This is a genomic window from Thiomicrospira sp., assembly GCF_014859555.1.
Classification (GTDB): Bacteria; Pseudomonadota; Gammaproteobacteria; order Thiomicrospirales; family Thiomicrospiraceae; genus Thiomicrospira.
Window position 1 is genome coordinate 1 of sequence record NZ_JACUTY010000012.1, and the last position, 44,312, is coordinate 44,312.

At 44.5% G+C, this 44,312-nt stretch carries 47 protein-coding genes and 2 tRNA genes; 7 read left to right on the forward strand and 42 right to left on the reverse strand.

Annotated features, from left to right (window positions below; all coding sequences use genetic code 11):
* Positions 1–385: 385 nt before the first annotated feature.
* From IBX48_RS03500 to IBX48_RS03510, 3 genes are read left to right on the forward strand one after another with little or no spacing between them, the layout of a single operon-like run.
* Complete coding sequence (locus IBX48_RS03500) at positions 386–778, forward strand: hypothetical protein (protein WP_296830781.1); 393 nt, start codon at positions 386–388, stop codon at positions 776–778.
* Complete coding sequence (locus IBX48_RS03505) at positions 771–1,115, forward strand: helix-turn-helix domain-containing protein (protein WP_296830783.1); 345 nt, start codon at positions 771–773, stop codon at positions 1,113–1,115. Before IBX48_RS03500 ends, IBX48_RS03505 begins: the two co-directional genes overlap by 8 nt.
* The gene (locus tag IBX48_RS03510; RefSeq protein ID WP_296830876.1) at positions 998–1,954 is read left to right on the forward strand and encodes a site-specific integrase; all 957 of its coding nucleotides are present in this window, start codon (positions 998–1,000) and stop codon (positions 1,952–1,954) included. Before IBX48_RS03505 ends, IBX48_RS03510 begins: the two co-directional genes overlap by 118 nt.
* 113 nt (positions 1,955–2,067) lie before the next feature.
* Here IBX48_RS03510 and IBX48_RS03515 read toward each other — a convergent pair.
* From IBX48_RS03515 to rlmE, 23 genes are all read right to left on the reverse strand, one after another.
* Positions 2,068–2,144 (reverse strand) — tRNA-Met (locus IBX48_RS03515).
* Between the two features lie 70 nt (positions 2,145–2,214).
* The gene (locus IBX48_RS03520; protein WP_296830786.1) at positions 2,215–2,538 is read right to left on the reverse strand and encodes a DUF2818 family protein; all 324 of its coding nucleotides are present in this window, start codon (positions 2,536–2,538) and stop codon (positions 2,215–2,217) included.
* 76 nt (positions 2,539–2,614) lie between these two features.
* Complete coding sequence (gene nuoN / locus IBX48_RS03525; protein ID WP_296830788.1) at positions 2,615–4,057, reverse strand: NADH-quinone oxidoreductase subunit NuoN; 1,443 nt, start codon at positions 4,055–4,057, stop codon at positions 2,615–2,617.
* A 25-nt stretch (positions 4,058–4,082) separates the two neighbouring features.
* Positions 4,083–5,597, reverse strand: a complete 1,515-nt coding sequence (locus IBX48_RS03530; RefSeq protein ID WP_296830790.1) for an NADH-quinone oxidoreductase subunit M — start codon at positions 5,595–5,597, stop codon at positions 4,083–4,085.
* 32 nt (positions 5,598–5,629) lie between these two features.
* Entirely contained in the window at positions 5,630–7,609 is a 1,980-nt protein-coding gene (gene nuoL, locus IBX48_RS03535) for an NADH-quinone oxidoreductase subunit L (RefSeq protein ID WP_296830792.1), read from the reverse strand.
* 6 nt (positions 7,610–7,615) lie between these two features.
* Complete coding sequence (gene nuoK, locus IBX48_RS03540) at positions 7,616–7,921, reverse strand: NADH-quinone oxidoreductase subunit NuoK (RefSeq protein WP_296830794.1); 306 nt, start codon at positions 7,919–7,921, stop codon at positions 7,616–7,618.
* Positions 7,921–8,559, reverse strand: coding sequence for an NADH-quinone oxidoreductase subunit J (locus IBX48_RS03545; protein ID WP_296830796.1), 639 nt, complete (start codon positions 8,557–8,559; stop codon positions 7,921–7,923). The genes nuoK and IBX48_RS03545 overlap by 1 nt, the downstream gene beginning before the upstream one ends.
* 20 nt (positions 8,560–8,579) lie before the next feature.
* Entirely contained in the window at positions 8,580–9,071 is a 492-nt protein-coding gene (gene nuoI, locus IBX48_RS03550) for an NADH-quinone oxidoreductase subunit NuoI (RefSeq protein WP_296830798.1), read from the reverse strand.
* Positions 9,072–9,084: 13 nt separating this feature from the next.
* Positions 9,085–10,146, reverse strand: coding sequence for an NADH-quinone oxidoreductase subunit NuoH (gene nuoH, locus IBX48_RS03555; RefSeq protein WP_296830800.1), 1,062 nt, complete (start codon positions 10,144–10,146; stop codon positions 9,085–9,087).
* A gap of 14 nt (positions 10,147–10,160) precedes the next feature.
* Complete coding sequence (gene nuoG, locus IBX48_RS03560; RefSeq protein ID WP_296830802.1) at positions 10,161–12,278, reverse strand: NADH-quinone oxidoreductase subunit NuoG; 2,118 nt, start codon at positions 12,276–12,278, stop codon at positions 10,161–10,163.
* 30 nt (positions 12,279–12,308) lie between these two features.
* Entirely contained in the window at positions 12,309–13,589 is a 1,281-nt protein-coding gene (gene nuoF / locus IBX48_RS03565; RefSeq protein ID WP_296830804.1) for an NADH-quinone oxidoreductase subunit NuoF, read from the reverse strand.
* 2 nt (positions 13,590–13,591) lie between these two features.
* Positions 13,592–14,095, reverse strand: coding sequence for an NADH-quinone oxidoreductase subunit NuoE (nuoE, locus tag IBX48_RS03570; RefSeq protein WP_296830806.1), 504 nt, complete (start codon positions 14,093–14,095; stop codon positions 13,592–13,594).
* Positions 14,092–15,345, reverse strand: coding sequence for an NADH-quinone oxidoreductase subunit D (locus IBX48_RS03575; protein ID WP_296830808.1), 1,254 nt, complete (start codon positions 15,343–15,345; stop codon positions 14,092–14,094). Before IBX48_RS03575 ends, nuoE begins: the two co-directional genes overlap by 4 nt.
* A gap of 24 nt (positions 15,346–15,369) precedes the next feature.
* Entirely contained in the window at positions 15,370–16,023 is a 654-nt protein-coding gene (locus tag IBX48_RS03580) for an NADH-quinone oxidoreductase subunit C (protein WP_296830810.1), read from the reverse strand.
* 33 nt (positions 16,024–16,056) lie between these two features.
* Positions 16,057–16,533 (reverse strand): NADH-quinone oxidoreductase subunit B, encoded by a 477-nt coding sequence (locus IBX48_RS03585; protein WP_029933956.1) that lies wholly within the window; start codon positions 16,531–16,533, stop codon positions 16,057–16,059.
* Complete coding sequence (locus tag IBX48_RS03590) at positions 16,524–16,880, reverse strand: NADH-quinone oxidoreductase subunit A (RefSeq protein ID WP_296830813.1); 357 nt, start codon at positions 16,878–16,880, stop codon at positions 16,524–16,526. Before IBX48_RS03590 ends, IBX48_RS03585 begins: the two co-directional genes overlap by 10 nt.
* A gap of 59 nt (positions 16,881–16,939) precedes the next feature.
* A tRNA-Leu gene (locus tag IBX48_RS03595) sits at positions 16,940–17,024 on the reverse strand.
* 12 nt (positions 17,025–17,036) lie between these two features.
* Complete coding sequence (gene secG, locus IBX48_RS03600; RefSeq protein ID WP_296830814.1) at positions 17,037–17,357, reverse strand: preprotein translocase subunit SecG; 321 nt, start codon at positions 17,355–17,357, stop codon at positions 17,037–17,039.
* Entirely contained in the window at positions 17,345–18,115 is a 771-nt protein-coding gene (gene tpiA, locus IBX48_RS03605) for a triose-phosphate isomerase (RefSeq protein ID WP_296830816.1), read from the reverse strand. Before tpiA ends, secG begins: the two co-directional genes overlap by 13 nt.
* Before the next feature lie 68 nt (positions 18,116–18,183).
* The gene (glmM, locus tag IBX48_RS03610; protein WP_296830818.1) at positions 18,184–19,524 is read right to left on the reverse strand and encodes a phosphoglucosamine mutase; all 1,341 of its coding nucleotides are present in this window, start codon (positions 19,522–19,524) and stop codon (positions 18,184–18,186) included.
* A 24-nt stretch (positions 19,525–19,548) separates the two neighbouring features.
* The gene (gene folP / locus IBX48_RS03615; protein ID WP_296830820.1) at positions 19,549–20,382 is read right to left on the reverse strand and encodes a dihydropteroate synthase; all 834 of its coding nucleotides are present in this window, start codon (positions 20,380–20,382) and stop codon (positions 19,549–19,551) included.
* Between the two features lie 86 nt (positions 20,383–20,468).
* The gene (gene ftsH, locus IBX48_RS03620; protein WP_296830823.1) at positions 20,469–22,412 is read right to left on the reverse strand and encodes an ATP-dependent zinc metalloprotease FtsH; all 1,944 of its coding nucleotides are present in this window, start codon (positions 22,410–22,412) and stop codon (positions 20,469–20,471) included.
* Between the two features lie 143 nt (positions 22,413–22,555).
* Positions 22,556–23,173: a 23S rRNA (uridine(2552)-2'-O)-methyltransferase RlmE gene (gene rlmE / locus IBX48_RS03625; protein ID WP_296830824.1), complete on the reverse strand. Its 618-nt coding sequence runs from the start codon at positions 23,171–23,173 to the stop codon at positions 22,556–22,558.
* 85 nt (positions 23,174–23,258) lie between these two features.
* Between rlmE and yhbY the strand changes: the two genes are divergently transcribed.
* A complete protein-coding gene (gene yhbY / locus IBX48_RS03630) occupies positions 23,259–23,567 on the forward strand; it encodes a ribosome assembly RNA-binding protein YhbY (RefSeq protein WP_296830826.1) in 309 nt (102 codons plus the stop codon).
* Between the two features lie 22 nt (positions 23,568–23,589).
* Here yhbY and IBX48_RS03635 read toward each other — a convergent pair whose 3' ends face one another.
* The 15 genes from IBX48_RS03635 to leuC form a co-directional block, all read right to left on the reverse strand.
* Positions 23,590–24,768 (reverse strand): O-succinylhomoserine sulfhydrylase, encoded by a 1,179-nt coding sequence (locus IBX48_RS03635; RefSeq protein ID WP_296830828.1) that lies wholly within the window; start codon positions 24,766–24,768, stop codon positions 23,590–23,592.
* Position 24,769: 1 nt separating this feature from the next.
* Positions 24,770–26,293 carry an amidophosphoribosyltransferase gene (gene purF, locus IBX48_RS03640; RefSeq protein WP_296830830.1) on the reverse strand — a complete coding sequence of 508 codons (1,524 nt, stop codon included), beginning with the start codon at positions 26,291–26,293 and terminating at the stop codon, positions 24,770–24,772.
* 94 nt (positions 26,294–26,387) lie between these two features.
* The gene (locus IBX48_RS03645) at positions 26,388–27,056 is read right to left on the reverse strand and encodes an SPOR domain-containing protein (RefSeq protein ID WP_296830832.1); all 669 of its coding nucleotides are present in this window, start codon (positions 27,054–27,056) and stop codon (positions 26,388–26,390) included.
* Positions 27,044–28,324, reverse strand: coding sequence for a bifunctional tetrahydrofolate synthase/dihydrofolate synthase (gene folC, locus IBX48_RS03650; protein ID WP_296830835.1), 1,281 nt, complete (start codon positions 28,322–28,324; stop codon positions 27,044–27,046). The genes IBX48_RS03645 and folC overlap by 13 nt, the downstream gene beginning before the upstream one ends.
* 9 nt (positions 28,325–28,333) lie before the next feature.
* Positions 28,334–29,188, reverse strand: a complete 855-nt coding sequence (gene accD / locus IBX48_RS03655) for an acetyl-CoA carboxylase, carboxyltransferase subunit beta (RefSeq protein WP_365942345.1) — start codon at positions 29,186–29,188, stop codon at positions 28,334–28,336.
* Entirely contained in the window at positions 29,182–30,009 is an 828-nt protein-coding gene (gene trpA, locus IBX48_RS03660; protein WP_296830839.1) for a tryptophan synthase subunit alpha, read from the reverse strand. The genes accD and trpA overlap by 7 nt, the downstream gene beginning before the upstream one ends.
* Positions 30,010–30,022: 13 nt before the next feature.
* Positions 30,023–31,228 (reverse strand): tryptophan synthase subunit beta, encoded by a 1,206-nt coding sequence (trpB, locus tag IBX48_RS03665; RefSeq protein WP_296830840.1) that lies wholly within the window; start codon positions 31,226–31,228, stop codon positions 30,023–30,025.
* Between the two features lie 28 nt (positions 31,229–31,256).
* Positions 31,257–31,880 carry a phosphoribosylanthranilate isomerase gene (locus tag IBX48_RS03670; protein ID WP_296830841.1) on the reverse strand — a complete coding sequence of 208 codons (624 nt, stop codon included), beginning with the start codon at positions 31,878–31,880 and terminating at the stop codon, positions 31,257–31,259.
* Positions 31,871–32,653: a tRNA pseudouridine(38-40) synthase TruA gene (truA, locus tag IBX48_RS03675; RefSeq protein WP_296830843.1), complete on the reverse strand. Its 783-nt coding sequence runs from the start codon at positions 32,651–32,653 to the stop codon at positions 31,871–31,873. The genes IBX48_RS03670 and truA overlap by 10 nt, the downstream gene beginning before the upstream one ends.
* Before the next feature lie 8 nt (positions 32,654–32,661).
* Positions 32,662–33,681 (reverse strand): aspartate-semialdehyde dehydrogenase, encoded by a 1,020-nt coding sequence (locus tag IBX48_RS03680; RefSeq protein WP_296830846.1) that lies wholly within the window; start codon positions 33,679–33,681, stop codon positions 32,662–32,664.
* A gap of 34 nt (positions 33,682–33,715) precedes the next feature.
* Positions 33,716–34,192, reverse strand: a complete 477-nt coding sequence (locus IBX48_RS03685) for a polymer-forming cytoskeletal protein (RefSeq protein ID WP_296830848.1) — start codon at positions 34,190–34,192, stop codon at positions 33,716–33,718.
* Positions 34,114–35,070, reverse strand: a complete 957-nt coding sequence (locus IBX48_RS03690) for a M23 family metallopeptidase (protein ID WP_296830850.1) — start codon at positions 35,068–35,070, stop codon at positions 34,114–34,116. Before IBX48_RS03690 ends, IBX48_RS03685 begins: the two co-directional genes overlap by 79 nt.
* A gap of 3 nt (positions 35,071–35,073) precedes the next feature.
* Complete coding sequence (leuB, locus tag IBX48_RS03695; RefSeq protein WP_296830852.1) at positions 35,074–36,150, reverse strand: 3-isopropylmalate dehydrogenase; 1,077 nt, start codon at positions 36,148–36,150, stop codon at positions 35,074–35,076.
* 24 nt (positions 36,151–36,174) lie between these two features.
* Entirely contained in the window at positions 36,175–36,819 is a 645-nt protein-coding gene (gene leuD, locus IBX48_RS03700; protein WP_296830855.1) for a 3-isopropylmalate dehydratase small subunit, read from the reverse strand.
* A complete protein-coding gene (gene leuC / locus IBX48_RS03705) occupies positions 36,816–38,243 on the reverse strand; it encodes a 3-isopropylmalate dehydratase large subunit (RefSeq protein WP_296830857.1) in 1,428 nt (475 codons plus the stop codon). The genes leuD and leuC overlap by 4 nt, the downstream gene beginning before the upstream one ends.
* A 148-nt stretch (positions 38,244–38,391) precedes the next feature.
* Between leuC and queE the strand changes: the two genes are divergently transcribed.
* The gene (queE, locus tag IBX48_RS03710) at positions 38,392–39,027 is read left to right on the forward strand and encodes a 7-carboxy-7-deazaguanine synthase (RefSeq protein ID WP_296830859.1); all 636 of its coding nucleotides are present in this window, start codon (positions 38,392–38,394) and stop codon (positions 39,025–39,027) included.
* A gap of 12 nt (positions 39,028–39,039) precedes the next feature.
* On the forward strand, positions 39,040–39,633 hold the full coding sequence (locus tag IBX48_RS03715) for a class I SAM-dependent methyltransferase (RefSeq protein WP_296830861.1): 594 nt from the start codon (positions 39,040–39,042) through the stop codon (positions 39,631–39,633).
* Positions 39,634–39,643: 10 nt separating this feature from the next.
* Here the strand turns inward: IBX48_RS03715 and IBX48_RS03720 are convergent, their stop codons facing one another.
* The 4 genes from IBX48_RS03720 to IBX48_RS03735 all read right to left on the reverse strand — a co-directional run bounded on the left by IBX48_RS03720 (position 39,644) and on the right by IBX48_RS03735 (position 43,820).
* Positions 39,644–40,339: a flagellar motor protein MotB gene (locus tag IBX48_RS03720; protein WP_296830863.1), complete on the reverse strand. Its 696-nt coding sequence runs from the start codon at positions 40,337–40,339 to the stop codon at positions 39,644–39,646.
* A 24-nt stretch (positions 40,340–40,363) separates the two neighbouring features.
* Positions 40,364–41,206 carry a motility-associated protein gene (locus tag IBX48_RS03725; protein WP_296830865.1) on the reverse strand — a complete coding sequence of 281 codons (843 nt, stop codon included), beginning with the start codon at positions 41,204–41,206 and terminating at the stop codon, positions 40,364–40,366.
* Between the two features lie 104 nt (positions 41,207–41,310).
* The gene (parC, locus tag IBX48_RS03730) at positions 41,311–43,539 is read right to left on the reverse strand and encodes a DNA topoisomerase IV subunit A (protein WP_296830867.1); all 2,229 of its coding nucleotides are present in this window, start codon (positions 43,537–43,539) and stop codon (positions 41,311–41,313) included.
* A gap of 2 nt (positions 43,540–43,541) precedes the next feature.
* A complete protein-coding gene (locus IBX48_RS03735) occupies positions 43,542–43,820 on the reverse strand; it encodes a heavy metal-associated domain-containing protein (protein ID WP_296830870.1) in 279 nt (92 codons plus the stop codon).
* A 42-nt stretch (positions 43,821–43,862) separates the two neighbouring features.
* Between IBX48_RS03735 and IBX48_RS03740 the strand changes: the two genes are divergently transcribed.
* Positions 43,863–44,222 carry a PilZ domain-containing protein gene (locus IBX48_RS03740; RefSeq protein WP_296830873.1) on the forward strand — a complete coding sequence of 120 codons (360 nt, stop codon included), beginning with the start codon at positions 43,863–43,865 and terminating at the stop codon, positions 44,220–44,222.
* Positions 44,223–44,312: the final 90 nt, after the last annotated feature.

Genomic DNA, 44,312 nt, shown 5'->3' on the forward strand with positions numbered 1-44,312 from the left:
ATGCTCTGCATGAAGCGGGGTTCTTTGAGGGTCGAGGTGAAGGCATAACCGAACCCAAAAAACTCAACACGCATATTCAAACCTATTTCAAACTTAGAACCCAACACCCCGTGTAAATATTTTTCATGGGGTCTACTTTAGTTTGACCTGTCTGCACAATCTGCTCCAACGACGTCGTTGTCTATATCAACAACTAATTGGAGACAGATCATGTCTAGTAAAGAAATAACTAACAAAGCTAAACCAAGTCGAGCCGCTCGCGAGGATAGGGATGCAGGCGTTCCGCCGCACCCTACCCGCGCGGGTGGCAACAGCGGTGCCTCACCTAGTAACACAGCACCTGCAAAATACAATAAGAACCAGCAACACATCTCACCTTTGCGTTGTGCCGTGGATAGTTTATTGGATTGGATACAATCCAAACCTAACTCAAGTTAACCCTGATGACACCAACGCCTCACGTTGGCCAATTCACCCCGCTTGGCAAGAAGTGATTCTGGCTTGTGCTTGTGAAACGGCTAAACCCTTAAAGCGTGTACGCAAAGAACGCCTGCCTCTAGATAAAACCCTGTTCATTAATGGACTCGGTGCCATCAGTTCGTTTATGGCGCGTGAAGGTATCACTGATCTATCAGAAGCCTTTGGTGAGTTTATCGCCCATGCGGATAAATATCACACCGAATACAGAGGTTCAGATATTAGCGAATATCTGCAAGACAAAGCCGAAGAAAAAGGACGTCGATATAACAAGCCTTTTAAGGAGCCAAGCCATGAATGAACGCCTTAAAACGCTGACACTTCAACAAGTGGCCGAGCTTCTACAGGTTAACCCTGAAACCGTAAGACGCCATGCACAGGCTGGAAAAATCCCCTGTGCCAAGCTTGGGTCTAAATGGGTTTTTATCGAACAAGACGTTGCACAATACCTCAGAAACCAATATTCTAAAAAGGTCGGTGTTGCGCGAGTCGTTGACAATAATGAGGAATCACTATGTCAATATACAAGCGCGGAAACATCTGGTGGCTTGAATTTATTGCACCAGACGGAAGACGAATACGCCGCTCAACTAAAACTAGGAAAAAACGAGAAGCGCAAGAATACGAAGCAACGTTAAAAGCCGATTTATGGCGGGTTTACCAACTCGGTGAAAAACCCCGCCTATCTTGGAAAGAAGCGGTTGTGAGATTTTTGCGTGAAACCCAAAACAAAGACCGACAGAATGAGCTCAATTTATTTCGATATCTTGATCCCTTTCTGGGGAATTTGATGTTGGATCAAATCAGACGGATGCATGTAGACGAAATCATTCATAAAAGATTGTCTGAAGGCGTTTGCAATGCCACCGTTAATCGTTTGCTCCAAAAGTTGAGAGCCGTATTAAATAAGGCAAAAAAGGAATGGGAGGTCAAATGTGATCCCCCATTCATTAAGTTACTTAAAGAACCGAAAAAACGTGTTCGCTGGCTAACACAAGCCGAAGCCAATCGACTTATGTTAGCTTTGCCGCCCCACTTAGCCGATATGATGGCCTTTTCATTAGAGACAGGCTTGAGAGAATCAAACGTTACCCTGCTCCGTTGGGATCAGGTTAATCTCTCTCAACGCATTATCTACATTGAAGGGGACGACATACTTAAAACTGAAAAGGCCTTTGTTGTGCCGCTTTCAGATAGAGCTGTCGAAATCATAAACAACTGTGGGTGCAATAATCCGACGCGCGTGTTTACTTATAAAGGTGAACCCATTCGTCGAGCAAACGGCAAAGCGTTCCGAAATGCCTGTCAAAAAGTGGGCATTGAAGATTTTCGTTGGCACGATCTCCGCCATACATGGGCGACGTGGCATGTTCAACGAGGAACACCGCTAGAAGTTCTGCAAGAGTTAGGAGGATGGTCTGATTATAAAATGGTGAAAAGATACGCTCATTTTAGTCATGACCACCTAAGAAAATAGGTAGAAATACCTACAAAAAACCCCACAATTTCCCCCACAGTGGTGAAATTTGGACAATAAAAAAGCCCGATTCTCAAGAGCTGTAACTCATTGAAAAATCAGGCTTTTATTATTGGTAGCGGGGGCAGGATTTGAACCTACGACCTTCGGGTTATGAGCCCGACGAGCTACCAAGCTGCTCCACCCCGCGTTAATTGATGTGCGTATTATACTGGCTGACAGTAAGAATACAAGCCTTTATTTAGTTTAATTTAATAGGCTTATTTCTTGGCCTTATCTAGGAACATTTTTAGGTTGTAGCGGTAGATAAACCCTGGGAATGAAAAGATCATAAAGAGGAACAGGTTAATCACATAAAACTCCCATTGCTGGGATGCTATGTTGCCCATGGTGCTGTATTCCAACCATATACCAACCAACCCAACACTGACAAGATATACCAACCATTCAACTAAACTCAACCAAAGCGCTTTGGGTTTGTCCATTGATACGACAATAAAAAGTCTGTTCGGTAATATCCAAGGCACGTTTGCCATTACGATGGCTAAAAACAACAATATCCATACAGCTTGATCAACACTCATCTTCTATTTCCTTCTTAATACAAATAAGGCGCCATATGGCGCCCTCTTTTATACGTTTAGCTAGGCTTTGGCGTTATTAAACAAGTAAGCTGTTATAAGCTACACTCATCAACCAAGCTGGCATTAAACCTAACACTAATAACGCTAACGAAAACACACTGACAGCAACCGCCATTTCTTTTGTGGTGGCCTTCAGTTCACCCTCTACCTCGGCACTATCGAAATACATGACCTTCACGACTCTTAGGTAGTAGAATGCGCCGGCAACGGCGGTAACGACACCCACAATCGCCAACCAAACGAATCCGGCTGTAATCACTTCTTGCAGAACCACTAGCTTAGCATAGAACCCAATAAATGGCGGAATACCCGCCATGGAGAACATAATAATAAGCATCATAGCGGCTAACCATGGATTACGTTGGTTTAGGCCTTTAAAGTCCTTAATTTCGTCAAATTCAAAACCGGTTCGCGCGAGGGCAATAATCATACCGAACGCAGCCACACTGGTTAAGGCATAAACTAATACATAAAACATAGCCGCCGAATAACCTTCCGGCGTGGCGGCAATAAAGCCTAGCAATAAAAAGCCAATGTGTGCAATCCCTGAATAAGCCAATAGGCGTTTGAAATTGGTTTGCGCAATCGCAATCACCGTACCCACTACCATCGACAACACGGCCATGATAATCAGCAATGGTTGCCAATCAATCACCAGGCCTGGTAGGCCATCGACTAATAAGCGATAGACGATCGCAAACGCGGCAATTTTGGGTGCGGCACCAATAAACAGAGTAACCGCAGTTGGTGAGCCGTGATACACGTCTGGCACCCACATATGGAATGGAACCGCACCAAGCTTAAAGCCTAAACCGATCACAATGAACACAACGCCGAAAGCCAGCACGACAGAGTCGGCTTTACCGGCTTCAACAATCGCTTTTACTTCGGGTATGGTTAAGCTGCCGGTCGCACCGTAAATCATGGATAAACCATACAACAATAGACCAGTAGCCAGCGCACCCAACACGAAATATTTAATCGCGGCTTCGGTGGCTTTACTTGAATCACGTTGCATCGCAATCATCGCATACATAGCAAGCGACATGATTTCTAGACCGACAAATAAGGTTATAAAGTTATAAGACGACACCATGACAAACATGCCCAGAATCGCAAACAAGCCCAGCGTGAAAAATTCACCTTTATAAAAATCGTTTTGCTTTAAGTATTCTCTTGAAAACAAAAACACACCCAAGGACACAATAACGATAAATATTTTTAACACATCGGCAAACGCATCACGTACAAAACTCTGATCAAACGTCACCACTGTATCTGTCGTAAAGCTGGCTAATATTAATACGCCCACCAACAACAAAGTGAACTGAGTTGCATAGTAAGTCGCATTAACATAACGCTTAGACCATACCGTGTCTGCAATGAGAATAAACGACGCCAGCGCTAGGAGCACAATCTCAGGAACGGCTGGCATAAAATCTGGAATAACAAAATTCATAGTTTTGACTCACCTAATCTCATAGTTACAGTTTTGATGTGGTTGCTTGAATTAATAAGTTATCAACCGAGCTATGCATCACTTCTAACAGTGGGTTGGGCCACACACCCAACAAAATAATTACAAAGGCTAAGGTCGCCATAATCGCAAACTCACGACGATTAAGGTCTTGCAACTTGGCCACCTCTTCATTTGCGACAGATCCAAAAATCACTCGTTTGATCATCCATAAGGTGTAAGCCGCACCCACAATAAGTGTAGTAGCCGCCAACACACCAAACCATACATTGGCCTTAAATGCGCTTAAGATAACCATAAACTCACCAACGAAACCTGAAGTACCCGGTAGCCCAGCATTTGCCATAGCAAACAAGACGGCAAAGAACCCAAACCAAGGCATGGTATTAACTACCCCACCATAAGCGCCAATTTCACGTGTGTGCATACGGTCATAAAGCACGCCAATCGCTAAGAACATAGCACCAGAGATAAAGCCGTGCGAGATCATTTGAACCATCGCACCTTCCATACCTAGAGCCGCACCTTGCACGTCGCCAGTTTTACTGACAATGCTATACACTAAAAAGATCCCTAATGTAACGAAGCCCATATGCGCAATCGATGAATAGGCGACCAGTTTTTTCATGTCAGTTTGAATCAAGGCAACAAATGCAATGTAAACAATCGCAATCAGAGATAAACCAATAATTAACCAATCCAATGTCATAGACGCATCTGGCGTAATCGGCAAACTAAAGCGTACAAAACCATAGCCCCCCATCTTCAACATTATCGCCGCTAGTACAACCGAACCGGCGGTAGGGGCTTCAACGTGGGCATCCGGCAACCAAGTATGAACCGGGAACATCGGAATTTTGACCGCAAACGCAATTAAGAAGGCTAAGAAAATCAAGATTTGCGCCGTCATACCGATTGGCATGGCGTGGAAATCGAGAATTGAGAAGCTACCTGATTGGAAAAACAGGTATAAAAACGCGACCAACATGAAGACCGAACCCAAAAAGGTATAAAGAAAGAACTTTAAAGTTGCATATACACGCTTTGGTCCGCCCCATTTACCAATAACAATAAACATCGGTATCAACAAAGCTTCCCAGAATACATAAAACAGGATTGAGTCTAGGGCAGTAAAGACACCAATCATCAAGCCCTGCATGATCATGAATGCACCCATGTATTGCTCTACACGATCTTTAATGACCGTCCAGGCGGAAGCAATCACCAGCACTTGGGTGAAGGTAGTCAATAACACCAACGGCATGGATAGACCGTCAACCCCCAAGAAATACTCAATATTGTATTGCGGAATCCAACTGACACGCTCAACAAACTGCATCGCTGAGGTCGTGGTATCAAATGCCACATACAGCGGCAAGGATAGGATGAAGGTTAACACCGCCGCACCCAAAGAGAACCATTTAGCGAACCCTGGGTTATTGCGACCTGCAAACAATACAATCAAACCCGCAATGATCGGTAACCAAATAAGGGTACTGAGAATCGGATAGCCTAAAGACATGAAATCGTTTTCCTTTTCTTATTATTCTCTAATTACCAAAGCGCCCAGATCAATAGGCCTAAAAGACCAAAGATCATGACAAAAGCATAGTGGTACATATAACCAGTCTGAGACTCTCTAAACATGGTCGCCATATCCGATACACGACGGACCGTACCGTTAACCATCCCTGTATCAATCACACGCATATCAATAGAGCGCCAGAAGAACCGACCCAGACGGAGTGATCCTTTAACAAACACGATGTCGTTAAAACGATCAAACCCATAGGCATTCTCTAGCACATAATTGGCACGGGTACACTTGCTTTGTATCCAAGCCGGTATATCAGGTCGCTTCATGTAGAACAGCCATGCTAATGCCACACCAGCGAGTGCGAGCCAAACTGGTAAGGTCATAAAGCCATGCATAATAAAGCCTAAAACGTTATCAAACTGGGTTGCATAAATATTGGCCAACACATCATGCGACGGTAATACCGTAATCGCATCGGCGAAATAGCGGCCAGACAACACAGGTTCAATCATGAACCAGCCTAATACAACCGATGGGATCGCCAATAAGATTAATGGCACGGTGACCACTTTTGGTGACTCATGAATCTTATGCGACTTCACATAATCACTTTCTTCACCGTGGAATACCAAGAAGAACATTCTAAAGCTATAGAAAGCCGTGACAAACACCCCCATCAACAGCAAGGTATAGGCAAAACTTGAGCCCCACGAATCGGTTTGATTAACCGCTAATAAGATACTGTCTTTCGAGAAGAAGCCTGAAAAGCCGGGAAAGCCAATCAGTGCTAATGACCCTAATAACACGGCCCAATAAGTGACCGGCATGTGTCTTTTCAAACCACCCATCTGACGAATATCTTGAATATGATGCATGGCTATGATCACAGAACCCGCCGCCAAGAATAATAAGGCTTTAAAGAACGCATGCGTTAGCACATGGAACATACTTGCGGCGTAAGCCGATGCACCCAGAGCCGCCGTCATATAACCCAACTGAGAAAGTGTTGAATAAGCAACCACACGTTTAATGTCGTTCTGGATAATACCCAACAAGCCCATCATGAATGCAGTTAAGGCACCTACTACTAAAATAAAGGCTAATGCGGCTTCTGACATTTCATAAGCGGGTGATAAACGCGCCACCATAAAAATACCAGCGGTAACCATGGTCGCCGCGTGGATCAAAGCTGAAATAGGCGTTGGACCTTCCATCGACTCTGGCAGCCAAACATGTAATGGCATCTGGGCAGACTTGCCCATCGCGCCTATAAACAACAGAATAACCATCACGGTGATGACCGACCATTCAAGACCAGGAATAAAACTCATCATGGTATGTTCATGTTCTGCTAGGCGATCAAAGAACTCTTGATAGTCGAGGGTGTTGAAGTACACAAACACCATTGCGATACCCAAAATAAAACCAAAGTCACCCACCCGGTTAACTAAAAAGGCTTTCAGGTTAGCCGTAATCGCCGATTCGCGTTTCATGTAGAAGCCAATCAATAGATAAGATACGAGTCCCACCGCTTCCCAGCCAAAGAATAGCTGAAGGAAGTTGTTCGCCATAACCAATGACAGCATTGAAAAGGTAAACAGTGACAAGTAACTAAAGAAACGCTGATAGTAAGCGTTGCTGTGATCGTAATCTTCATCATGATCCATGTACCCAATGGTATAGATATGAACCATTAAGGATACAAAGGTCACCACCAGCATCATCGTCGCGGTTAAGCTATCGACCAAAAAGCCGATTTCGAAACGGATACCGTCACTGACCATCCAAGTGTAGAGGGCCGCGTTATAAACTTCTGCACCATTAAAGACGTATTCAAAAAACACGTAAGCCGATAGCACAGTAGAGACCACGACACTGAAAATAGTGGCGCTGTGTGCGCCTCGACGGCCAATTTTACGACCAAACAAACCCGCAGCTATCGAGCCAAAAAGCGGCGATAGTAATATGACGGTAAGAATAAAATGCAACATTTCCATCTAGCCTTACCCCTTCAGTGAACCAAGATCATCAACATTAATGCTGTTTCGATTACGAAACACCAACACAATGATGGCTAAACCAATCGCGGCTTCGGCCGCCGCCACGGTTAAAATAAAGAAAACAAAAATCTGGCCCGATACATCATTTAAGAAATAGGAAAATGCGACCAGGTTTGTGTTAACCGCTAATAACATTAGTTCAATCGACATCAATAAAATAATGACGTTTTTTCGGTTCAGGAAAATCCCCGCCATACTCAGAGTGAAGAGTATGGCGCTAAACACCAGATAATCAGACAGTGCAACCATTACTCGTCCTCCTTTTTTTTCTTAATCGGTTCTTCTTTGGTGGCTTTCATTTTGACCATTTTAAAGCGGTCTTTTGCCTGTACTTTAACTTGCTTGTCGATGTCTTGATACAAAACCTCATGCGTAGGTCGGCGGCGAATGGTTAGAGCAATTGCCGCTACAATACCCACTAACAACAGTACGGCCGCTAATATAAAGGCATAGGCATGAACGGTGTAAAGCTGCAACCCTAACATGGTGGTATTGCTATGGTCAGCGGAGAATTTAATCGGTTCACCGGTCTTATCTAATCCGAAATGGGCTGGGCCCAGAACCATGTACATCATGGCAAAAATTGCGACCGATGCCAGTACACCAATGGGTAAATAGCGGGTAAAGCCTTCTTTAAGTTTTACTAAGTTAATATCCAGCATCATAACAACAAACAGGAACAACACCATCACGGCACCTGCGTATACCAGAATCAGCACGATACCTAAAAACTCGGCTTGCGCCGTAATCCACACCCCTGCCGTCGCAATAAATGCCAAAACCAACCATAACGCCGCTTTAACCGGGTTATTAACACTGATCATCATTAAAGAAGCAATCACCGCAATACCGGCTAATACATAAAATATAAGTTGTTCAAAAGTCATAAAATCAAATTCCTGTAGATTTAACGGTACTTAGCATCCGCAGCTCGATCGGCTGCGATTTGGGCTTCATGCTTGTCACCAAACGCTAACAACTTATCTTTCGTCATAATGTGTTGACCACGCTCATCGAACGCATATTCAAATACCCGTGTTTCGACAACGGCGTCAACTGGACAAGCTTCTTCACAAAACCCACAGTAAATACACTTAAACATATCAATATCGTAAACCGTGGTGCGACGCGAACCATCACTACGTTCTTCGGCTTCAATCGTAATTGCGTTAGCCGGACAAACTGCTTCACACAATTTACACGCGATACAGCGCTCTTCACCGTTGGCATAACGACGCAAAGCGTGGTGACCACGAAAACGCGGCGACATAGGTGTTTTTTCTTCTGGATAACGAACCGTTATTTTCTTTTTAAAAAAGTACTTACCCGTTACCGCCAGACCTTTAAATAACTCGATGAGACCAAAGGTCTTAACCTGATGTTTTAAAAATGCAATCATGTTCAAACCTCACTCAATTAAACCAGGGGCCAATGCTGAAGTAATGCATTAAACCAACTACAAATACCCAAACGATGGTGACAGGAATCAATACTTTCCAGCCCAAACGCATCAACTGGTCATAACGATAACGTGGGAAAGTCGCACGGAACCACAAGAAACAGAAGAGTAAAAAGGCGACTTTTAAGAACAGCCAAACAAAACCTGGAATCCAAGCGGTTAGCGGATCAAGCAGGATAATGCCTTCAAATGGCGAATACCAACCCCCCAAGAACATAATCGCGGTCATGAACGAGATTAGAATCATCATGGCGTATTCTGCCAACATGAAAATACCAAATGTAATCCCTGAGTATTCGACATGGAAGCCAGCAACGATTTCGGCTTCGCCTTCAACCACGTCAAATGGCGCGCGGTTTGTTTCGGCTAAGCCCGAAATAAAATACACCGCAAACATAGGAAGCAATGGAATCCAGTACCAGTTCCAAAATCCACCTTGCTGTCCATGTACGATTTCGGTTAAGTTCATACTACCAGCAACCATTAGAACCGTGACTAACGCAAAGCCCATCGCAATTTCATAGGATATTTTTTGAGCTGAACCACGCAAAGCGCCTAAGAATGCATACTTAGAGTTTGATGCCCAACCAGCAATAATCACACCGTAAACAACAATTGACGAAACCGCTAATACATACATCACGCCTACATTCAAATCGGATGCGACCACACCTTCATCAAACGGAATAACCGCCCATGCCGCAATCACTGGGGCAAAGGCTAAAATTGGTGCGATAAGAAATAGATAAGCATTTGACTCGGTTGGTCTAATCACCTCTTTCATAATAAGCTTGATGACATCTGCAAACGGTTGCAATATGCCATAAGGCCCAACCCTGTTCGGCCCCATTCTGACCTGCATAAAACCAATAACTTTACGCTCAGCTAGAGTCAAAAATGCCACGGCCAAAATAACCGGTACAACAACAATCAAAACTTGAATCACCAAGGTGATCATAATAGCCAACCAATCCCATAAGAAAACGCTTAGCCAGCTTTCTAAAGCATTAAACATACACTTTTCCTTTATTATTCAGGTTGACTAATATGACGCGCATCGGCATCCGGCGTGGCTTGCAAGGCAGGCGAACGACGAACCAAGGCATCTACCGAGTAAGGCGATACGAAATCAATGCTGTTAGCTGGTGTGATTTTATCTACCAACCCAACGCTTAAGCTTTCATAATCAGCCGACTTCACTTCTAAATTAAGCGCCTGAATCTCCGTTAAAATCTCGTTGGTGTTGACATAGTCAAAACCGCTTTGATCAAACATATTGCCTAAAACCCGTAGAATTTTCCAAAGGGGTTTTGCTTCTGGCTTGGCATTTGCCACCATTTTGAAGCTTTGCCAGTCCCCTTGTGCATTGATGTAAGTGCCGGCATTTTCGGCAAACATAGCCATAGGTAACATAAAGTCTGCGTAACCACGTTGTGTAACACTGTCAAAACCTGTGACGTTAATAACCAACTCAGCATTTTGCATGGCTTTAAGTGCATCCATCCCGCGCATCGCATCTTGTTCAGGTTCGACACCCAGGTTAATGAATACCTTTTTACCTTCTGCTAACCAATCATTAAGATTGTCTGCTGAGTGCTCAGTTAACAACAGGCTAGCGCCTTGTGTGTTGGCAGACATTGGCAGATCACTGAAAACACTGCCAGTAACCTTGGCTAATAACGCGGCTAAACGCGATAAGATCGAGTAGTTTTCATCCATCTGTGCGCGCTGACCCAGCATCACACAAGCTTTGTCGGCGTTTAATAAAGATTCGGCTATCGCTTTATGTTGATCCGATGGCTTAACATCAGACAACCAGGCCTGGTTGTCTGATTTAGTCAATTCAACGGCGGCCTTGGTAATCGCAGCTAAGTCTTCGACCATATCTGGCGCGACAAGCTCATTTGCTACCTTGTAGTTATAGTCCAATACAATTGGGTTAAGCGTATTGATTTGCGCCCCGGCTAAATGCGCTTTACGCACTCGGTTATTAAGCAAAGGCAACTCTTTTCTTAAGTAAGAGCCAACCATAAAGACTGAGTTTAAGTTTTCAATGTCTCTAAATGACTGCCCCAGGGAAGGTTTAACACCAGCGCCGTCACCACGGAAATCTTGCTGACGAAGTCGTGATTCGATGGCACACACACCTAAACCGTTAAATAACTTTTTAGTTAAATACAGCTCTTCCAGTGTCGCATTCGGGGAAACCAATACAACCACCTCTTCTGGCTTGGCCAGATAAGGCTTTAACTTGACGACCAAATGTTCTAAGGCCGATTCCCACTCTAACTGCTGCCAACCTGCATCAGTTTTTAACATAGGCGAAGATAAACGATCTACCGAATTAAGGGCTTCATAAGAATAACGATCCCGATCTGAAATCCAGGTTTCGTTAATGGCTTCATTTTCGGCTGGCACCACGCGCATTACTTCATTTTTACGTGTGTGCACTAAAATATTTGATCCCACACTGTCATGTGGTGAAATGGTGGCATGAGCAATCAATTCCCAAGCACGGGCTTTGTAACGAAAAGGTTTCGACGTTAAGGCACCAACAGGACATAAATCAATCATGTTACCCGACAGCTCTGAACCGATTGATTTTTCAATATAAGTTCCAATTTCCATCCATTCGCTACGACCCGTTACTCCTAACTCTTTTAAGCCGGCAATTTCCTGTCCAAAACGTACACAACGTGTGCAGTGGATACAACGAGTCATATCGGTTTGAATTAACGAGCCTACATTGCGATCACCTACAATTCGTTTGGCTTCAGAATAACGTGAAATATCATCACCATAATCCATCGCAACATCTTGTAGCTCACACTCGCCACCTTGGTCACAAATTGGACAGTCCAATGGGTGGTTAATTAACAAAAACTCCATAACGGATTTTTGAGCGGCAATCGCTTTTGGAGAACGTGTGTTAACACGCATACCGTCTGTCACCGGTGTGGCACAAGCCGGGATCGCTTTAGGCGCGCCCTCGACCTCAACTAAACACATACGACAGTTTGCTGCGATAGAAAGTTTTTTGTGGTAGCAAAAGCGTGGGATAGCTATCGATGCGCCATCGGCTACATCAATTAACATTTCTCCCTCACGAGCTTCTACAACCTGACCATTTATCTCGACTTTTACCATAATTCTTAACCTAATATTCGACGCTTAAATTTAAGCGCGGTCGAAAATACTGCATCCGTGATCAATATAATGACGGAACTCATGTTCAAAATGTTGCAAGAAGCTTGTCACCGGGATCGCCGCTGCATCTCCTAAACCACAAATTACGCGCCCCATAATTTTGCCCGAGACGTCTTTTAATGTTTCTATATCTTCTGGACGCCCTTTGCCCTGGCGGATGCGGTGCACAACACGATACATCCAACCCGTACCTTCACGGCATGGCGTACATTGACCGCATGATTCGTCATAATAGAACCAGGTCAAACGCTCTAAGGCTTTTACCATATCTGTTTGGTTATCCATAATAATGACCGAGCCCGCACCAAGGAATGAACCCGCTTTGGCAATTGAGTCATAATCCATCGTCATGGCTAAAGCTTTATCGGCTGGTAATACGGCGGTTGAAGAACCACCCGGAATAACCGCTTTCAATTCGCGCCCTTGCCAAACACCACCTGCTAGTTCAAGTAAATCTTTAAAAGACGTACCCAGTGGAATTTCAAAGTTACCCGGTTTTTCAATATGGCCTGACATGGAGAAGAGCTTGGTTCCGCCCGCATTCGGTACGCCAAGTTTGGCAAACCAGTCGCCTCCTTTGGCTAAAATCATCGGAATCGAAGCTAGGGTCTCTGTGTTATTGATCGTAGTTGGACGCCCATATACGCCATAACTGGCCGGGAAAGGAGGCTTAAATCTTGGCTGGCCTTTTTTACCTTCCAAGGATTCAATCAAGGCGGTTTCTTCACCACAAATATAAGCACCCGCACCCTGGTGGGCGTGAAGATCAAAATCGTAACCTGACCCTAAGATATTCGTACCAAGCAAGCCAGCTTTTCGTGCTTGCGTAATGGCACCGGTAAAACGTTCATAAGGCTCCCAAAACTCACCACGAATGTAGTTGTAACCAGTATTGGCTCCAATTACATAACCTGCGATCATCATGCCTTCGATTAGCTGATGTGGGTTATAACGCATAATGTCACGATCTTTAAACGTACCTGGTTCACTTTCATCCGAGTTACAAACAATATACTTTGGGCCTGGTGCTTGACGGTTCATAAAACTCCATTTCAAGCCAGTTGGGAAACCAGCACCACCACGACCACGTAAATTAGAGGTCTTCACTTCGTCAATAATTTCTTGCGGGCTCAATTCACCGGCCAGAACTTTTTTCCAAATCTGGTAGCCACCTTGCGCTATATATGTGTTGATATCCCACGAGTTTTCTAGATGGTTATTGCGATAACAACAAAGATTTAATTCAACCATAATTACTCCAAGTTATCCAATATTTCATCTAGTCGAGCTTCCGTGAGGTCTTCATAATAGACCTTACCTAACTGCATCATCGGTGCACCACCACATGCACCTAAACACTCAACCTTTTTGATTGAAAACTTGCCGTCTGCGGTGACTTCGCCCACCCCGACACCCAGTTTTTTCTGGAGGTGTTCAAGCAATTCATCGCTGCCGCGCAACATGCAAGAAATATTTGTACACAAACAAATCTTATGACGCCCCACGGGCTTATGCTCAAAGTTAGAGTAAAAAGTGGCGACTTCATAAACTGAAATAGCGGGCATCTCTAAGTAGTTAGCCACCTGATCCATTAAATCACGTGTTAAATGCCCACCATTCACCTCTTGGACAATACGTAAAGACGCAATCACAGCGGATTGCTTTTGATCGTCTGGATATCGAGCCAACCAACGATCAATACGGGTTTTAACATCCCCTTGAATGATGTTACTACTTCCTGAACTAACCGTGCTCATCGATCAATCTCCCCAAATACAATATCCTGCGTACCGATAATCGCGACTACGTCTGCAATCATGTGACCTTTTGCCATTTCATCCAAGGCGGCAAGGTGTGGAAAACCGGGTGCGCGTACTTTTAAACGATAAGGTTTGTTTGCACCATCCGACACCATGTAAATCCCAAACTCACCCTTAGGATGTTCAACTGCACTATACACTTCGCCTTCAGGGACGATAAATCCATCGGTGAACAGTTTGAAATGATGAATGAGCGCTTCCATATTTGATTTTGCATCTTGTCTAGAAGGCGGCGTAACTTTGTGGTCGTCGGCAATAACGCGACCTGGGTTTTTCTTTAACCAGTCCACACATTGCTTGATGATTTTGTTAGATTCGCGCATTTCTGCGACGCGTACCAAGTAACGATCATAACTATCGCCCGTTTTACCAACTGGAATATCAAAATCTAACCGATCATATACTTCGTATGGCTGAGTTTTGCGTAAATCCCATGCAATTCCAGAACCACGCAACATCGGACCGGTAAAGCCCAATTGCAAAGCACGCTCTGGTGATACGATACCGATATCAACCGTTCGCTGCTTCCAAATACGATTATCGGTTAATAAAGTCTCATATTCATCAATATAGCCCGGGAAGCGTTCAGTAAAAGCTTCAATAAAATCGAGCAACGAACCTTCACGGGTTTCGTTTAACTTATCGAGGTTTTTACCCTTGTGCCATTCAGATTCACTGTATTTTGCCATCGTATCCGGTAAATCACGATATACGCCACCTGGACGATAATAGGTCGCGTGCATTCTCGCACCCGATACCGCTTCATAGCAATCCATCAAGTCTTCACGCTCACGGAAAGCATATAAGAAAACGGTCATCGCACCAATATCTAAGGCATGCGCACCTAACCACATTAAATGATTTAGAACGCGTGTAATTTCATCAAACATAACGCGAATATATTGCGCACGTTCGGGAACCTCAACACCTAACATTTTTTCAATCGCCATCACATAAGCATGTTCATTTGACATCATGGATACATAGTCCAAACGATCCATATAGCCTATTGATTGATTATAGGGTTTATATTCAGCCAGTTTTTCAGTACCACGGTGTAATAGTCCGATATGGGGGTCAGCGCGTACAATGGTTTCACCATCTAACTCAAGCACAAGGCGTAGCACGCCGTGAGCTGAAGGATGCTGAGGACCAAAGTTAAGGGTATAGTTGCGAATTTCAGGCATAGCTATCTCAATCCTTATCAGAACTTAGTTGCGAATGACTCGTGGTACATTCACTCTATTCTCAATACTTACTGGTTCGTATACAACTCGACCTTTTTCAGAGTCGTAGCGCATTTCTACATGACCAACAAGTGGAAAATCTTTACGCAATGGATGCCCTACAAAACCGTAATCTGTCAAGATACGACGTAAGTCTGGGTGTCCACTAAATAAAATACCGAATAAATCAAATGCCTCACGTTCAAACCAATTGGCAGATGACCAAACATCCACTACTGAGTCTACAATAGGTTGTTGACTATTAGTTGGCGAGGTCTTAACACGAATACGCAAATTGTTTTGAATTGATAATAAATGATAAACAACCGCAAACCGGCGCTCAGGATACAAATTTTCGGTGTCAGCCGCGACATCAAAATCAAATACCCCTCGACTAAAACCTGAATTGCTCGCTTGTGCACTTTCCCAATTCGCCTGACCATAACTTAAATAATCAACACCACAAAGATCAACAAGCAGTTCAAAACCTAGCTCATCTCGCATTCTAGTCAATAGAGACTTAGTGTCCTCTGGTGCAAGTTCGATGGTTAATTCGTCGAACTCAATTTTCATATTGACTAAACGATCGCCAATCAGTTCATTCACACGTGTTTGCAAATCTAATACAGACTGTTTCATAAAATTCTACCGTTGTTACCTAGGTTGAACACACTATCTAGCGATCGTATTGGTGCTGCGGATTTTATTTTGGAGCTGGATGATTCCGTACAACAACGCCTCGGCGGTTGGTGGGCATCCCGGAACATAAACATCAACCGGTACAATGCGGTCACAACCTCTTACGACCGAATAGGAATAGTGATAATAGCCACCGCCATTTGCACAAGAACCCATAGAGATCACCCAACGCGGTTCCGCCATCTGGTCATAAACCTTTCGCAAAGCTGGGGCCATTTTATTAACTAACGTGCCCGCAACAATCATGACATCCGACTGACGTGGGCTGGGGCGAAAGATAATACCAAAGCGATCCAGGTCATAACGTGCCGCGCCAGCATGCATCATCTCCACCGCACAGCAAGCGAGACCAAAGGTCATCGGCCACATTGAGCCCGTTCGAGCCCAATTAATGAGCTTATCAGCCGAGGTGGTGATTACACCTTCTTTCAATACGCCTTCTATTCCCATTCTAGCGCCCCCTTTCTCCACTCATAAATAAAGCCCACAACCAATAAAGACAGGAAAACAGCCATTGACAACAGTCCAAATAAGCCGATTTCATCTAAAACAATGGCCCATGGGAATAAAAATGCAATTTCGAGGTCAAAAATAATAAACAGAATGGCGACCAAATAGAAACGCACATCAAACTTCATGCGTGAATCTTCAAAGGCTTCAAAACCACACTCGTAGGGAGAGTTTTTTTCTGAATCTGGTCTACTTGGTGCCAACACAAAACTCATGACGAGTGGGCCGATACCAAACAGTACACCCAAAACAATAAACGCCAGTATTGGCAAATAGTTTTCTAGCATCGGTTAACCCACCTCTTCTAGTATTAATAATAAGCTGGACTGTTCCGGCTTATAAAAAATGGTGCCGATGGCCGGACTCGAACCGGCACAGCTTTCGCCACTACCCCCTCAAGATAGCGTGTCTACCAATTTCACCACATCGGCTAGTGTTAAAAATTAATTTGGAACCACAGGTGCATCCGAGCGAGAATCGTCTTCTGGAATTGAGGTCGTTTGCTCAGATACCACACTTTTGTAACCTTTTACTTCTTTGCTGGCAATGTAGGCCAATGACAAACTGGTAATAAAAAACAAGGTGGCTAACACAGCCGTTGTTCTAGACAAGAAATTGGCTGAGCCACGGCTACCGAAAACAGATTGTGACGAGCCGCCACCAAAGCTTGCACCGGCATCTGCACCCTTACCCTGCTGTAAAAGAACGAGGACAATCAACACAAAGGCGATCAAAATGTGGATTGCTAAAATTATTTCGAACATGCGTCACCTGCTGCTTCACATATGGCTAAAAAATCAGCTGCATTTAATGATGCGCCGCCAATTAGGCCGCCATCAATATCAGTCTGGGAGAACAACTCTTTTGCATTATCTGGCTTAACGCTGCCACCATACTGAATGATTAAGTTTTTGGCAACAGAGTCATTCTGGTTAGCTACAAGACCACGTATAAAGGCGTGTACATCCTGCGCTTGTTGGGGTGAAGCGGTCATACCGGTTCCAATCGCCCATACTGGCTCATAAGCGACCACTATGTTAGTGAAAGACTCAACACCCACTTTATCCAAAACGGCTTGCATCTGTGCACTTACAACTTGTTCAGTAACATTCGACTCACGTTCTTGCAAGGTTTCACCCACGCACAGAATAGGGGTTAAGCCTTCTGCCAATGCAATAGACACCTTATTGGCGACTTGCTCATCGGTTTCTGCATACAAGGTACGGCGCTCTGAGTGACCAACAATTACGTAATCGCAACCGACATCTTTCAACATTAAGCCTGTAATTTCGCCTGTAAAGGCACCTTGCTCTGCAACGTCAGCCATATTTTGGCCACCCACCGCAACCGAACAATTAGCTAAGGTTTGTTTTACATAATCTATATAAACAGATGGAGGGCACACAGCCATATCCACTGTGTCTAAACGCTCAGCGCGCTCAACCAGCTCTGTTAACAATGTTTGGATCATGGCTTTTGAACCATGCATTTTCCAGTTTCCAGCTACAAACGGTCTTCTCACTCAACTCTCTCCACCAAAAAGTCCGACAATATTAGCGGCTTTAAATCAAAAAAACAATATTGACAATTTTATGAAAACGCTTTCTTAACAAGTACTGCCAGCTTTTCTACGTAGTTTGAAACCACTTCCTGCTCCGAGGCTTCAACCATCACACGAACCAATGGCTCGGTACCGGAAGCCCGAATCAACACACGAGCTTGCCCAGCATAGGTTGTATTAAACGCTTCAATTGCCTTAACTAATTCAACATCTGAATTTAAATCAAACGGCTTTACTACCTTAACGTTAACTAAACTCATGGGATACTTTTCAACGCCTTCTAGCAATTGAGATAAGCTTTTACCACTTGACTGCATCACACCTAAAACTTGCAACGCCGCGACAATACCATCACCGGTTGATGACTTATCCAAACACAATATATGGCCTGAACCCTCCGCGCCGAGCAGCCAACCTCTTTGTTTTAGTTCTTGCATAACGTAGCGGTCGCCAACATTTGCACGCACAAACTCTAACCCGCGCTGTTTAAGTGCATTTTCAATCCCGAGGTTGGTCATTAAGGTGCCAACCACGCCAGCTTGCTGTGCATAGGATTGCGTGGCTAGAATATAAAGCAAATCATCGCCATCTAAAACACGGCCGCTATTGTCGACTATCATTAAGCGATCACCGTCGCCATCCAGTGCAACGCCTAAATCCGCGTTTTCTTGTTTAACCTTCTCAATTAACGCCGCCAAATCTGTTGCGCCACAACCTTGATTAATATTTAAACCATTTGGTTTATCACCCATCGAGGTCACTTTTGCGCCTAACTCTTCAAATACGTGAGGTGCCACCTGGTAAGTCGCGCCATGTGCGCAATCGACAACTAAATGCAAGCCATCTAATCGCTTACTAAGAGAATAGGTGCTTTTACAGTATTCGATATAACGGCCTGGCGCATCAGAAATGCGCTGAGCACGCCCTAAAGTCGCCAATTCTTCCAGCTGACTATTGATCAACATAGGTTCATCAAATGCCGCTTCAATCGCTAGCTCCATTTCATCCGAAATTTTTAATCCGCTTTCATTAAAAAACTTAATACCATTGTCATAGTGTGGGTTATGTGACGCACTAATCACAATACCAATATCGGCATGAAAAGTTCGAGTTAAATAAGCCACAGCAGGCGTCGGCATTGGGCCTAGCAGTAATACATCAATTCCAGCATAAATCAAACCGGCCTCTAACGCAGACTCGAACATATAACCTGAAATACGCGTATCTTTACCAATTAAAACCTTAGAAGCCCCGCGAGCCTTAAGTACACGCCCGGTAGCCCAACCTAGTTTTAAAACTTGATCAGGCGTCATTAAGCCTTGACCTACTCGGCAACGTATTCCATCTGTTCCAAAGTACTTTTTATTCATTGTTTAATTCCAGTCTTAGCGAGTTTACAACTCGTTGCTACTTAAAGCCTTGGCCAGACTTAACGCCTGTGCCGTTTCCAATACATCATGCACACGTACAATTTTGGCTCCGCGCTGAACTGACAACAAAGCCGCAACAACACTACCCAGCATGCGCTGTTCAACAGGTATGCCGCCTAATAATTCAGCAATCATGGTTTTGCGCGACACCCCCACTAATATGGGATAACCTTGTGGCGTCGATTCAGTTAAATGTTGAAACAAGGTTTGATTATGTTCAAGGCTTTTGCCAAAACCAAACCCCGGATCAAGCACCAAGCGTTTTTTGTTGATACCCGCGCGCTCACAGACTTCAATTCGTGCTTTCAAAAAGTCATGCACTTGCGTTAGTACATCGTTGTAAACCGGTTTGTCCTGCATATCCAAAGGCTGACCTTGTTTATGCATCAAACAAACTGCCGCATCCGTTTTTGCTAGCAGTTCCAGTGCACCTTCAGCTTGCAGCGCATTGACATCATTCACCATGTCGACACCTAACGCGAGCGATGCACGCATCACCTCCGTTTTATAGGTATCAATCGACACCCAACAATCGGAATACTGCTTAACCAGTTCAATCGCAGGCAGGACTCGGTTTTCCTCTTCGGCAAGGCTAACAGCTAAAGCACCAGGCCTGGTGGATTCACCACCGATATCAATAATATGCGCGCCTTGTTCGGCCATAGCCTCAATGCGCCGAATCAACTGATCTTGCCTAGTATAACGCCCACCATCCGAAAACGAATCCGGTGTTACGTTTAGAATACCCATGATTAGTGGCTCGGTTTTATCACCTTGTAAGTAATCAACCAAATTCATAAAAACACCCACAAAAAAGCCCTAGTTGGCTTAATGGGTTAAGTTAACAGCCAGTAAGACAAATAGGGCTTTAGCTAATCGCTAAATTAATGAAGCTTGGGTTCGGCACCTGCCGGCTTTTCAGCTTCACCCGTCAGGTCATCCGATACCATTTCCGGTGCATTCGCCTCTGGTTCAGTTGATTTAACTGGTGAAGTTGGCTCATCCCAATCTTTTGGGGCACCAGGTTCACGACCTTCCATAATATTTTTGATCTGTTCGGCATCAATTGTTTCGTATTGCATTAAGGCCTCGGCCATAATCTCAAGTTTATCTTTGTGCGTTGTTAGAATATCTTGCGCACGCTTGTAATTATTATCAATCATTCGACGAACTTCGCTATCAATCAATTTAGCCGTTTCATCGGATACATGGCTGCTACGCGAACTGGATCCCAAGAAATTCTGCTCTTCTTCCTCATACAACAAGGGACCTAACTTATCCGACAAGCCCCACTTGGTGACCATACTGCGCGCCAACTTTGTAGCACGCTCAATATCGTTACTGGCCCCAGTGGTGACAGCGTCCGAGCCAAAAGTCATCTCTTCTGCGATACGACCACCATACAAACTTGATAACTGACTTTCAAGTTTACGCTTGCTGTAACTCCAAGAATCTTCTTCCGGTAAATACATGGTGACACCCAGCGCACGACCCCGCGGAATAATACTGACTTTATAAACGGGATCATGTTCTGGCACAAGATAACCAATAATCGCATGGCCGGCTTCATGATAAGCCGTGAGACGTTTTTCAGCCTCACTCATCACCATGCTCTTGCGCTCAACCCCCATTAGGATTTTATCCTTAGCACGCTCAAAGTGATTTTGAGTAACAACTCTGTCGCCTAAGCGCGCAGCAAACAAGGCGGCTTCGTTAACCAAGTTAGCTAAATCTGCACCTGAGAAGCCAGGCGTTCCACGTGCGATTAAGGCCGGTTTAACATCATCCGAAAGCGGTACTTTACGCATATGTACTTTTAAAATTTGCTCACGACCACGTACATCCGGCAATCCAACCGTTACTTGACGGTCAAAACGACCTGGACGCAACAAGGCCGGGTCTAATACATCAGGACGGTTAGTAGCGGCAATAACAATCACGCCTTCATTACCTTCAAAGCCATCCATTTCAACCAACATTTGGTTTAGAGTTTGTTCGCGCTCGTCATTTCCGCCACCCATGCCTGCCCCACGACTACGACCTACCGCATCAATTTCATCAATGAAAATAATACAAGGTGCATGTGCCTTGGCTTGTTCAAACATGTCACGCACACGTGAAGCACCCACACCCACAAACATTTCAACAAAGTCAGAACCAGAAATGGTGAAAAAAGGCACCTTGGCTTCACCAGCAATCGCTTTTGCCAATAATGTTTTACCGGTACCGGGTGGGCCAACCATCAATACACCACGTGGAATTTGACCACCTAAGTTCTGATATTTCTCTGGATCTCGCAAAAAATCGACCAATTCAGACACTTCTTCTTTGGCTTCATCTGCGCCCGCCACATCATCAAAATTTACCTTAACTTGATCTTCTGACAGCATTCGAGCTTTGCTTTTACCAAACGACATTGGGCCACCTTTGCCACCCATGCCGCCGCCCATAGAACGCATAAAGAATATCCAGATCGCAATTAGCAACAGCATTGGAAACCACGAAATGAAAATCTGCATCAATAAGCTTTGCTTTTGCGGCGCCTGTGAACTCACTGTTACACGGTTACCAAGCAAGTCACCCATCAAACCTGCATCGCCCGGATTGTAAGTAGTAAAAGCTTCACCTGATGAGTAAACACCTCGAATAGTTGCCCCTTCGATATTGACACTACTCACACGACCGTCACGGACTTCATCAATAAACTTAGAATAATCCAAGCGACTTGATGTCTGATAATTTGATGAGCCAAAGTGATTAAACACCGACATCAAAATTAAGGCGACGGCCGCCCAGATCAGTAAATTTTTTAGCATATCGTTTTTCATTTAGTTTCCCTTAAAAACCATGCTAAGCATGATGTTTTAATTATGTCATATAAGGAGAATCATACCATGCACACAAGACACGAGCAAAAAGAAGCATAAGTTTTTATTATGGCCGAATAAACTTTACACACTCGACGCCCGATCTACTTCTTACCTATCCCAAGTACATAAATCTCTTTGCTCCGAGGTCTCGATGCTTTAGGTTTTCGGCTGATTACCTTCATATAGTCGGTTCTCATGTTTTGCAAGAGCTGATCAAAACCTTCACCCTGAAATACCTTGATAACGACCGTGCCGTTTTTCTTTAATACTTGACTAGCCAGCTCTAGCGTTAACTCAACCAAATGCATTGCCCGAGGAATATCTACCGCTTTATTACCGCTCATATTCGGTGCCATGTCCGACATAACAAGCCCTACATCACGACCATCCAATGCATCTAACAAGTTCTGATAAACCTCATCTTCGCGAAAATCACCTTGTATAAAACTAACCCCCGCATAAGGATCGACCGGCAATATATCTAACGCAAACACATGACCTGTCTCGCCGACTTGCTGGGCAGCCCATTGTGACCAACCGCCTGGTGCGGCGCCAAGGTCGACCACCACCAGGCCTGGTTTAAATAGTTTATCTTTTTCATCTAGCTCTTGCAGCTTATAAATGGCGCGTGAACGCCAGCCATCTTTTTGAGCTTGCAATACATAAGGGTCATCAAAATGTTCTTGTAACCAGCGTGCGCTGGATTTGGTTCTGGACATATTCGTTTGGTTCTCGCTGATTTAGTTCTCGGACAAGTTTTTTTTCATTTAAAATAGCTTTTTTAGCTTTTGAGTAGCCACCAACATGAAGACCGATCCAACTTTATCCCCAAACCAAAAGAAATTCTTACGTGGCATTGCTCACGGACTGAATCCCGTCATTATTATTGGCTCGCAAGGCGTGACCGATAGTTTAATGGCCGAGCTAGACAAGTCATTACAGCATCATGAATTATTAAAAGTTAAGATGGCAGCCGGTGAGCGTGAAGATCGCAAAGCGATTATCGACCATGTGATTTCGCACACCAAAGCTAAACTGGTACAAACGGTTGGCAAAATGTTTGTTATTTATCGTGCGCGTGCCAAAAACCCTGAGTTGGTGTTGCCTAAATAATTCAGCCCTTAGGCAGAATTATTTAGATCAATTGATCTAATCCGCGCTGTAAATCGGCTTGAATATCAGCATAATTTTCAAGCCCAACTGACACTCTAACCAGGTTGTCGGTAATGCCAGTGGCTAAACGCTCTTCGGCTGCCACTCTAGAATGTGTGGTGGTCGCAGGATGTGTGATACTGGTTTTTACATCACCTAAATTGGCCGTAATAGACAACATCTGAGTGGCATCAATAACTGACCAGGCCTGCTCGCGCCCACCTTTAATACGAAAACTCACCAACGCGCCGCCAGCGGATTGCTGTTGTTGCGCTAAGGCATATTGTGGGTGAGATACTAATCCTGGGTAAAACACTTTTTCTACCGCTGGGTGTTCGCTTAGCCAAGTCGCCAGTTTGTGCGCACGTAAACAATGGGCTTCCATACGAACACTAAGCGTTTCCAATCCTTTGATAAAAATCCAGGCGTTAAACGGGCTCATGCTTGGTCCTGCAGTACGTATCACACCTCGCACCTCCTCCCCCACCAGTTTTTCTGAGCCGATGACCGCACCGCCTAAGCAGCGCCCCTGGCCATCTAAAAACTTGGTAGCCGAATGAATCACAATATCCGCACCCAGCTTTAAAGGTTGCTGCAAAATCGGCGTGCAAAGACAGTTATCCACTACCAAGAGTGCGTTATGCGCTTTTGATAGTTCCGCCAAATAGCGAATATCCGCAATTTCAGTTAGAGGGTTAGAAGGCGTTTCTAGAAACAGGGCTTTGGTATTGGGCTTAATCGCCGACCACCAGGCCTGGTGGTCAGATTGTGGCACAAATGTTACATCAATACCAAACTTGGCAAAGTATTTAGTAAACAGCACTTTGGTGGTGCCAAAAATACTGCTGGAAGAAACAATATGATCACCACTTGAAAGCAGCCCCATAAAGGTCGACAAAATCGCCGCCATGCCAGAAGCGGTCGCGACACAAGCTTCCCCCCCCTCCATTAGCGCTAAACGTTTTTCAAAAGTACGTACTGTTGGATTAGTAAAGCGAGAGTAAACATTACCCGGCACTTCGCCACTAAAGCGATCGGCGGCTTGTTGCGCACTCTCATATACAAAACTGGAGGTCGGAAAAATGGCCTCACTGTTCTCTTGCTCATGGGTTCGTTCGTACCCCGAACGAATGGCTAAGGTTTCTAACAAAAATTCGTCCAATTTAGTGTCCTTGATTATGTAAACCAATGGTTTCTGGTGCATTGTTTTTTTTGTTTTCTTTTGCGCCATCGTTACGAGCGTTGGCAATACTTTCTAAATAGGCTTCAGAAATATCACCCGTGACGTATTCGCCGCTAAAACAAGAGGTATCAAAACAGGATATCTGCTTACTGCCGACACCCACCGCTTCAACCAAATCCGATAGGTCTTGATAAATCAGTTTATCGGCTCCAATAAAAGCCGCCACCTCTTCTTCAGTTCGGTTACTCGCAACCAGTTCTGTGGCGGATGGCATATCAATACCGTACACATAAGGATATCTTACAGGTGGCGCAGCAGAGGCAAAATAAACTTTGTTTGCACCGGCTTCACGAGCCATTTGCACAATTTCACCCGAGGTTGTACCACGTACAATCGAGTCATCAACCAGTAATACGTTTTTGCCTTCAAACTCCAAACCAATAGCATTGAGTTTTTGACGTACCGATTTTTTACGCTGAGTTTGTCCCGGCATAATAAAGGTACGACCGATGTAGCGGTTTTTTATAAAACCTTCACGATAAGGCAATTTGAGTTTTTCGGCCAACTGTAAGGCGGCCGTTCGGCTGGTATCTGGAATTGGCATCACCACATCAATATCGTAATCGGCCCAAACACGCTGAATTTTTTCGGCCAGTTTTTCACCCATACGTAAACGTGACTTATAGACTGAAATATCATCAATCATAGAATCTGGACGCGCAAAATAAACAAACTCGAAAATACAGGGCGAATATTTAGGGTTGTCGTGACACTGTTCAAAATAAATTTCGCCACTTTCCATCACCACCACCGCTTCGCCCGGAGCTAAATCTCGATAGTGTTTAAAACCCAGCCCATCTAAAGCCACGCTTTCTGAAGCCACAATATAATCGATGCCACCTTTAGGGTTGCTACGCTGACCAACGATAATCGGGCGCAGAGCAAACGGATCGCGAAACGCTAACATACCAACACCGGAAACCAAACCTATGGCGGCATAGCCACCTCGCACACGTTTGTGCAATCGACGTATCGCGCTGAAAATATCGTGTTGATCTACAAACAACTTCTGCTGTTTCATCAACTCGTGAGCAAATACGTTCAACAACACTTCAGAATCAGAATTGGTGTTGAGATGACGTTGATCTTGTTGGTAAATTTCCTGGCTTAACTGTTCTGCATTAGTTAAGTTACCGTTGTGCCCCATCACGATGCCATAGGGTGAGTTCACATAAAACGGTTGCGCTTCGGAACTAGATGAAGAGCCTGCGGTTGGATAACGTACATGACCAATACCTGTTGAGCCATGCAAATCACGCATATGACGAGTATGAAACACGTCCTTAACTAACCCATTATCTTTGCGTTGGAAAAACCGCCCGTTGTCATGGGTTACAATTCCCGCAGCATCCTGCCCACGATGCTGCAAAATAGTTAACGCATCATAGAGCTCTTGATTAACCGGTTCACTACTCGCCGAGACAATTCCGACAATACCACACATGAATTTGCTCACTTATCTTAGATGTAAATCAAAAATTCCCAGCCACTGTCGAAACAGTCGGCTGACTAAAAACTTGTTTGAAGTATTCTACCCATTATCGAATTTGAACAATCGCAGAATTCGTAACTAATTCTTTATCCAACTCGGCTTTAGCCTCTTCAGCTTCTTGCAAGCTTGGAAACGGCCCTACCCGAACCGTGTAAATTTTTTGGGTCTTGGTAGAAAAATCACCAATTGTTACGGTATAACGCATTTCCAACACACCCAATGTCTTATTAGCCGACTCAATCGAATTATAAGAGGCTACCCGCACTAACCAAGCGGGAGATTTATCTTCCGAAGGCAGTACGGGCTCTTTAATATCTTGCGACTTAGCCGTGGCGGTGGATTTATCTAAAATCTCGGTGTTAGCATCCTGTTGTTTTTTAGATTCAATTGACTGTTTAGCCTGAGTCGGTTGCGATGGCGCAGTGGGTGATGAGACGTTGGTCTGAATATCTCTGCCTAAAGATGGCGTGACTTCAGATTCCGACTTTTTATTTGAACGGATAGCGCTGCTGTCATCTAGCTTGTTTGAGGTTGACTTTTTAAACTGGTTATCCATTTTTGCCGTCGGCGACACTGAATCATCAGGAGTTGAATACAACCAAGGTTGTGCTTTTTCATAGTCAACCGGATTAGCATACCAACTTGGCACCAATATAATCAGCAGTGCCAGCCAAATGACCGCACCGGTTATCCTATATTTTGTTAACTCATCCATTCTGTCAACTCTGCCATTGCTTGTGAAACGGTAACAAAAGAGCCATAGATCAAAACCCGACTTTCGTTTGATTGGCGTGCGCAGGTGACGGCTTCAGCCATAGAATTGAAAGCTAGCTGACATTCCGCTCCCACGCCGGCTAATCTTAACACCTCTTGAAGCCGGGCTAAAGGTGCAGAACGTTCAACCTGTAAATCTACCAGTAACCAGTGACTAGCATAAGGCTTAATTTGTGACACCATCGCTTCAATGTCTTTATCAGCCAAGGCTGAAAAAACAACCAGGTATTTAGTTTGTTCCGGTTGCCGTTTTAAGTGGTTAGCTAAAACATCAACCGACTGTGAATTATGCGCCACATCTAACAACCAGGCCTGGTGGTCAAGTTGAATAGTTTGCAAACGCCCAGGGTGCTGTATTTGTTTTAAGCCTTGCTCATAAGCGACTTGATCTATTGTTAACCTAGCTTGAGTCTTTAATAAAGCCAACACACCCGCGGCGTTTTGCAACTGAAACAAACCCGCTAAGTTAGGCAGAGGTAAGGTTATTGATTGATCAGCTATTTTGAAAACCCAGTCATCAGAGTCAACATTAAAGCCATAATCACGCCCCAGTAACTTTAAATCAACATGCAATTTTTCAGCGTAATCGACCACAGTTTTTGGTGGATTCGGGTCCGAACACACCGTCAATCCGTTTGACCGCATAATGCCGGCTTTTTCAAAACCGATTTTTTCACGATCCGAGCCTAACCACTCAATATGATCTACATCAATTGCCGTTAATAAACAAGCTTGAGCATCTACAATATTTACCGCATCCAAACGGCCACCCAAACCAACTTCAAGTACTACTATGTCCAAGGCTGATTGTTTAAATAGAACGAGAGCGGCTAAGGTGGCAAACTCAAAGTAGGTCAGCTTGATGCCTTGGCGGGCTTTTTCAATCCTGTCAAACGCCACCACAATCTGCTGATCAGAAACTGGTTGCGCATTTAACTGAATACGTTCATTAAAACGTAAAATATGAGGTGACGTGTAACTCCCCACTTTATAGCCCGCTGCACTCAAGATCGCCACCAGCATCGCAACACTGGAACCTTTACCATTGGTTCCTGCAACGGTAATTACATAGGGTGCAGGGGTCAAAACATCAAGCTGTTTGGCAACCTCACGCACTCGATCAAGCCCGAGTTCGATTTCTTGAGCGTGCAACTGAAGCAGCCAGTTTAACCAATCAGTTAAACCGCTGTGAATGGTGGGTAGATTCAATTTAATCTCTTATTGATTCATTAAAATCCGTGCCATAGAGGCTAACTCTTTAGTGAGCTGATGACGATGAATAATACGATCAATCGCGCCATGTTCTAACAAGAACTCACTGCGCTGGAAACCTTCCGGTAATTTTTCACGCACGGTTTGCTCAATAACGCGCGGACCCGCGAAACCTATCAGGGCTTTCGGTTCGGCAATATTTAAGTCTCCCAACATCGCAAAGCTAGCGGATACGCCACCCATGGTTGGATCGGTCATGACTGAAATATAAGGTAAACCTTGCGCTCTTAAACGACCCAAAGCCGCACTGGTTTTCGCCATCTGCATTAATGAAAATAAAGCTTCTTGCATGCGCGCCCCACCACTCGCCGAGAAACACACCATTGGACAACGACGAGCAATCGCCTCGTTCACAGCACGAACAAACTTCTCGCCCACAACCGACCCCATTGAGCCACCCATATATTTAAACTCAAATGCGGCCGCAACCACTTCGAGTCCGTCAATGGTGCCAACTTGAGTTATCAAGGCGTCTTTTTCACCAGTTGCTCTTTGCGCCGCGACAATACGATCTTTATATTTTTTCTGATCACGAAACTTCAGAGCGTCAACGGGGGAGACATCGGCCGAGATTTCAGTAATTTTACTGCTTTCATCAAAAAAGGCTTTTAAACGTTTACGTGCGCTCAAGCGCAAATGGTGGTCGCACTTTGGACACACCTCATCGTTACGCTCAACTTCAGAACGATACAGCACACTTTCACACTTTGGGCATTTCATCCAAAGTCCTTCTGGCACCGATTTCTTCCGTTCCGTTACTTGTTTAATACTGGGTAAAATTTTCTCAAACCAACTCACAATACTTCTCCCTTATCAGCTTGATCTAAAGCATGTCGAAACACACGCATTTGTTTAATCAAAGCCTGTTTAATTGCTAACAAACCTTCTTGCTGATGCTGTTCAATCAAGCTCACTAAGGCCGAACCGATAATCACAGCCTCGCCAACTTGCGCCATTTGATAGGCCGATTCGGCATCTCGAATACCAAAACCAATACCGACCGGCAAATCAACCTGTTGTTTGAGTAAGTCAACCTGAGTTCGTACATTACCGACATCCAGTTTTCCTGTTCCGGTTACACCTTTTAACGAAACATAATAAACAAATCCGCTACCTTGCTCAGCAACCGCCTTTAACCTTGACTTGGGGGTGGTTGGCGAAACTAAAAACACACGATCAAGATGATGTTTCGCTAACACTTCAGTATAACCGGCGGTTTCCTCAGGTGGCATATCAACCGTCAACACCCCATCCAATCCTGCCAGCTCCGCCTGCTGGGCAAAGTGTTCAAACCCCATGGCTTCAACCGGATTTAAATACCCCATCAATAAAACAGGGGTTTCATTGTCGGTTTCTCGAAACTGTTTAACAACCGATAAAACCTGTTTCAAACTCATATTATGCTTTAAGGCGCGTTCAACAGCCTTTTGGATAACCGGACCATCCGCCATCGGGTCTGAAAAAGGCACACCCAACTCAATTAAATCTGCCCCCTCTTCTACCATCAGCTTCATCAATTCAAGTGTCGCGGTGGGTTCTGGATCTCCAGCGGTGATATAAGGGATTAAAGCGGTTCGATTTTCGGCTTTTAATTGCGCTAAACGGGTTTTAATTCTATTCATATTATTCATCATTTCAGAAATCAAACCCTTCAATTTTGCCTATGGTGTTCATGTCTTTATCGCCACGTCCCGACAAGTTAATAATAATGGTTTGATCTGGGCGCATAGTCGGCGCCAGCTTAGTCGCATAAGCTAACGCATGACTGGTTTCTAACGCTGGAATTATGCCTTCCATATGCGTTAAATCTCGCCAGCCTTGTAAAGCTTCATCATCAGTAATCGCGACAAATTCAGCCCGACCAATATCCTTTAACCAAGCCAACTCAGGGCCCACACCAGGATAATCTAGACCCGCTGAAATAGAATGAGTACCCGAAATTTGTCCGTTTTCATCTTGCATCAGATAGGTACGGTTACCGTGCAACACACCGGGCTTACCTTTACATAAAGGCGCCGCGTGTTGCCCCGTCTCCAAACCATGCCCTCCCGCTTCAACACCGTATATTTTTACCGACTCATCCGGTAAAAAGGCGTGGAACAAACCCATCGCATTCGATCCGCCGCCCACACAGGCAATAAGCGCATCGGGTAGTTTGCCTTCTTTTTGCAGAATTTGCTCACGCGCTTCACGACCAATAATGGATTGAAAATCACGTACCATCATTGGGTAAGGATGGGGGCCCGCCACGGTGCCGATAATATAAAAGGTATTGTCAACATTGGTTACCCAGTCACGCATCGCTTCATTCAAGGCATCTTTGAGTGTACGTGTGCCCGATTCGACGGCAACGACTTTAGCGCCCAGCATTTTCATTCGAGCTACATTGGGAGCTTGACGCACTACATCGTCGGCCCCCATGTAAACCACACATTCTAAACCTAAACGTGCGGCCACTGTCGCACTCGCTACGCCATGCTGACCAGCACCAGTTTCAGCTATAATTCGAGTCTTGCCGAGCTGTTTAGCCAACAAAGCCTGACCAATCGTATTATTTATTTTGTGCGCGCCAGTATGGTTTAAGTCTTCTCGTTTTAAATAAATTTTGGCCCCACCGAGACTTTCACTCCAGCGCTTCGCATAGTAGAGAGGGCTGGGGCGCCCGACATAATCCTGATAGTCAGCTTTCAGCTGCTCCAAAAAGTCAGGATCATTTTTAATTTTTTGGTATTGCTGTTTAAGCTCTTCGAGTGGTGCCATCAATGTTTCTGGGGCAAACACACCACCATATGGGCCAAAATGGCCATTCTCGTCTGGAAATTGAGCGTAATCAATCGTCATTTAATCATCCATTATCATCTAGGTTTTTTTACAGGGTAGCCTGAATAAAGTCGGCTATTTTTTGAGCCGATTTTATGCCTTTTTTTATCTCAACGCCGCCACTGACATCCAGTGCCCAAATATTTGGGATACCCAACGCGGCTTTAACATTTTCAGGCGTTAAACCACCTGCCAATATAAGGGGTTTGACCGAATCCTTAGGGAACAATTTCCAATTAAAAACCTCTCCCGTCCCCCCTGGCACGCCAGGCTTGTATGTGTCGAGCAATAAAGCTTGAGCGTCTTTGTAAGTCTCCGCAAAGTGCATCACATCCGTATCGGCTTGCATCGCCACCGCTTTGATGTAGGGCCGAGAAAAACGGCCACAAAACTCAGCCAGCTCATTTCCATGAAATTGCAATAAATCTACTTTAACTTCATTAATAACCTGCTCAACCAATAACGCGTCGGCATTCACAAATAAAGCGGTAGTTGTCACAAAAGCCGGTAAATTTTGAACAATGAGTTTAGCTTGCTCAACGGTCACCGATCTGGGACTGGGTTCATAGAAAACCAAACCAATCGCATCGGCTCCGGCGCAAGCCGCCGCTAGGGCATCTTCTGGACGTGTGATACCGCACACTTTTACCCTGACACGTTTCATTATTGCCATAAAACCTCATTCAACGAAGCCTGCGGTATCGCAAACTCTTGTGGGTAAAATGCGTTGACAAAATATAGGCCGGTAGCCGGTGCGGTTATTGTCGCTTTGGTTCTGTCTTGCAACACTAATAAGTCTGCCACCCATTCAACTGGCGCGTCAACTCTTCCAACTTGCATCAAAGTTCCGGCAATGTTTCGCACCATGTGATGCAAAAAAGCATTGGCTTTTATGTCTATAAAAACAAAATCACCCCGCCGTGTTACCTTCACAAAATCAATCTCTCGGCGTGCGTGGCTAGCTTGGCATTGAGCGGCTCTAAAAGATGAAAAATCAAACTCACCCACCAAAGCTTGAGCCGCCTGGTGCATAAGGGTTTCATCTAAAGGTTTGCGCTCCCAGGTGACCCGATCACTTAATACCGCACTGCGAACAGGCCGATTAAAGATAACATATCGATACTGGCGCGCAAATGCACTAAACCGTGCATGAAAATCCTTGCCAACCCGTTTCACCCAGCTAATCCGAATATCGGCTGGCAAATGTGTATTCACGCCTTCTAGCCAAGATCTTTCAGATCGCTCAACAGGTGTTTCAAAATGAATCACCTGCCCTATCGCATTCACACCCGTATCCGTCCGACCCGCACATACAACTTCAATCGATTCCGCCGCAATCCGACTCAGTGCTCGCTCTACAAAAGCCTGAACTGAATCACAATGATGTTGACGCTGCCAACCACAGTAGTGTTTCCCTAAATACTCGACACCCAACGCCCACTTCATTTATGAAACTACAAGTATTTTTCGATCAATACTTCAGCAATTTGCACGGTATTGGTCGCCGCACCTTTACGCACATTATCGGCAACAACCCATAGATTCAAACCACATTCAACCGTAATATCTTCACGAATACGACCAACATATACTGGATTAGTATCAGCCGCATCCGATACGGCCGTCGGGTAACCACCATCCACATGTTCATCAATCACCACCAGGCCTGGTGATTTCTGCAATAACTCACGTGCTTGCTGAGCTGTAATTTTTTGTTTTGTTTCGATATGAATGGCTTCACTGTGACCAAAGAAAACAGGGACTCGAACCGCAGTTGGGTTGACTTTAATAGACTCGTCACCAAAAATCTTTTTGGTTTCCCAAACCATTTTCATTTCTTCTTTGGTATAGCCGTTTTCCATAAACACATCAATTTGTGGAATACAGTTAAACGCAATTTGCTTCGGATAAACTTCAATTTCAACTGGCTTAAGATTCATAATGTCAGCTGTTTGCTTAGCCAACTCTTCAATCGCTTCTTTACCCGTTCCTGATACCGCTTGATAGGTAGCCACGTTAATGCGATCAATGCCCACGGCATCATAAATCGGCTTTAGAGCCACCATCATTTGAATGGTTGAGCAATTTGGATTCGCAATTATGCCACGCTTTTTATAACCGGCAATCGCATCAGGGTTCACTTCAGGTACGACTAGAGGGATATCGTCGTCATAACGAAATTGTGAGGTATTATCTACCACAACACATCCTGCTGCAGCGGCTTTCGGGGCATAAATAGCAGACACACTTGCACCGGGTGAAAATAACCCAATCTGAGCTTTTGAGAAATCAAATGTCTCCAGGTCTAATACCTCAACCCACTCACCTTTGAATTCAATTTTTTTGCCTGCAGAGCGACTGCTTGCCAGAAGGTACAGGTTTCCTATCGGAAAATCACGCTCCTCTAGTACTTTTAAAATCGTCTCACCTACGGCACCGGTGGCGCCAACTACTGCGACATCAAATTTTCTCATAAGAAACTCAACCTATCCTTTGCTTTACGCTTTGTTATGCTTTTTTCTCGTCTAAATCCGACTCTTCATCTTTGTTGGAATCCGATTCCTGACCAAACTTTGGCCTCTCAATTTGCGCCGGTTTTTCGTCTTCAACACCTACGATAATACCGCTTTCACTTAACTCTCGGCTTTGGCCAATAAATTTGCCGCCGGTTTCAATAGTTAATTCGCCACTAATTAACTCGCCGACTAACTTGCCCGTTTCTAATATTTCAATACGTTCACAAGCTACTTTACCTTCTAATTTTCCACTTAGAAAAATTGAACGCGCCTTAATTAAACCATTCAAACTGCCGTTCTGGCCAATTGAAATATCGTAACTGGTTTCAACAATACCGTCGATGTGGCCATCAATATGCAGCGCTCCCTGCAAATCGACAATTTCACCGTTTACTGAACATCCCTCAGCAATAATTGTTTTTCCACCTTCTCGACTTGGTTTCTGATCGCCTGACTTAAAGATCCCCATGGTATACCCTCTACTTTATCAAAAATACTATCGTAATCTTCCAACCCCCACTGCACAAACGGTGCGGGATTTAATTTACGCTGAACAAAATTTACTTCATAGTGTAGGTGAGGTCCAGTAGAAACGCCGGTAGATCCAACGCCCCCAATTAAGTCACCCTTATTAACAAACTGGCCTGTTTTGACATTGAGTGTATGCAAATGACCATAAAAGGTTTTAAACCCATAAGCATGACTCAAAATGATGAGGTTGCCATAACCACTACTGCGATGATACCCAGCATATTCAACAACGGCATCGGCCGTTGCTAACACCGGTGCACCTCGTTCACCACGGTAGTCAATACCGTAATGAAATTCACGCGTGCCTCTAACCGGGTGGGTTCGCCAACCATAGCCACTGGTTACCCCTCTAAACACGCCTACAGGGCGTCCATTTGGAATATGATCCAGCATAATTTGCTTTTCAAGCGTGGTTAACTGAGTCAATTTAACTCGCTCAATGATTGGCGAATCTAGTTCGGGCTGTACACCAATCAACTCTTCTAAGCCTTGCAATGTCTGGTCTAAAAACCCGACTTGCTTGATCTTTTCTTCGAGCTCATTAACCAGCAGTGCTTTTTCCTCAACCAGATTAGAGTACTCATTTTGGCGTTCGTCAAGCGCCCTTAAAAAAGACATTTCAGCTTGGCGTTTTAACGTCTGAATTTCTTCGACTTCTTTATTTAGCCACCAAATAGAACCCGCCCCACCGGTAACCACTAAGAAAAAGACGATCAGCAACACCCAGACAAACTTTTTAACAAACTGACTGAACGAGTAATGACGTGCACCGTGCACATCCGTTATCGTAATTGTAAAATGCTGTCTAGAAGACATCTATTATCCTAAGGCCTTAACAACCGCTGATCCCATCTCTGATGTAGATACTTTCTGCATACCTTTCGAATAGATATCACCAGTTCTGAGTCCTTGATCTAAGACTTTACTTACCGCCTGCTCAATCTTAATCGCTAAATCTTCACGCCCCAAGCTGTATCGCAACATCATTGCGGCAGACAAGATAGTTGCCAATGGGTTAGCCAGGTTTTGCCCCGCAATGTCTGGTGCAGAGCCATGACTTGGCTCGTACATGCCTTTGTTGTTTGCATCTAATGACGCGGAAGGTAACATGCCGATTGAACCAGTCAGCATAGACGCTTCGTCTGACAAAATATCACCAAACATATTACCGGTAACAATCACATCAAACTGCTTCGGATTACGCACCAGCTGCATAGCGGCATTATCAACATACATATGTGACAGCTCAACGTCTGGATATTGCTGAGCTAAGTCCGTCATCACCTCACGCCATAACTCCGTCACCTCTAGTACGTTAGCTTTATCGACAGAACATACCTTTTTATTGCGTTTCATCGCCGCTTGAAATGCTACGTGCCCAATACGCTCGATTTCTGACTCTGAATACACATAGGTGTTGTACCCCTGACGTTCACCATTTTCTAGCGTACGGATACCACGTGGTTGACCAAAATAAATCCCGCCCGTTAACTCCCGAACGATCAAAATATCTAAACCGGACACCACTTCGGGCTTAAGTGAAGAAGCATCCGCTAGCTGTGGGTATAAAAACGCTGGACGCAAGTTAGCAAACAACCCCAGCCCTGAACGTAAACCTAACAAGCCTTTTTCAGGGCGCACAGAAATATCAAGTGTTTCCCACTTATAACCGCCGACCGCACCAAGCAGAATGGCGTCAACATCACGCGCCATCTGCATTGTTTCTTCTGGCAAAGGATGGCCGCTGACATCATAAGCCGCGCCCCCTACTAGACCACTAACCATGTCAATATCTAAACCATGATTCGCTTTAAGTGCTTCCAAAACATTGACCGCTTCTGCAACGATTTCTGGGCCAATACCATCACCTGGCAATAACAATACTTTTTGTGTCATTTATACTTTCCTACTAATCTTGATTTATGCGAACAACCACGGTGTTTTTTCACGCATTTTTTGCTCGTATGCCTTTATGTTTTCTGCATGCACTAAGGTTAAGCCAATATCATCCAAGCCATTTAATAAACAATGACGTCTAAAGGCATCAACTTCAAAGTCGATAACCTGTCCAGCTGGCGTCACAATCTGCTGCTGTTCTAAATCGACCGTTAGCTCATATCCTTCTTTAGACTCAACCGCTTTAAACAAATCATCTACTTGCTTTTCAGGCAGAGGAATCGGCAAGATGCCATTTTTAAAACAATTATTGAAAAATATATCTGCAAAGCTGGGCGCAATTACGACATCAAAGCCGTAATCCTTTAAAGCCCAAGGCGCATGTTCACGGCTTGAACCACAACCAAAATTTTCTCGTGCCAATAAAATTTTAGCGCTTTGATAACGTGGCTGGTTCAACACAAAATCTGGATTTAGCGGACGCTGCGAGCTATCCTCTCCGGGTTGCCCCACATCTAAGTAACGCCATTCGTCAAACAGGTTAGGCCCAAATCCGGTGCGTTTAATTGACTTCAAGAATTGTTTAGGAATAATCGCATCCGTATCGACATTTGAGCGATCCAATGGTGCAACAATAGCTGTTAGCTTAGTGAATTGATTCATACTCATAACGACACTCCCATCATTTCGCGCACATCCACAAAATGACCCGCTACCGCTGCAGCGGCCGCCATTTGTGGACTAACTAAGTGAGTACGTCCACCGGCACCTTGACGCCCTTCAAAGTTACGATTCGAAGTAGAGGCACAATGCTTCTGCGGAGGCAAACGATCAGCATTCATCGCTAGACACATTGAGCAACCCGGATTACGCCACTCAAATCCGGCTTCAATAAAGATCTTATCCAAGCCTTCAGCTTCAGCCTGCTGCTTAACTCTGCCCGATCCAGGCACCACCAAGGCTTGCTCAATATTAGGTGAAACTTTACGGCCTTTTACGATATTCGCCGCAGCTCGCAAATCTTCCATACGCGAGTTAGTACATGAACCAATAAATACATAATCTATTGCGATATCTGTAATCGCCATATTAGGTTTTAGCCCCATGTAGTCAAGTGCGCGTCTAATGCCACCAGCCTTAACAGGGTCGGCTTCTTTGGCCGGGTCAGGTACCACGGAATTAACACTGGCTACCATTTCAGGAGATGTTCCCCAGCTCACCTGAGGCTCAATATTTGAGCCATCCAGTTCAATCACCTTGTCAAAAACCGCATCCAAATCAGATTTAAAATTTGACCAATAAGCCACCGCCGCATCCCAATATTCTTCTTTAGGGGCAAAATGTCGACCTTTTACATAATCTATTGTTTTGTCATCTACCGCCACCAGGCCTGCTCTTGCGCCAGCTTCAATCGCCATATTACAAACCGTCATACGTCCTTCAACCGACATATCTCGCATGACCTGACCACCAAATTCAATTGCACAACCATTACCGCCAGCTGTACCAATCTTACCTATAATAGCTAACACCACGTCTTTAGGTCCAACACCTGGTTTTAATACACCGTCGACCCTAACCAACATGTTTTTCATTTTCTTTTGAATTAAGCACTGGGTCGCTAATACATGCTCGACTTCAGACGTACCAATGCCATGCGCCAATGCACCTAAAGCACCATGGGTTGATGTATGAGAATCGCCACACACCACAGTCATACCTGGTAAGGTGGCGCCAGATTCAGGGCCGACAACATGCACGATCCCTTGGCGAACATCGCCCATGCCATATTCAGTAATGCCGAATTCTTTAGTATTGGTTCCCAAAGTTTGAACTTGAATACGCGAGATCGGATCTTTAATGCTCGACACCCCACCTGTCAGCTCAGTAGTTGGCACGTTATGATCGGGGGTAGCCAGGTTTGCTGAAACACGCCACGGCTTACGCTTCGCTAAACGCAGGCCTTCAAAAGCTTGAGGCGAAGTTACTTCATGCAATAATTGCCGATCAATATAGATCAAGGCGGTACCGTCTTCTTCCTGACGAACTACATGCGCATCCCACAACTTGTCATAGAGCGTTTTTGCTAACATTGGTTTTCCGTATCCATTTAATACTTGAACGGACTAAACACATTCCGCCACAAGCTAAAGTCTAAAAAATAGTTTCGAATTATAACATTTTGAAACTTTTACAACGTAGTAAAATATCATCAATTCAAACCAAACCTTGCGAAAAAAAATGAGTTATCAGATCAAAGAAGTATTTTATTCCCTACAGGGCGAAGGTGTACATACTGGGCGGCCGGCTATTTTTTGCAGATTTAGCCAATGTAACTTATGGACAGGCCGTGAACAAGATCGAGATAGTGCGATTTGTTCATTTTGTGACACCGATTTTGTCGGTACAGATGGCCAAAATGGTGGCCGTTTTGCTGATGCCAAGGCGTTAACCCAACACTTATTAAGTTTCTGGCCAAAATCAACCCAAATCCACCCTTTTGTCGTATTAACAGGGGGGGAACCCTTATTACAGGTTGACCAAAACCTGGTAGATGAGCTACACAAATATAAGATTGAAATCGCAATTGAAACCAATGGCACAAAACTCCCTCCAAAAGGAATCGACTGGATATGTGTTAGCCCTAAAGCTGGCGCACCTTGGATTTTGACCGAAGGTGATGAACTTAAATTAGTTTACCCACAGATCGGATTATTGCCCAACCACATCTCAATCACAGGCTTTAACCACTTTTACTTACAACCCATGGATGGAGCAGATCAGGCAAAAAATCTTAAGTCTGCAATAAGTTTCTGTCTTCAACACCCTGAGTGGCGTCTAAGCTTACAGACTCACAAAATAATGAATATTGACTAGAAGTTTAAATCTATGTGGAATCAAAAATTTGACCGAGAAGATTATTTATACGGTACAGAGCCAAACGATTTCTTGCGTGCCGCTTCCCAGAAGCTGACCCCCAATAGCAACATACTTTGCATTGCGGAAGGCGAAGGACGTAACGCCATTTTTTTGGCCAAGCTAGGCCACCAAGTCACCGCAGTCGATGCTTCCGAGATTGGTCTAAACAAAGCCCAGCAACTTGCTAAACAAGAAAACGTAATCATCCAAACCTTAGTCGCCGACCTAGCCGAATTTGACATGGGTCAATCTAAATGGGATGCCATTATTGCCATTTTTTGCCACCTACCCCCCACATTGAGGAAGCAAGTGCATGGCAATATTGTCACGGCACTCAAATCCCATGGCGTTTTTATCGCTGAAGCCTATAGTAAAAAACAACTTGAACACAGCACGGGTGGCCCGAAAGACTTGGATTTATTAATGGATTTAAATGAGGTTAAACTCGAATTGCTCGGCCTAGACTGGTCGCACGCCACAGAAACTCAAAGAGAAATACTAGAAGGCACTGGACACACGGGCATTGGTGAAGTTATTCAACTGATTGGACTAAAAACACACTGACAAAACGTCACTATAATAAATTGCCAGTCTTATCAATCATAATAATGACCCGGCGATTCAATGAGCGTCCGTAGGGCGTATCATTAGGCGCAACGGCATCGTTATCAGCACGCCCCTCAATGTAAACCAATTCCCGATTAACCCCCATATAAATAAAGGTTCGCCCTACAGTGGCCGCACGCGAAGCCGATAACTCCCAGTTTGACGGGTATTGCAATGTATTAATAGGTACACTGTCTGTATAACCTGTAATACGAATAGTCTGACCACGCCCCGCCAAAGTTTCGCCAAGTAACTCCAATTGCAAGCGAGTTCGGTCGTTGATCGTGGCGCGCCCACTTTCAAAAAAGCTGTCAGATTTCAAGGTTATCTTCGTATATTCAGGCGTATCTTCAATTTCAATATCTTTTACATTTACTTGACTCATCGCCCGCTGAATTTCTAGTGTAGTCGCTGGTGGCTTCAGGTCTAACGGATTCAACTCGCTGCCACGGATACTTGCGTCTTGCTCCACCTCTTTAGAAGATTTATCGCCCAACATTGACTGTACAAATGCATCCCTATCACCTGGGTCAACAACCGAAACTAGCCACATCACCAAGAAAAAAACCATCAAAACGGTCATTAAATCGGCTAATGCAATCTTCCAAGAACCGCCATGGGCCCCACCACCTTCATCGTGCCCTCCACCGCGACGACGAGACATATTAAACTCCCTGCCTAGTATTCATTAATTGCTCCGCGGAATATCATATTCTGGCGGAATACGTTGACGCGCAACTTCAACCGCAAGGTTTGGCGATACACCATTTGCATAAGCGGCAATAAAAGCCGCGGTCATTTCGAGTAATGAACGATCCTGTCGATTCATTATTTCCAATGCATGAGTAAAAGGAGCCACCAGTGCAAAGGCAAAAAAGATACCTGCCAAGGTACCAACTAAAGCCGCGCCCACAGATTGGCCGATTAGAGCCACATCCATTTCACCACCCAGCAATGTCATTGTTAAAATTACGCCCATAATCGCCGCCACAATACCAAACCCGGGTAACCAGTCTGCGATTTTGCCGGTAGCTTTGGGTAATTCCATCATCGAATTATAAATACCATCAATTTGATCCAATAAATGATCTTCAAAATGCTGGCTTTGCGGTGGGTTCAACAACAAATAACTAAAATTATCGACAATGAATTTACGCAGTGCTTTATGCTTCATCACCAATGAATAATGACTGAATATCGGACTGACCCCAGGATTCACAACATGCTTTTCGAGCGCTAACATGCCACTGGCACGCGCCGTTCTTGCTAACTCCTCAAGCAATCCAATCGTTTCTGCATACAAACGTTTATTAACCTTATCGCCCGCAAACACACGACCAGCACTCTTAAAAGCTTCAAGCCAAATATACATGGGTGTCGATACCATAAAGGCCCCTATCGCCACACCCAAAATGATGACCAATTCAGAGGGATGCCAAATTGAAGCTAGGTTTCCACCCATTAACTTAAAGCCGCCAAGAAAGCTTAAAAATATAACTAAGATCCCGAGGGGTTTTGCAAAAATACTCATATATAACCATTCACCGAGTTAAGTCATATCCAAGCCGAGCTTGGATAGCAGGTTTTATTTTAATCACTTTTATAAATCAGAACAAAGCAACAGATATGCCATCCTTACTGAGACAAACGTACTTCTGTGACTTTCTTCAAGGTTCTCGGTAGCGGAATACCTCGCTTAGCTCTTTCAGACAGTGCCTCTTCAAGAGCCGTTACACCTAATGTTTTAACGTAATCCCCAGCCACAAAGTCCAATTTTGAACCTGGCTCGCAAGCAAATACAGCTATAACACTCTCGTCTTTGGCTAATTGAATTAGCTTATTGCCTTTACCCTTTGCCAACTCAGGCAGCTCATCCGATAAAAACACTAACAATCTAGGTTCAGACGTAACGATCACCACCCAATTTCCAGCTTTAACACCACAGGGCGCCAACACTTCCGACTTGGCCGGCAGACTTAAAATCGCCTTGCCGGATTTATTTTTTGAAACTAAGTTATCCAAGCTTGTAATAAAACCATAACCCGCCGTAGAAGCCAACACAAACTTCTGTTTGGGATCCCCCATAATTACCTGGGTAACTCGCGCCCCGGCAGGCAAACTTAATCGACCACTTAATGGCTCTCCATGACTTCTTGCCGAAGGTAAACTATGACCCGGCAAGCTATAACTGCGTCCAGTAGAATCAAAAAACACCGCCATTTGCCGACTCTGTCCAAAGGCTTGGGCGGCAAAATCATCGCCTGATTTATAAGCCAGCTGGCGGCCATCTACATCATGCCCTTTTGCGGCCCTGACCCAACCATTATCCGACAACACAACCGTAATTGGTTCAGATGGTAATAAATCTTGTTCGCTCATAGCGCGTGCCGCATCAACCTGAAGCAGAGGTGAGCGACGCTCATCGCCATAGGCTTCTGCGTCAGCCAACAACTCTTTCTTAACCTGGCTTTTAAGCCGTGTTTCACTGGAAAGAATTCGCTCGAGCTTTTGACGCTCGGCTTCCAGCTCGGCTTGCTCACCACGAATCTTCATTTCTTCTAGACGTGCTATGTGACGTAATTTCAGCTCTAGAATCGCTTCCGCCTGAATATCACTTAAACCAAAGCGCTCCATTAAGGCTGGCTTGGGCTTATCTTCTTCACGAATAATTGCAATGACTTCATCAATATTTAAAAAGGCAATTAATAAGCCATCTAAAATATGTAAACGATCCAGTACTTTATCTAATCGATACTGTAAACGGCGGCGCACAGTTTCAACACGATAAGACAACCACTCAAGCAACATACCTCGTAAGTGTTTAACTTGCGGGCGGCCATTTAAACCAATCACATTTAAATTGACCCGATAACTGCGTTCAAGATCGGTACTAGCAAATAAATGCAACATCGTGGCATGTACGTCAATACGCTTAGAACGCAACTCAATCACTAAACGCGTCGGGTTTTCATGATCCGACTCATCTCGCAAATCAACCACCATTGGCAATTTTTTCGCGCGCATTTGATTCGCAATCTGCTCTAAAACTTTAGCCCCAGACACTTGAAACGGCAGCGCATTCACAACCACACTTAAATCGTCTTCAACCTCATAAGCCGCGCGCTGGCGTACTGAGCCATGCCCCGTTGTATAGAGCTGAGCCAACTCTTCTTTTGGTGTAATAATTAAAGCTTCATTCGGATAATCGGGGCCGGGAACAAATTCAAATAACTCGGCATCCGTTAAGTTTGGGTTTTCAATCAAAGCAATGCAGCCGGACACAATTTCGCGCAAATTGTGTGGCGGTATATCGGTAGCCATCCCCACCGCAATTCCTGAGGTACCATTAAGCAATATATGTGGCACTCTAGCTGGTAAAACCAACGGTTCATCCAACGTACCATCAAAGTTGGGCGCCCAATCAACCGTTCCTTGAGCGACTTCATCGAGTAATAGTTGCGCAAACTTAGACAACCTGGATTCGGTGTAACGCATGGCTGCAAACGATTTTGGATCATCGATCGAACCCCAGTTCCCTTGTCCATCAACCAGTGTGTAACGAAATGAAAAATCTTGCGCCATCAACACCATGGCTTCATAACAAGCACTGTCACCGTGTGGATGGAACTTACCTAGCACATCCCCCACAGTACGAGCCGACTTCTTATATTTTGACGTCGCTTTTAAACCCAGCTCTGACATCGCATAGATAATCCGTCGCTGCACCGGCTTTAAGCCATCACCAATATGAGGCAAAGCGCGATCTAAAATCACGTACATGGCGTAATCGAGATAAGCCTTCTCGGTGAAGTGCGCCACGCTTTGCTGCTCCACTCCCTCGTAATTGATGATTTGCTGAGACACACTTACTCCTTAGTCATTTTTCCGATTGCACAACTAACAAATGATTTGGCTTTGGCCCCTGCAGCACCCAAACCTTCCAATGATCCTACTTCAGGATAGCCCATGCTTTTAAGCTGCAATTTTACCTGATCAATTAATTCGTTTTCAGAAGAAAACGAAATTTGGCCTTGTTCAACATCAACCGCAACGTCGGACAAGCCATCCAAAGCGGACAGCTTAGACACAATTGAATGCGCACAACCCCCACATTTTATATTGTCAACTTCTAATCTATGTTGCATAGTAATCACCTTCAATTATTTATTTATTAAGAATCAATCATTATGTCAAATCATAAACCACACTCAAACTCTGAGTATCGCCATAATAAACGAATAACCACCCATCGACCAATTATCTTAAACCATCAAAACCTAAGCTTAGGTTTAACGATGATAAATTTATCTCTGACAGGACTGGGGGCAACTGGTCCCATCAAATTAAACGCCAATGATCTGGTTGAATTGCGTTTAAGTTTGCCATTTTATGACGAGTTTATTGAACTAAAACTCAATGCACGCCTTGTTCACAGCACTCCTGTTCGGGGACAATTTTTGATTGGGGTGGATTTTGACGCCATCAGTTCACACCAGCAACGCATTATTTCAAACTTCATTGATAGTCATGCAAAATCACAACTTTGATTGAAAATAATCCACTTACCTTTACAGCCTCACCATCCCTATTTATTTGCTCAATCTGCTCAATCTGCTCAATCTGCTCAATCTGCTCAA

What these genes read in the sequence shown, in the direction of transcription:
- IBX48_RS03505 (WP_296830783.1), top strand. Translation starts at nt 771, where the DNA reads ATGAATGAACGCCTTAAAACGCTGACACTTCAACAAGTGGCCGAGCTT.
- IBX48_RS03520 (WP_296830786.1), bottom strand. Translation starts at nt 2,538, where the DNA reads ATGAGTGTTGATCAAGCTGTATGGATATTGTTGTTTTTAGCCATCGTA.
- nuoN (WP_296830788.1), bottom strand. Translation starts at nt 4,057, where the DNA reads ATGAATTTTGTTATTCCAGATTTTATGCCAGCCGTTCCTGAGATTGTG.
- IBX48_RS03530 (WP_296830790.1), bottom strand. Translation starts at nt 5,597, where the DNA reads ATGTCTTTAGGCTATCCGATTCTCAGTACCCTTATTTGGTTACCGATC.
- nuoL (WP_296830792.1), bottom strand. Translation starts at nt 7,609, where the DNA reads ATGGAAATGTTGCATTTTATTCTTACCGTCATATTACTATCGCCGCTT.
- nuoK (WP_296830794.1), bottom strand. Translation starts at nt 7,921, where the DNA reads ATGGTTGCACTGTCTGATTATCTGGTGTTTAGCGCCATACTCTTCACT.
- IBX48_RS03545 (WP_296830796.1), bottom strand. Translation starts at nt 8,559, where the DNA reads ATGACTTTTGAACAACTTATATTTTATGTATTAGCCGGTATTGCGGTG.
- nuoI (WP_296830798.1), bottom strand. Translation starts at nt 9,071, where the DNA reads ATGATTGCATTTTTAAAACATCAGGTTAAGACCTTTGGTCTCATCGAG.
- nuoH (WP_296830800.1), bottom strand. Translation starts at nt 10,146, where the DNA reads ATGTTTAATGCTTTAGAAAGCTGGCTAAGCGTTTTCTTATGGGATTGG.
- nuoG (WP_296830802.1), bottom strand. Translation starts at nt 12,278, where the DNA reads ATGGTAAAAGTCGAGATAAATGGTCAGGTTGTAGAAGCTCGTGAGGGA.
- nuoF (WP_296830804.1), bottom strand. Translation starts at nt 13,589, where the DNA reads ATGGTTGAATTAAATCTTTGTTGTTATCGCAATAACCATCTAGAAAAC.
- nuoE (WP_296830806.1), bottom strand. Translation starts at nt 14,095, where the DNA reads ATGAGCACGGTTAGTTCAGGAAGTAGTAACATCATTCAAGGGGATGTT.
- IBX48_RS03575 (WP_296830808.1), bottom strand. Translation starts at nt 15,345, where the DNA reads ATGCCTGAAATTCGCAACTATACCCTTAACTTTGGTCCTCAGCATCCT.
- IBX48_RS03580 (WP_296830810.1), bottom strand. Translation starts at nt 16,023, where the DNA reads ATGAAACAGTCTGTATTAGATTTGCAAACACGTGTGAATGAACTGATT.
- IBX48_RS03585 (WP_029933956.1), bottom strand. Translation starts at nt 16,533, where the DNA reads ATGGGAATAGAAGGCGTATTGAAAGAAGGTGTAATCACCACCTCGGCT.
- IBX48_RS03590 (WP_296830813.1), bottom strand. Translation starts at nt 16,880, where the DNA reads ATGCTAGAAAACTATTTGCCAATACTGGCGTTTATTGTTTTGGGTGTA.
- secG (WP_296830814.1), bottom strand. Translation starts at nt 17,357, where the DNA reads ATGTTCGAAATAATTTTAGCAATCCACATTTTGATCGCCTTTGTGTTG.
- glmM (WP_296830818.1), bottom strand. Translation starts at nt 19,524, where the DNA reads ATGAATAAAAAGTACTTTGGAACAGATGGAATACGTTGCCGAGTAGGT.
- folP (WP_296830820.1), bottom strand. Translation starts at nt 20,382, where the DNA reads ATGAATTTGGTTGATTACTTACAAGGTGATAAAACCGAGCCACTAATC.
- ftsH (WP_296830823.1), bottom strand. Translation starts at nt 22,412, where the DNA reads ATGAAAAACGATATGCTAAAAAATTTACTGATCTGGGCGGCCGTCGCC.
- rlmE (WP_296830824.1), bottom strand. Translation starts at nt 23,173, where the DNA reads ATGTCCAGAACCAAATCCAGCGCACGCTGGTTACAAGAACATTTTGAT.
- yhbY (WP_296830826.1), top strand. Translation starts at nt 23,259, where the DNA reads ATGAAGACCGATCCAACTTTATCCCCAAACCAAAAGAAATTCTTACGT.
- purF (WP_296830830.1), bottom strand. Translation starts at nt 26,293, where the DNA reads ATGTGTGGTATTGTCGGAATTGTCTCGGCGAGTAGTGAACCGGTTAAT.
- IBX48_RS03645 (WP_296830832.1), bottom strand. Translation starts at nt 27,056, where the DNA reads ATGGATGAGTTAACAAAATATAGGATAACCGGTGCGGTCATTTGGCTG.
- trpA (WP_296830839.1), bottom strand. Translation starts at nt 30,009, where the DNA reads ATGAATAGAATTAAAACCCGTTTAGCGCAATTAAAAGCCGAAAATCGA.
- trpB (WP_296830840.1), bottom strand. Translation starts at nt 31,228, where the DNA reads ATGACGATTGATTACGCTCAATTTCCAGACGAGAATGGCCATTTTGGC.
- IBX48_RS03670 (WP_296830841.1), bottom strand. Translation starts at nt 31,880, where the DNA reads ATGGCAATAATGAAACGTGTCAGGGTAAAAGTGTGCGGTATCACACGT.
- truA (WP_296830843.1), bottom strand. Translation starts at nt 32,653, where the DNA reads ATGAAGTGGGCGTTGGGTGTCGAGTATTTAGGGAAACACTACTGTGGT.
- IBX48_RS03680 (WP_296830846.1), bottom strand. Translation starts at nt 33,681, where the DNA reads ATGAGAAAATTTGATGTCGCAGTAGTTGGCGCCACCGGTGCCGTAGGT.
- IBX48_RS03685 (WP_296830848.1), bottom strand. Translation starts at nt 34,192, where the DNA reads ATGGGGATCTTTAAGTCAGGCGATCAGAAACCAAGTCGAGAAGGTGGA.
- IBX48_RS03690 (WP_296830850.1), bottom strand. Translation starts at nt 35,070, where the DNA reads ATGTCTTCTAGACAGCATTTTACAATTACGATAACGGATGTGCACGGT.
- leuB (WP_296830852.1), bottom strand. Translation starts at nt 36,150, where the DNA reads ATGACACAAAAAGTATTGTTATTGCCAGGTGATGGTATTGGCCCAGAA.
- leuD (WP_296830855.1), bottom strand. Translation starts at nt 36,819, where the DNA reads ATGAGTATGAATCAATTCACTAAGCTAACAGCTATTGTTGCACCATTG.
- leuC (WP_296830857.1), bottom strand. Translation starts at nt 38,243, where the DNA reads ATGTTAGCAAAAACGCTCTATGACAAGTTGTGGGATGCGCATGTAGTT.
- queE (WP_296830859.1), top strand. Translation starts at nt 38,392, where the DNA reads ATGAGTTATCAGATCAAAGAAGTATTTTATTCCCTACAGGGCGAAGGT.
- IBX48_RS03715 (WP_296830861.1), top strand. Translation starts at nt 39,040, where the DNA reads ATGTGGAATCAAAAATTTGACCGAGAAGATTATTTATACGGTACAGAG.
- IBX48_RS03720 (WP_296830863.1), bottom strand. Translation starts at nt 40,339, where the DNA reads ATGTCTCGTCGTCGCGGTGGAGGGCACGATGAAGGTGGTGGGGCCCAT.
- IBX48_RS03725 (WP_296830865.1), bottom strand. Translation starts at nt 41,206, where the DNA reads ATGAGTATTTTTGCAAAACCCCTCGGGATCTTAGTTATATTTTTAAGC.
- IBX48_RS03735 (WP_296830870.1), bottom strand. Translation starts at nt 43,820, where the DNA reads ATGCAACATAGATTAGAAGTTGACAATATAAAATGTGGGGGTTGTGCG.
- IBX48_RS03740 (WP_296830873.1), top strand. Translation starts at nt 43,863, where the DNA reads ATGTCAAATCATAAACCACACTCAAACTCTGAGTATCGCCATAATAAA.